The organism is Myxococcus sp. CA005 (assembly GCF_006518205.1).
GTDB lineage: Bacteria > Myxococcota > Myxococcia > Myxococcales > Myxococcaceae > Myxococcus > Myxococcus xanthus.
Map to the genome: position 1 here is coordinate 1 of NZ_SRLV01000065.1, position 49,477 is coordinate 49,477.

Annotated in this window: 42 protein-coding genes and 1 pseudogene; 13 read left to right on the top strand and 30 right to left on the bottom strand. The window is 68.5% G+C overall.

Annotated features, from left to right (window positions below; all coding sequences use genetic code 11):
- A pseudogene (locus FMQ63_RS38595) lies at positions 1–114 on the top strand (IS30 family transposase); the annotation flags it as partial.
- 266 nt (positions 115–380) lie between these two features.
- Here FMQ63_RS38595 and FMQ63_RS25350 read toward each other — a convergent pair.
- The 8 genes from FMQ63_RS25350 to FMQ63_RS25385 all read right to left on the bottom strand — a co-directional run bounded on the left by FMQ63_RS25350 (position 381) and on the right by FMQ63_RS25385 (position 8,064).
- Complete coding sequence (locus tag FMQ63_RS25350) at positions 381–1,184, bottom strand: heme ABC transporter ATP-binding protein (RefSeq protein WP_011551438.1); 804 nt, start codon at positions 1,182–1,184, stop codon at positions 381–383.
- Entirely contained in the window at positions 1,181–2,269 is a 1,089-nt protein-coding gene (locus FMQ63_RS25355; protein WP_011551437.1) for an iron ABC transporter permease, read from the bottom strand. The genes FMQ63_RS25350 and FMQ63_RS25355 overlap by 4 nt, the downstream gene beginning before the upstream one ends.
- Positions 2,266–3,168, bottom strand: a complete 903-nt coding sequence (locus tag FMQ63_RS25360) for a hemin ABC transporter substrate-binding protein (protein ID WP_011551436.1) — start codon at positions 3,166–3,168, stop codon at positions 2,266–2,268. The genes FMQ63_RS25355 and FMQ63_RS25360 overlap by 4 nt, the downstream gene beginning before the upstream one ends.
- Positions 3,165–4,253, bottom strand: a complete 1,089-nt coding sequence (locus FMQ63_RS25365) for a hemin-degrading factor (RefSeq protein WP_011551435.1) — start codon at positions 4,251–4,253, stop codon at positions 3,165–3,167. Before FMQ63_RS25365 ends, FMQ63_RS25360 begins: the two co-directional genes overlap by 4 nt.
- A 27-nt stretch (positions 4,254–4,280) precedes the next feature.
- Positions 4,281–4,940: an HmuY family protein gene (locus FMQ63_RS25370; protein WP_011551434.1), complete on the bottom strand. Its 660-nt coding sequence runs from the start codon at positions 4,938–4,940 to the stop codon at positions 4,281–4,283.
- 33 nt (positions 4,941–4,973) lie between these two features.
- Complete coding sequence (locus FMQ63_RS25375) at positions 4,974–6,989, bottom strand: TonB-dependent siderophore receptor (protein WP_011551433.1); 2,016 nt, start codon at positions 6,987–6,989, stop codon at positions 4,974–4,976.
- 130 nt (positions 6,990–7,119) lie between these two features.
- Entirely contained in the window at positions 7,120–7,314 is a 195-nt protein-coding gene (locus FMQ63_RS25380) for a hypothetical protein (RefSeq protein WP_171452322.1), read from the bottom strand.
- A gap of 111 nt (positions 7,315–7,425) precedes the next feature.
- On the bottom strand, positions 7,426–8,064 hold the full coding sequence (locus tag FMQ63_RS25385) for a hypothetical protein (protein WP_020478216.1): 639 nt from the start codon (positions 8,062–8,064) through the stop codon (positions 7,426–7,428).
- Between the two features lie 2 nt (positions 8,065–8,066).
- Between FMQ63_RS25385 and FMQ63_RS25390 the strand changes: the two genes are divergently transcribed.
- From FMQ63_RS25390 to FMQ63_RS25400, 3 genes are all read left to right on the top strand, one after another.
- Positions 8,067–8,963: an LEA type 2 family protein gene (locus FMQ63_RS25390; RefSeq protein ID WP_011551429.1), complete on the top strand. Its 897-nt coding sequence runs from the start codon at positions 8,067–8,069 to the stop codon at positions 8,961–8,963.
- A gap of 11 nt (positions 8,964–8,974) precedes the next feature.
- Positions 8,975–9,679: a leucyl/phenylalanyl-tRNA--protein transferase gene (gene aat / locus FMQ63_RS25395; protein WP_011551428.1), complete on the top strand. Its 705-nt coding sequence runs from the start codon at positions 8,975–8,977 to the stop codon at positions 9,677–9,679.
- Positions 9,680–9,770: 91 nt separating this feature from the next.
- Positions 9,771–10,556, top strand: a complete 786-nt coding sequence (locus tag FMQ63_RS25400; protein ID WP_011551427.1) for a hypothetical protein — start codon at positions 9,771–9,773, stop codon at positions 10,554–10,556.
- Between the two features lie 45 nt (positions 10,557–10,601).
- Here the strand turns inward: FMQ63_RS25400 and FMQ63_RS25405 are convergent, their stop codons facing one another.
- The 10 genes from FMQ63_RS25405 to FMQ63_RS25450 form a co-directional block, all read right to left on the bottom strand.
- Entirely contained in the window at positions 10,602–11,384 is a 783-nt protein-coding gene (locus FMQ63_RS25405; protein ID WP_011551426.1) for a hypothetical protein, read from the bottom strand.
- A gap of 16 nt (positions 11,385–11,400) precedes the next feature.
- Positions 11,401–11,985 carry a DUF1629 domain-containing protein gene (locus FMQ63_RS25410; protein ID WP_020478217.1) on the bottom strand — a complete coding sequence of 195 codons (585 nt, stop codon included), beginning with the start codon at positions 11,983–11,985 and terminating at the stop codon, positions 11,401–11,403.
- Positions 11,986–11,997: 12 nt separating this feature from the next.
- Positions 11,998–12,582 carry a DUF1629 domain-containing protein gene (locus FMQ63_RS25415; protein WP_026114135.1) on the bottom strand — a complete coding sequence of 195 codons (585 nt, stop codon included), beginning with the start codon at positions 12,580–12,582 and terminating at the stop codon, positions 11,998–12,000.
- Between the two features lie 8 nt (positions 12,583–12,590).
- On the bottom strand, positions 12,591–13,457 hold the full coding sequence (locus FMQ63_RS25420; protein WP_011551424.1) for an AHH domain-containing protein: 867 nt from the start codon (positions 13,455–13,457) through the stop codon (positions 12,591–12,593).
- The gene (locus tag FMQ63_RS25425) at positions 13,454–14,572 is read right to left on the bottom strand and encodes a hypothetical protein (RefSeq protein ID WP_020478219.1); all 1,119 of its coding nucleotides are present in this window, start codon (positions 14,570–14,572) and stop codon (positions 13,454–13,456) included. The genes FMQ63_RS25420 and FMQ63_RS25425 overlap by 4 nt, the downstream gene beginning before the upstream one ends.
- The gene (locus tag FMQ63_RS25430; protein WP_011551422.1) at positions 14,569–15,891 is read right to left on the bottom strand and encodes a TIGR02270 family protein; all 1,323 of its coding nucleotides are present in this window, start codon (positions 15,889–15,891) and stop codon (positions 14,569–14,571) included. The genes FMQ63_RS25425 and FMQ63_RS25430 overlap by 4 nt, the downstream gene beginning before the upstream one ends.
- A 17-nt stretch (positions 15,892–15,908) precedes the next feature.
- Positions 15,909–16,445 (bottom strand): DUF6484 domain-containing protein, encoded by a 537-nt coding sequence (locus FMQ63_RS25435; protein ID WP_011551421.1) that lies wholly within the window; start codon positions 16,443–16,445, stop codon positions 15,909–15,911.
- A gap of 19 nt (positions 16,446–16,464) precedes the next feature.
- Positions 16,465–16,929, bottom strand: a complete 465-nt coding sequence (locus tag FMQ63_RS25440) for a DUF4150 domain-containing protein (protein WP_011551420.1) — start codon at positions 16,927–16,929, stop codon at positions 16,465–16,467.
- A gap of 73 nt (positions 16,930–17,002) precedes the next feature.
- Complete coding sequence (locus FMQ63_RS25445) at positions 17,003–18,004, bottom strand: hypothetical protein (protein WP_011551419.1); 1,002 nt, start codon at positions 18,002–18,004, stop codon at positions 17,003–17,005.
- A gap of 103 nt (positions 18,005–18,107) precedes the next feature.
- Entirely contained in the window at positions 18,108–18,887 is a 780-nt protein-coding gene (locus FMQ63_RS25450) for a pilus assembly protein N-terminal domain-containing protein (protein WP_020478220.1), read from the bottom strand.
- Between the two features lie 54 nt (positions 18,888–18,941).
- Here FMQ63_RS25450 and FMQ63_RS25455 point away from each other — a divergent pair, with 54 nt between their 5' ends.
- Positions 18,942–20,309 (top strand): hemolysin family protein, encoded by a 1,368-nt coding sequence (locus tag FMQ63_RS25455; protein ID WP_011551418.1) that lies wholly within the window; start codon positions 18,942–18,944, stop codon positions 20,307–20,309.
- Between the two features lie 46 nt (positions 20,310–20,355).
- Here FMQ63_RS25455 and FMQ63_RS25460 read toward each other — a convergent pair whose 3' ends face one another.
- From FMQ63_RS25460 to glgA, 5 genes are all read right to left on the bottom strand, one after another.
- Positions 20,356–21,219, bottom strand: a complete 864-nt coding sequence (locus FMQ63_RS25460) for a hypothetical protein (protein ID WP_216609221.1) — start codon at positions 21,217–21,219, stop codon at positions 20,356–20,358.
- Entirely contained in the window at positions 21,197–21,769 is a 573-nt protein-coding gene (locus tag FMQ63_RS25465) for a hypothetical protein (protein ID WP_216609222.1), read from the bottom strand. The genes FMQ63_RS25460 and FMQ63_RS25465 overlap by 23 nt, the downstream gene beginning before the upstream one ends.
- Positions 21,770–21,866: 97 nt before the next feature.
- The gene (locus tag FMQ63_RS25470) at positions 21,867–22,349 is read right to left on the bottom strand and encodes an LEA type 2 family protein (RefSeq protein WP_011551415.1); all 483 of its coding nucleotides are present in this window, start codon (positions 22,347–22,349) and stop codon (positions 21,867–21,869) included.
- A gap of 1 nt (position 22,350) precedes the next feature.
- Positions 22,351–23,265 carry a serine/threonine-protein kinase gene (locus FMQ63_RS25475; RefSeq protein ID WP_011551414.1) on the bottom strand — a complete coding sequence of 305 codons (915 nt, stop codon included), beginning with the start codon at positions 23,263–23,265 and terminating at the stop codon, positions 22,351–22,353.
- Between the two features lie 35 nt (positions 23,266–23,300).
- On the bottom strand, positions 23,301–24,734 hold the full coding sequence (gene glgA, locus FMQ63_RS25480; RefSeq protein WP_011551413.1) for a glycogen synthase GlgA: 1,434 nt from the start codon (positions 24,732–24,734) through the stop codon (positions 23,301–23,303).
- Here glgA and pdxH point away from each other — a divergent pair, their 5' ends adjacent.
- Positions 24,735–25,397: a pyridoxamine 5'-phosphate oxidase gene (pdxH, locus tag FMQ63_RS25485; protein WP_011551412.1), complete on the top strand. Its 663-nt coding sequence runs from the start codon at positions 24,735–24,737 to the stop codon at positions 25,395–25,397.
- Positions 25,398–25,405: 8 nt separating this feature from the next.
- Here pdxH and FMQ63_RS25490 read toward each other — a convergent pair whose 3' ends face one another.
- On the bottom strand, positions 25,406–26,095 hold the full coding sequence (locus FMQ63_RS25490) for an SDR family oxidoreductase (RefSeq protein ID WP_011551411.1): 690 nt from the start codon (positions 26,093–26,095) through the stop codon (positions 25,406–25,408).
- A gap of 79 nt (positions 26,096–26,174) precedes the next feature.
- Between FMQ63_RS25490 and hemG the strand changes: the two genes are divergently transcribed.
- From hemG to FMQ63_RS25515, 5 genes are all read left to right on the top strand, one after another.
- Positions 26,175–27,590 (top strand): protoporphyrinogen oxidase, encoded by a 1,416-nt coding sequence (gene hemG / locus FMQ63_RS25495; RefSeq protein WP_011551410.1) that lies wholly within the window; start codon positions 26,175–26,177, stop codon positions 27,588–27,590.
- A gap of 272 nt (positions 27,591–27,862) precedes the next feature.
- The gene (locus FMQ63_RS25500) at positions 27,863–28,804 is read left to right on the top strand and encodes a diiron oxygenase (protein WP_100248076.1); all 942 of its coding nucleotides are present in this window, start codon (positions 27,863–27,865) and stop codon (positions 28,802–28,804) included.
- A 14-nt stretch (positions 28,805–28,818) separates the two neighbouring features.
- Entirely contained in the window at positions 28,819–35,103 is a 6,285-nt protein-coding gene (locus FMQ63_RS25505) for a non-ribosomal peptide synthetase (protein ID WP_020478223.1), read from the top strand.
- Positions 35,100–36,131, top strand: a complete 1,032-nt coding sequence (locus tag FMQ63_RS25510; protein WP_011551407.1) for a phosphotransferase enzyme family protein — start codon at positions 35,100–35,102, stop codon at positions 36,129–36,131. The genes FMQ63_RS25505 and FMQ63_RS25510 overlap by 4 nt, the downstream gene beginning before the upstream one ends.
- On the top strand, positions 36,128–37,255 hold the full coding sequence (locus tag FMQ63_RS25515; protein WP_020478224.1) for a phytanoyl-CoA dioxygenase family protein: 1,128 nt from the start codon (positions 36,128–36,130) through the stop codon (positions 37,253–37,255). Before FMQ63_RS25510 ends, FMQ63_RS25515 begins: the two co-directional genes overlap by 4 nt.
- 30 nt (positions 37,256–37,285) lie before the next feature.
- Here the strand turns inward: FMQ63_RS25515 and FMQ63_RS25520 are convergent, their stop codons facing one another.
- The 6 genes from FMQ63_RS25520 to FMQ63_RS25545 all read right to left on the bottom strand — a co-directional run bounded on the left by FMQ63_RS25520 (position 37,286) and on the right by FMQ63_RS25545 (position 45,988).
- Positions 37,286–38,818 carry a carbamoyltransferase C-terminal domain-containing protein gene (locus tag FMQ63_RS25520; RefSeq protein ID WP_216609223.1) on the bottom strand — a complete coding sequence of 511 codons (1,533 nt, stop codon included), beginning with the start codon at positions 38,816–38,818 and terminating at the stop codon, positions 37,286–37,288.
- The gene (locus tag FMQ63_RS25525; protein ID WP_011551404.1) at positions 38,815–40,215 is read right to left on the bottom strand and encodes an MBL fold metallo-hydrolase; all 1,401 of its coding nucleotides are present in this window, start codon (positions 40,213–40,215) and stop codon (positions 38,815–38,817) included. The genes FMQ63_RS25520 and FMQ63_RS25525 overlap by 4 nt, the downstream gene beginning before the upstream one ends.
- Positions 40,212–42,503, bottom strand: a complete 2,292-nt coding sequence (locus FMQ63_RS25530) for an ABC transporter ATP-binding protein (protein ID WP_225909776.1) — start codon at positions 42,501–42,503, stop codon at positions 40,212–40,214. Before FMQ63_RS25530 ends, FMQ63_RS25525 begins: the two co-directional genes overlap by 4 nt.
- 95 nt (positions 42,504–42,598) lie before the next feature.
- Positions 42,599–42,805: a hypothetical protein gene (locus FMQ63_RS25535; protein WP_020478227.1), complete on the bottom strand. Its 207-nt coding sequence runs from the start codon at positions 42,803–42,805 to the stop codon at positions 42,599–42,601.
- 96 nt (positions 42,806–42,901) lie between these two features.
- Positions 42,902–44,659, bottom strand: a complete 1,758-nt coding sequence (locus FMQ63_RS25540) for an NAD(P)/FAD-dependent oxidoreductase (protein ID WP_225909775.1) — start codon at positions 44,657–44,659, stop codon at positions 42,902–42,904.
- Positions 44,660–44,722: 63 nt separating this feature from the next.
- Entirely contained in the window at positions 44,723–45,988 is a 1,266-nt protein-coding gene (locus tag FMQ63_RS25545; RefSeq protein ID WP_011551401.1) for a LeuA family protein, read from the bottom strand.
- A 187-nt stretch (positions 45,989–46,175) separates the two neighbouring features.
- Between FMQ63_RS25545 and FMQ63_RS25550 the strand changes: the two genes are divergently transcribed.
- Together FMQ63_RS25550 and FMQ63_RS25555 are read left to right on the top strand one after the other, a co-directional pair.
- Positions 46,176–47,246, top strand: a complete 1,071-nt coding sequence (locus FMQ63_RS25550; protein WP_011551400.1) for an isocitrate/isopropylmalate dehydrogenase family protein — start codon at positions 46,176–46,178, stop codon at positions 47,244–47,246.
- 87 nt (positions 47,247–47,333) lie between these two features.
- Complete coding sequence (locus tag FMQ63_RS25555) at positions 47,334–49,304, top strand: aconitase family protein (protein WP_011551399.1); 1,971 nt, start codon at positions 47,334–47,336, stop codon at positions 49,302–49,304.
- The last annotated feature ends 173 nt before the right edge of the window (positions 49,305–49,477 follow it).

Genomic DNA, 49,477 nt, shown 5'->3' on the forward strand with positions numbered 1-49,477 from the left:
TCGCGCGCCCAGCTCGACACCGTCGCCCTCCAACTCAACACCCGCCCCCGCCAGACGCTCGACTGGCGCACCCCCGCCGAGGTATTCGCTCAAAGCGTTGCGATGACCGGCTGAAACCGCCGCCGCTTCGAAACGCAATGCGTGGCACCTCCGCGCCCGCCGAACGGGGACGGGGCGAGGAGGCACGACAGCACGCCCGATGCGCGGCGTGGGGGCACCGGGCAGGCCACGGCCTCCCTACCCGTCTGCTGTCAGCGTGGGGAAACGGCGCCCCCCCGCGGGAAAGGCCCTGGGCCATCACGCGCGGTGTGGAGGGGCACCGGGCGCCCAAGGCGTTTCCCGCGGGGAGCTGAATCCAGCGGGCACGGCTCCATCCGTGCTCAGGGAGTCAGCGGCGCGCGGCCCTCCGGGATGACCAGGGGACCGGGCGAGCCCGGCCATTCGACGACCTGCACGCGCAGACCGAAGACGCGGGCCACCAACTCCTGGGAAAGCACCTGCGCCGGTGCGCCCAGTTCAACCACCCGGCCCTCGGCGAGCACGGCCATCCGGTGCGCGTAACGCGCGGCCAGATTGAGGTCATGCAGCACCGCCAGCACCGCGCCACCCGCCTGGGCGAAGCGCGCCGCCGCCTCCAGCACGAGGTGCTGGTGGGCCAGGTCCAGACTCGCCGTCGGCTCGTCCAGCAGCAGGTAACGGTGTCCGGATGCCAACGGTTCGGAGAGCTGAGCCAGCACCCGCGACAGCTGCACACGCTGCCGCTCGCCCCCCGACAGCGTGAGATACGAACGTGAAGCCAGGTGCCGCGTGTCGGTGGCATCGAGCGCCGCCACCGCCGCCGCCAGGTCCGCGCTGCCCTCAGCGCGGCTCGAATGGGGACTCCGTCCCAGCAGCGCCACCTCCAGCGCCGTGAAGCCGAAGCCCAGCGACGACTCCTGGGGAAGCACGCCCAGCCGCATGGCCCGCTCCCGCGGCTTCCACTGCAACAAGGGAGTGCCGTCCAGAAGCACCTCGCCCGTCGAGCACCGCAGCTCGCCCGACATGGCGGACAGCAGCGTGGACTTGCCCGCGCCGTTGGGCCCCACGACGGCCAGCACCTCACCGGGCTCCAGCGTCAAATCCATGGGTCCCAGCGTCCGCCCACGGCCACGCCACACCTCGATGCCACGAACCTCCAGGCTCATGCGGCCCCCTTGCGCGACAGCAGCCCGATGAAGACGGGAACGCCCAGCACGGACGTGAGCGCGCCCACTGGCAACTCGGCGGGAATGGCCGCCGTGCGAGCCAGCAGGTCCGCGCCCACCAGCAGCGAGGCCCCCAGCAAGGCGGACGCACTGAGCAGCCGCCGGTGGTCAGGTCCCAGCGCCAACCGCAGCAGCGCGGGCACCAGCAAGCCCACGAAGGCGATGACGCCGGTGACGGACACCGCGGCCCCCACCCCCAGGGCCGCGGCGAGGATGAGCCGGCGCTTGAGGCGCTCGACATCCACGCCCAGGTGCCACGCCTCGCGCTCCCCCAGCAGCAGAAGGTTGAGGGTGCGCGCTTCACGCAGCAGCAGGCCCAGGGCGATGAGCAGCGGCGGCGTGGCTGCCCCCACCACGTCCCAGGACGCACCGCCCAGGCTGCCCCAGGTCCAGAAGGTGATGGAGCGGAGCTGCGCGTCGGTGGCCATCTGCGTGAGCAGACCGATGCCCGCGCCCGCCCCCGCGCTGACAGCCACGCCCGCCAGGAGGATGCGCGCCGTCTCCGTGCGACCGCCGCCCCCACCCAGCCGGTGCGCGAGCAACGTGGCGCCCAGCGCGCCCAGGAAGGCCGCGCCCGGCACCGCGAGCATCCGCAGCGAGCCCAGGTGGGCGCTGAGGGCCACATCCATGACGATGGCCGCCACCGCCCCCAGCGCCGCGCCGCTGGAGGTGCCCAGCAGGCCGGGCTCCACCAGCGGGTTGCGGAACAACGCCTGCAGCGCGGCACCACAGGTGGCCAGTACGGCGCCCACCATGATGCCGAGCGTCACGCGCGGCAGGCGGATGGACAGCAGCACCGCCTGCTGCACGGACTCCAGCTTGTGGCCGATGTCCAGGCCCACCCGTTCCAGCAGACTGCCCGCCAGTGCCAGCAGAGGCACCGGCACCGCGCCCACGGCGAGCGACAGGAGCACCACGCCCAGCAGCAGCGCCGTCAGCAACAGCCACGGACGCGGGGCTGCTGGCTGGATGGGCTCCTGGGTGCGGTAGGTGGCGGAGACGGGCGCAATCTCCGACGCACTCATTTGCGGCCCCGAGCCGGGGACGTGTACCCATCCTGCAAGCGGCTCACGGCCTTGCCCAGGTGAGGCCCCAGCCCCATGAAGTGGACGTCGTCCACGGTGATGAGGCGCCAGCCGCGCACCTGCGACAGGCCGGGCGTGCGCGACAGGCCCTCCTCACCGCCCACCGGCTCCAGGGAGCTGGCTGGCATGAGGATGAAGTCCGGCGCCGCTTCGACCACCGCCTCCGCCGTCAGCGGCTTGTGGCCCGCATAGCCGGCGATGGCATTCACGCCGCCCGACAGCGTGACGAGCTCGCCCGCCGCCGTCCCGGCGCCCGCCACCATGAGGACGTTGGCCCCGCGCGCGTACAGCGCGAGGACCCGCGGCGGCTTCGCGTCCTTGCGCGCCGCCGTGCGCTCCTGCGCCTTGCGCAGGTCCGAGTCCAATTGCTTGACCAGGGCCTCACCCTGCTCGGCCTTGCCCAGGCGCTGCGCGAGCGTCCGGATGCGCTCGCGCGTGGCTTCGACGGTGTGCTTGTTCGGCAGCACCACCACGTCCACGCCCACCGTCTTGAGCTGCTCGAGCACGCCCGGAGGGCCCGCCTCCTCGGACGCCAGCAACTGCGACGTCCCCAGCGCGACGATGGCCTCCGATGACAGCGCCCGCTGGTAGCCCACCTTCGGCGACTTCCGGGCGACCTCCAACGCCAGGCTGGTGTCGTCCACGCCCACCACCTGCCCGCCCGCGCCCAGCGCGAAGACGGTTTCGGTGATGGCGGGGCCGACGGTGACCAGCTTCGCCGCGTTGACCGGGGCCTTGGCCGCGGCCGCCGCCGGAGGCTTCGCGGGCGCCGGCGCCGCCGCGTGCGCGAGCGAGGCCACCGCCATGAAGACCCACGACAGCCCGAACGCGCGGCTCATCGCGACACCTCGCTCGCGGGCAGCGCCGTGGCCAGCTCTTCGGCCAGCGCGCGCCACTCGGGCGACTCGGGCTGCCCCGGCTTCCGCTTGCCGAAGATGAGCGCGATGTTCTCCCCCGCCTCGTTGAACAGCTCCAGGGACGTGACGACGCCGTCCCGCGTGGGCTTGCGCACGACCCACGCCGAGTGGACGTGGTCCGCGCGGACGTGGAGGTTGAAGCCCGCGTCCAACACGTTCATCCACGGTCCCATCGGCTTCACGTTCTTCACCGGGCCGGTGTGAATCTGGATGCAGCCGGGGTTGCCCACGAAAATCATGATGGGCAGCTCCGTCGCGGACGCCTTCTCCAGCACCCACGTCAGCGAGGACGTCGCCACCGGGGTGGTGAGCTCCGGCTCGGCCAGGCGGAGCGCCTGGGTGCGCGCCACACTGAAGCGGTTGAGCAGCATGAAGAACTCATGCGTGTCCTGGAGCGCGCGCCAGCCGGAGCGCAGCCCCTCCGCGTCAATCTCACTGTCGGGCTTGGGCTCCACCGCGAGCGTGGCCGGGACGATGCTGAGCACCGGCGACTGGTCCGCGTGGGTGAATTCCTTCACCAGGGTGTCGAACGTCTCCTCGCGCCCTGCCTCCTCCATGTAGAGCTTGTGGACGGCCGTCCCCGACGCGTCGAAGAACTGGAGGCTGCGGCGGATGCCATCGCCGTGCGGCTCGCGGATGGCGAAGCCGAAGCTCCAGCGCGTGAAGAACAGGCGCAGGTCGATTTCCTCGTCCAGCACCAGCCCCTGCTTGCCGTGCAGCTCGATGTTGCGCCAGGTGCCACGCTTCTCGTGCACGGCATGCGCGTTGCGCGTGAGCGACATCACCCGCCCCAGCGACTCGAAACGAGGCAGGAGCGCATCCAGCCGGAGGTCCAGCCGGACGACGCTCTCCCCAAGTCCCGTGGCGAGCAACTGCGCTTCACTCACACCCAACTGCTCGGCGGCGTCACGGATACGGGTGCGAGGCTGCTCCTCGCGGAGGGTCTGCCAGCGCTGGCGCAGACGGGAGGACTCGGAAACGACATCAGAGTTCGCGGTCTGATTCATGTTGGACACCTGGAAGTGGAAGGAGGCTCAGTACGAGGACGGCTGCGTCACCGCGCTGCCGCTGGAGGCGGGGCCAGGCACCTTCGCCCAGCGGAACGACAACATCCCCGGCGTGCCCGCATCGTCGTAATAGGACTGCATGGCGACCTTGAAGTAGTCACCAGCGTCGGAGCGGACGACGTACACATTGCGACGCGCCGTGAGGGCGTGCGTCGTCATGTCATAGACGTACCACCCGTCGCCCTGCTGGAAGGCGCTGTCCGGGTCCTCGCCCCGATCCGGGCCGTCCTCGGAATCCGCGACGTAGCCGTCCGCAGGAGCCCGCGTCACCGCCGCGAAGTCCGTCTCGAGGAGCACCGCCACCGCCACGTTGCCGGTACCACTCACGCCGCCCCGGGTGCGGACGTTGAAGCGGTTGAAGGCCAGGTCCCAGACAGTGTCATCAGAAGCACTCACCTGCGCGCCCTTGTCCAGGTCCAGGCCAATCCAGTCCGCGCTGCTCGTCGCGTTCACGGTGGTGGTGTACGAGCCGTCATCGTTGGCCACGTGATTCACGTGGGAGCCATCCGTCGGAGGGTTCTCTGATGGCAGCTCGAGGTCATCGCCGCACGCGGACAGGGAACCGGCCAGCAGCAGGGCGGCGGCGGCGCGGCCCAGGAAGGAGGAATGGGAAGAGAAGCGGGACATCGGGACTCCTTGAGTGAGAGGTGGAAGGGAGCGTCAGAGCCGGGCGGAGATGCCGGCCTGGATGGCGCGAGGGGGAATCGGAAGGTCGGTGGGGTTGCCCGCGTTCGCGAGGTTGGTGCCCAGCACGAAGAACTGGAGCTCCTCGCGCATGCGCCAACCCAGCCGGGCATCCACGGTGACGTAGGTCTTCGCGTCGTACGGGTTGGCGACGCCGTCACCGTCCGTGTCCGGGTAGAAGGGACGCGGCCCCACGAGCGCGCCGCGCACCCAGGCCTCCAGGCCCGACGTCCGGTGACGCCAGGTAGCCTGCGCGGTGAGGCGATGGCGCGCCTGCCCTTCCAGCGCCAGCCCCGTCTCCTCCGAACGACCGTCGGTGAGCGTGTAGCCCAGCTCCGCGGAGATGCGGCCGGGCAACTGCTGACGCACGCCCATCTCGCCGCCGCGCACGCGCGCACGCGCGATGTTCACGTAGGTGAAGAGCTGCTGCGGACCGACCACCTCCGTGGAGACGCCAATCATGTCCTGAAGGTTGTGCTGGAAGGCGCTCACCCACAGGAGCGAGGACTCCGCGGGCTTCACCTCCACCGACAGATTGAAGCTGCGCGAGCGCTCCGGACGCAGGTCCGGATTGCCGTGCACCCGGTAGCCCACGCTGGGGTTTTCGAAGTCGAGCAGCATCTCCTGGAAGCCCGGCGCCCGGAACGCCCAGCCGTAGCTGCCGCGCAGCGTGAGCCAGGACGTCGGGTCCATGCGCGCCGCCAGCCGGGGCGTCACCGCCGTACCGAACTGCGTGTCCGTGTCCACTCGCGCACCCGGCACCAGCGTCAGCTTCAAGCGCGGCACCAGGGTCCAGTTGTCCTGCACGTAGATGGACGCGCGGGCGCGCTGGCCGGTGCCGTCTTCGCCCAGCCGGTCCGCCTGCAACCATTCGCCGAGCAGCTCCGCGCCCACCACGAAGGCGTGGGTGTCTCCCAGCTTCGCGTCCAGTTGCGCGCCCAGCCGGCCCTGCTGCTCGCGCGTGTCCTCGATGGTGTCCAACGCGTTGGAGCGGCGCTGGTCCCTCAGGTAGCGCCGGTTGAACCACGCATAGGCGCCATCCACGCGCAGCGAGGCGTTGTTGGACAGCCTCCACTGTGGAGACAGGCGAACGGAGAGCGAGTCATCCCGGCTGGCGCGGTCGAAGATGGCGCCTGTCACGCCCACGTCCACGCCCCGCTGCACCCGACGCGCATAGGTGGCGTTGGCCTGCAACGCCGTGCCCTCACTGATGCGCAAGTCACCGCCCGCGGACGCGTCGATGCCATCCAGGCTGCTGCCCGTGGTGCCGATGCTCGTCGGGTCCAGGAGGTACGCGTCCCGCCGCGCCAGACCGCCGCTCAGACGCAGCCCCCAGTTCTCGCCCTTCGCCTCGCCGGTGGCGTCCAGCTCCAGCCGCTGCATGGAGCCGTAGGAGGCGCGCAGCTCGGCGCCCAGCGGACGGCGGGCACGGCGGGTGATGAGGTTCACCACGCCCGCCACCGCGTCACTGCCGTAGAGGACCGACGAGGGGCCCTTCACGACTTCCACCTGTTCGATGTCCTCGGTGGACAGGCGGGACAGGTCCACGCTTCCGGCCACCCGGCCGGCCACGCGCTCACCGTCCACCAGCACCAGGACGTACTCCGGCGACAGGCCCTGCAACTGCACCGTGGCGCCCGCGAACGTCTGCACCACCTGGAGCCCAGGGTGCGCGGCAAGCAACTCCGACGCGTCCCGCGCCCCGCTGGCCAGGATGTCCGAGCGGGTAATGACCTCCGTGGCCACCGCCGAATCCTCGAGCCGCTCCGGCGAACGCGACGCCGTCACCACCGTGCGCGCTTCCGGCAGCGCCTCCGCGTCTAACGCGGGCTCCGGCCCCGCATCGGCCTGGGCCACCTGCGCATCGGGCGGAGCCTCCGCGGTGGAAGCCTCGCTGGAAGCCACCTCGGTGGCAGGCGCTTCACTGCCACCGCCCCACGCCGTCCACGGCATGGAACAGGCCACGAAGAGCAAACACCCACGCCACGCCATGCTGCGTCCTCCGGCGCAAGGCCGGGGGCCTTTCGCGGAAGGCCCTGTAGGGCGCTGGGCTCAATGGCCTCGGGCCTCAGGAAAAGACCTCACTGCACCGGGCCTGCGCGGCCCGGGAACGACTCACACGTCAGCGGCCTGAGCCGCTCACCTGCGCACCACCACCACCGCCTCCCGGCGGCGTTCGCTCCAGGGGCACCACCTGCGTCCGGTGGCAGCGGCGGCACTTGAGCTCCACGCCCTCCGGTACCAACCGCGCCAGCAGGCTGCCGCACATGCAGCGCAGCTCCTCCGCCCCGCCTTCACCGTGGCAACCGTCGCGCATCACCGCTCCTGACTCGAAACGACGGCGACGATATTGATACTGATTTTCAAAGTCAAACGATTGGCGAAAAACCCGCCCCTGTGCGAATCCGGGTGTGCGGGAGCGCGCCGCTCAGTGAACCTTGGAGCGCGCGGAGGTGTCGCGAGCCAGACGCACCTTGGGCGTCACCATGCGAGCGACACCGGAGTAGAGCTGTTCCTCGGTGTAGACCTTCCGCACCCGGCGATGGCTGCCGGGGTGGTAGGCGGGACCGGGCCGCTCCAGCCACTGGAGGATGCGTACCTCGCCGGAGTGGGCCATGGCGGCCAGCAGCTCCGGGGGGCACAGCTTGAGGTAGCGGCGCACCAGCGGCTTGAGCTTGCGAGAGAAGTTGCGCCCCAGCACGGCATGGCGCCGGCCGGAGTGCAGCGTCCCGTCGAAGCGGCGCGACAGGTGGAAGAGCTCGTGAATCACCGTCTCCACGCGAGCCTGCGCGGTGGACCCCCGGAAGAAGAGCGGCCGGAGCGTGACGCAGTACAGCATCCGCTTGCCCCCGATGCGGATGATGGGCTTGCGGCGTCCGGTACGGTCCGTGCTCTTCCCACCCCGGAAGCACAGGGGCTTCACGGTGCCCCGGGAGGCGCGGCGGGCCTCACCGGCCACCACGAGGATGCGGCCCGCCTTCACATGCCCGAACTCCGGCATCTTCGCCGAGATGTCCCGGATGAGAGAGCGGAGCGTCTTGTTGAAGTTGGGGCGGCGTTGGGCCACGGGTGGTGGACAGTCTAGCGGAAAAGCCCTTGAGAGGACTCCAGGGGGTGGCCACATTGTCTAGCGTCATGCGCTTGCCCTCGCCCATGTTCCGACTGGCAGTGGTGCTTTTCCTCTGTGCGGGGTGTGCTTCCGCCCCCACCCGGCCCTCCAGTCCCGCCGTCCTCACCGCCCAACGGACCGTCGTCGCGTCCCAGGGCCTCACCGACGCCACCCTGCGCTTCGAGGCCCAGGTGACCAGCCCCGGGGAGGGGGTGCTGGTGCGCGCCGACTACGAGCTCGTCGCCGACGGCCAGGTGGTGAAGACGGACACCGCGAAGCTGGACGTGGCGCTGACGCCCGGCGAGCCCACGGACCTCTCCTTCGAGGAGCGCGCACCCTATGTGAAGAACGCGGACGACCTGGCGCGGCTGAGCGCCCAGGGAGGCACGCTGCTGCTCGCCCTGCGCGGCACTCTCGTCGTGCGCTCGGGAGACCAGGAGCAGACGATTCCCTTCGCCGCCAGCCGCGCGGCGCGGGTGCCCCGGCTGCCCACGGTGGTGGTGGAGGAGTTGGACGGGGCGCGCTACTCGGATGAGGAGGTCCAGCTCAACCTCCGCCTGGGCGTCCGCAACCCCAACCCCTTCCCGCTGCGGCTGGAAGGCCTGACGTGGACGGCGTCGGTGGCCGGAAAGACGCTGGACAGCGGCACGCTGGCGCAGGCGGACACCGTGGACGCGTCCGCCACGGGCGTGTACCCGGTGGAACTGACGGTGACGAAGGACACCTGGGGCCCGGAGGTGAAGGCGCTCATCTCCAAGGGGCTGCTGCCCTACGGGGTGACGGGTGAGGTGACGGGCCCGCTGCTGCGCGTGCCGTATTCGCTCACGGGCAAGGTGAAGCTGAACGTCTCCCGGTAGAGTGGCACGCCGTGCCCATCTACCTGTTGAGTGACGAGCACCCGGAGCTCTTCCCGCCCCCGGAGCGCGCCGACAAGAGCGGCGTCGTCGCCGTTGGCGGTGACTTGCGTCCGGAGCGGCTGCTGGCCGCCTACGCCCGCGGCATCTTCCCCTGGTACAGCGAGGGAGACCCCATCCTCTGGCACTCGCCGGACCCGCGCTTCGTGCTGTCGCCGGACAAGCTCCACGTGGGCCGCTCGCTGCGCAAGACGATGGCCCGCGGCATCTACGAGGTGCGCTACGACACCGCCTTCCGGCGCGTCATCACCGAATGCAGCCAGGTGCCTCGGCCCGGACAGACGGGCACCTGGATTACCGAGGAGATGATGGAGGCCTACGTCACGCTCCACGAGGCGGGCTTCGCACACTCGGTGGAGGCGTGGGCGGAGGGTGAGCTGAAGGGCGGCCTGTACGGGGTGTCCCTGGGCGCGGCCTTCTTTGGAGAGAGCATGTTCGCGCTGGCCCCGGACGCCTCGAAGGTGGCCTTCGTCACCGCGGCGGAGCGCTTCCAGGGCTGGGGCTTCCAGCTCATCGACTGCCAGGTGGAGACCGAACACCTGGCCCGCTTCGGCGCGGAGAACTGGCCCCGCAGGCGCTTCCTCTCGGCGCTTGCCCGAGCGATGAAGGAGCCCACCCGGCGCGGGAAGTGGACGGAAGGCGCGGCGGCCGACCCCTGAGCGCCCGGCGCTTTCGAAATGGCGCGAGCCCCTTTGAATATCGGAAGCGGCGGGCCGTCACGGCCCTACGCCACCGCCAGAGGAGCCGCCCATGCGATGGAGTTCCGCCCTGTTGCTGCCGCTGTGTCTCGCCACCACCGCCTGCGGCACGTCCGCGAAGCACCAGGCGCTGCTCGAACGCCGCGACGCCATCCGGCTGGCGGACGTCGAGCGCGAGGAGGGCGCCCGGGAGCGGTACCGCAGCAACTCCGGCTTCCAAGACACGCGCTGGGGGATGACGAAGGACGAGGCCATGACCGCGCTCCCCTTCCACGCCCGGGTCATCAACGCCTGGGGGGACGTGCACGTCGCCGACGTCGTGGCGGGCCGCCGAGCGGACGCCTACTACGTGTTCGCCCAGGGGCAGTTGGCCGAGGTCACCCTCCACTTCCACGCGCCAGGCGCCGTCCGCGACAACTTCAACGCGGTGGCGGAGCTGCTCACCATGAAGTACGGCAAGCCCGCGACCAGGGAGGACTCGGCGCGCGACGCGGAGGGCCGCCTGGCGCTGGCGCAGATGGCCAACAACCTCTCCGAGGCCTCGGCGAACTACCACGCGTGGCGCTCCGGCGTGCAGCCCAGTGGCCCCGCCGTGGACAACTTCGGCCGGCAGATGGAGGCCAACGCGAGGACGGACGCCGCCCTCGCGGTTCACGAATACCTGCTGCGGAGCACCTGGACCGAAACCGAAACGGAGCTGCGGCTCACCGGCAGCCAGGAGCCCGGAGCGCGCAGCCTGACGCTCACGTACACGAGCCAGAGGCTCAAGCCCTACCTATCCAAGGAGCTGGCCGTCCGCGACCAGCAGCGCAAGGCGGAGCAGTCGCGGGAGCTGTAGCCGCTCCACTCTGGAGGCGCCACGGGCGGGGACGCACCGCGGCGCTCAAGGACCGAGCGAAACGACCCAGTCCCCGGCGTACTGGGACGTCATGGGCGTGCGGGCCAGCGGCGGGCAGTATTGGAAGTGCTCATCGAAGCTCGCGATGTCCGCGCGCTCGGAGAGCCTGAGCCAGGCGAGCCCCTCCAACCAGATGGCTCGCTTGGGCGCGAAGCGTGTCACGGGGGTCGTGAAGAGCTTCGCGCGCTTCTCGATGTCCTCTCCATGCACGAGCACCGCGTGCTTGAACGCCTCGGAGAAGGTGTCTGCGTCACCATCGAGCAGGGCTCGGGCACAGGCAACCCGGTCCGTCTCTGTCTCGAGCCCCAGTCCCTCCAACGCCTCCACCCTCGGGATGACGACGTCCCTGGTACCGGGCGAGACCAGCGCCAGGAAGAGCTGGGCGCGTGCGTGCTCGGAGCGGTACTCCTCGTCCGGAAGCCACCGCGTCTCGGAGAGCTCCGCGACCTGTCGCGCCAGATTCCAATGTCCCGCCGCGACGGCACCGAGCAGAGGATCCATGTGTCGCGAAGCAGGGAGCGCCCACTGCTTGAGGCGGCAGTGCGTGAGCAATCGCCTCCAGTTCTCGGCGGCTCGGCACAGGTTCAGGAAGAAGCCCTGCGGGTTGCCATCCACGAGCAGGGTGGCCACGGCCACGACGTGGAAGTGGACACAGAGCTCATCCACGGTCCGCACGAGGACATCTCGGCTCGCGGTGGGATCGACCTGACGCATCAACTGGAGAATCGCCCTCCCGGAGTCCTCCCGCAGTGCCGCAAGCTTTGCCACGCTGCCTCCTCCAGGCTCAGGCGAACATGTCGTCGAAGCCTTCGGCGGGATGGGCCCTGAAGCCCGTCAGCCCCGCCTGTTCGAAGGCCTGCTTGGTCCGGTCCGAAATCAGGATGAGCTCCATCATGTTCCGGGCGCGGAAGATATCGGCCTTGGGGTCGATCTTCCCTTGATTCAAGACAAGGTTGCCGACCCGGGTCACTTCCTTCTTCGTTATTGGGTCAATGTCACAATCTGACTTTTCCAAGTCAATGACGTCCTGAGAGCCCAACACATTGAGGATTCCGTACCCCTCGGCAACTGGACTCCACTGATGATCACACATGGCAACCGGAAGGAACTCCGCATTATCGACTTGCAAGTCCTCCAGCACCTGTTTCACACGTGATGACACCAGCAAGACACCCACGGTGTTTCGCACGAAGTCATAGAGCTTGCGTCGGTCCGGGAAGTGGTCCGAAAACGACACCTTCCCTCCGGCTGGGAACTGTCGCGCGAGCGGCTCCCCCCGACTGAACTTCCAGTTGGTAGGGCTACCCTCGGGCAGTGCATCAATGATTGCACCATCCGCCGACTCGGCTTTGAGAACCCAATAGTCCATCACAGAGAACTCTCAAGCGAACATGTCGTCGAAGCCTTCAGCGGGATGGAGCTTGAAGCCCGTCAAGCCAGCCTGTTCGAAGGCATTCTTGGCCCGGTCCGAGATGAGGATGAGCTCCATCATGTTGCGGGCTCGGAAGATGTCGGCCTGCGGCTCAATTTTCCCTACCGTCAGCACCAGGTTACTGACATGACTAATTTCACGAGAGAGAGCACTGATGTCATAGGTCGACTTTTCCATATCGATCGCATCTTGGGAGCCCAGAACATTCAGGATGCCATAACCATCAGCCACCGGACCCCACTGGTGATCACACATGGTAACGGGAAGAAATTCTGCATTTTCGACCTTCAAGCTCTCCAAAACATGTCTCACTCGCGACGACGCGAGTACGACACCAATGGTATTTCGCACGAAATCATAGAGTTTACGCCGGTCCGGGAAGTGGTCCGAGAACGACACCTTCCCCCCTGCAGGGAAACTCCGCGCAAGAGGCTCGCCCGTACTGAACTTCCAATTGGTCGGACTGTCCTTGGGCAAAGCATCAATGATAGCCCCATCTGCAGACTCCGCCCGCAACACCCAGTAATTAGCCATGATTGCTCCTACCAAAGGCTGCCCCACTCATAGTGCGTTCCGCCATCTTTATTGGCGTACCTAACGTGCTCTGAACCAGGGCCGACATATCGGACACCAGCGACTTTTGCTTCAACGAGCTTTCCGCTGAGTTTGACAATAAATATCCAGAACCGATTCTCCAGCTTTTTGAGCTCTTCAAAGATGAGTTCTGGCAAATTTCCGTGCGGTTTCCCACTATCAATCAGCTTCTGTAAATCGTTGGCCACCTTCCGCATCTCATCCATGACCCGCATCGTGTAGGACTCGTGGTCGCTCGGATGGCAGATGAGGGAATGGACCGGGACGGCCCAGTCCTCGGCGGGAAGATTGATGATGTTGTGCCCGTGGTTGATGTTGTACTCGGACATCAGCAACAGCCGAATCTGCTTGTACGTGAAGGCCGGCTTGCCGTCCTTCATCATGTAATAGAAGGCCGAGCCCGGCAGCATGTGGTGAGCTTCCCAGGCGTACGGATACTGCTGGGTGTACGTGGGGTTGAAGTTCTCCTTCGGCCCCCCTGGAAACTCCGCCCGCTCCTTCACCATGTCCCGGACTTCGCTCAGGTGCACATGGTCGAAGTTGCGGTACACCCCCCGGCCGTCCTGGGCCTTGAGGTAGGTGTAGCCGCGGCGGGCATAGTTATCGCCCTTGGCCAGCACCCCATTCAACGGCGCGTTGGGGTCCAGATGTCCGTCAGGAGCGGGCTCCGCCTTCTTCTTCGGCTTGCTCTTCTTCGCCTCCTCCTTGGCCGCGGCCCGGGCAGATTCCTTCCGAGCCAGGTTGCGCTTGTAGATGCCATTGAGCCTGCGGGCCATTTCCGTATTGGGATTGTGCCGGGCGTCACCGGTTGTCATGGCAGAGCTCCTCTGGACGGATGCGCAGCAGTGGTTCCTATCAAGACGGCGCCTCGGCCGGAATCGTCCGCGCTGGCGAAGACAAGGCTCACGGAGGAAGGCGCATCGCCGCGTTGCAGTCCCCTGACCGCGACACAAGCGCTGACCGCGCCCATCGCGGCCCCCACGTCCCCAAAGCCGATGGAGGGATACCAGGCCGGAAGTCCCCCCAGCGAGGCGTCCAACGCCCGCAGATGCAGCAACACCATCCCCCACTCCCGCGCCTTTCCCTCTTCTCCGTTGTGGTCGCTCACCAGGAGCGGCCGGGCACGAAGGGCCCCTGCGGCTGCGAGCACCGCCTCGGCACATGCCGCCAGGGCCCGCCCATCCGATGGCTTGTCAGAGCCTCTCGGGTGCGGCTCTTCTCCGAGCCGCACCGCGTGCAGCATCACCTGGGGCGCGCCCGTCGAACGTTGCGCGGGCCCCTCGGTGGTCAGCAACAAGGCCGCACCCGCTTCCCCAGGCGTCAAGCCCACGGGCTGCTCCGGCGTCTTCAACCGTCGTCCATCCGCCAGCGCATGGAGCGTCGGCTCTTCGACCAGGCAGTCCACCCCCATCACCAGGCACGAGCGAAGCCCGCCGTTCTGCAGCGCCGCCTGGGCCGCATGCAGCGCCCTCGCGAAGGCCACGTGCCCACCGCCAAAGAAGCGCCTGGGCCCGGGCCATTCCAGGCCCATGTTCCGCAGGCTCGCCTCCAACACACGACGCCCCAGCGCCTCCACTCGCAGCGCCTCCGTCGCGTCCGGCTCGCCCAGGTCAAGGCCTCGCTCCCACGGGTCCGGCAGCGCCAGATAGACGCCGGTCTCCGGCCCAAGGCCCCGCAGGTCCACGCGAGTGCCCACATCCTTGAGCACCTCGCACGCCAACGCCACCAGCCGACCGACGCCCGAGAACCCGAACGTCGCCACCGGGAGCGCACAGATTGTCACGGGCCGAGGTGCCTCATCACCGGCGTGGGCGACGTCCACGTCGGGAGACGGCGAGGAGCGCAGCAGATTGGCCCGGAACGCTGCGCAGGCGGGAATCACCGGCCCCAGGCATGAGGCCATCCCCAGGGCCTCGACGAACACCTTCATGCCCCACCCCACGCGCCCAAGCCTCCCTCCAGCGACTGGGCAAAACGCGCTGGCGGCAGGCGCCTCACGGCGTCCTCTTCCGCGCGCTGGGTCCGTGTCCAAGCGCCCACGCCCAACCCCAGTGCGCCCCGGGTCCGCAGGGCCACAGCCCACCAGAGCGACCGGCGGCGATACATCGACCCTTCTCGTAACGCGTCGAGCAACGACTCCTGTCCCAAAGGCCGTCCCCGCACGTAGCGCACCGTCGGCTTGAACCGAGGGGCGTGCTCGGCCCACCACGCCTCCACACGGGGCACATCCGGCAGCGGGAGGTCTGCTTCCGGCGCGAACTCCACGGCCGCCGCCTCGTCGCCCGACTCCACGCCCGGAGCCACCGCGGGAACCTCCATGCCTGTCACCAGCGAGAACGACTCCGCCGCCAGGCGCGCCCATGGCGGCTCGCGCATCGCCTCCAGACAGGCCCGAGCAGTCTCGACCGTCCCCACCAGGCCGACCACCCTCAAGGTCTCCGTCCCTCGGGCAGCGTCTCCCAGCCCCTCCAACAGCAACTTCTGGGCGTCCGGCCCACCCGCCACGGCCAGCGCTCGCAAGGCCCTCTGGCGGTGCGGCCCGCCCTCCAGGACCTGACGGCGGCATTCCCACCACGCCAGTCGACTTCCCGCCAACAGCCCTGCCTCCAGAGCAGCGCCAGAAACCTCGGCGGAGGATGAGCGCAGTCCCAATTCCAGCGTGGATTCGGACAACCGGACGGGCCAAGAGCGCAGGCAGCGAAACGCGGCGGCCCGCACCTGGGCGGCCTCATGCGTGAGCGACGCCTCCAGCGCCGGCCCAGGGTCCACTCGCCACGCCCCCAAAATCTCCAGCAGTGTCGCGAGCCCTCCAGGTGGAGGCGATGCGTCGACCATGGGCCGCAGCCATGACTCCAGCCCCCGTCCGCCAGCACAGAGGAGCGCGGCCTGGATGCCCGCGCACAGGCCCTCCTCCCCCGCCTGGAGCACCTCGAGGACACTCCGCACAGCCCCATCCAGGGCGTCTTCCTGAAGCAGCAGCCCGAGCGCGGCGCACTCCACCCGCCCAGGCTCATCCGCTTCGGCCAGGGCGGGAACGAGCAGCCTCGTCGCGGCCTTGCGCCCCGCGAGCACGAGCGCATCCACATGGGCGAGAAGTCGCGCCTCCACCCCAGCGACGTCATCGACGACATGGTCCGGCGCCACAAGGGCACGCTTCCACTGCCGCCACAGGAATCCCGCCTCGTCGAGGTGTGACGCCAGCATCTCCCAGGAGATGGGGAGCGAGAGGTGCCGGGGCAACGGGTTCATCACGTCATGCCCCCTGTCTAGTTGATCTGCGTCTTGCCGCCACGAAGGCGCAGCACCTGGCCCGCGTCGACGAGCACATGCTCACCCCGAAGCAGAATCTGACCATTGCGACGCAGGACCAGGCTGGACCTGCCGCAGCGAAGCTCGAGCTCCTCGGTCGCGCCGTCCAGAAGCCCCTCGATGGGGACTCGCTGGCCGTTGGCGACGATGGCGACCTCTCCATCCTGGTGCTCGACATCAGGTGCTTCGAGCATGGCATCCAGGAGGGGCGTCTCACTGCGCGGCTGGAGCAAACCGAGCACGATGGGGCACGTCGGTGTGCCCCGCTCGAAACAGAGCACCGCCTCCTGCCGCGCCTCTATCGCCCGAAGCAGCGTGGCCTCATCCACCGCGACCGCGAGCCGGGCCTCCAGCGGCCCATGGTGGTTGCCCTCGAAGTCCACCTGCACCGTGCCCATTCGCCCCCGTCCGACGACCCGGCCGATGAGGTTTCCCAGGATGGGCTCCTCCACCTGAGAAGGTGGGCGCCCGGCGTCATGTTCGTGTGAGGCCATGGGATTCCGCCCCCTCGCGCTACATCTCTTTTTCGCAGACCAGGCAGTTGCACTTGCCCGAGCCCTGGCCGGCCGCCATCACCGGTGGCTGCATCAGCGGGAACGGAGGCGTGTTCTTGTCGTTGTGCAGCATCAAGTCGAGGGCCCTCGCCACGTTCTTTCCCTCGACCTGGACGTCGAAGGAGAAGTTGACGAACTCGGCCTTGCCCTGGGTCTTGCCAGAGACCACTCCGCCCCCCGCCGTTCCGGCCTCATCCCCCGTGCTGGTGCTGAAGTTGGAGTCCTTCACGCACAAGGGGTTCCCCTCCACCGCCACCGTCTTGCTGCCCTGGGCGGTATCGGCGGAGCGCGCCACGTTCGGGTACGGCAGCGGAATGGGGCCCGCCGGACTGGGCGTCTTGCAGACATCCGGAAATGCGACGGACACGCCGTTGGAGTCCTTGGTCACCACGGACATCTTGTTGACACCGACCGTATTGGCCATGGCGCCCCCCTTCCCAGAACACAGGAGAGGGAATCATCCCCCGGTTCGATTCAGGGACTCAACCCCGACGCCCCTACTTCTTGCACGGTGACAACGTGCGCTTCCCGTGCGCCAGCTCCTCCTCCGTGGGGCTGCCGTAGCGCACCGCCTTCGGCGCCACCTTGGGCTTCGCGGCGTCATGGACGTTGAGCACGCCCAAGGTGCGGCTGAAGACGGTGCGAAGCCCGGTGCTGTCATAGAGCGCGCCGAAGAAGGCCCCGCCGGAGCGCAGCGGAAGCGGCGCCAGCGCCCCCGCCGGCCGGAGCAGCAGCGCGGTGTGGTCCTCCGTGGCCCACTCGCAGGGGTCCTTCTTCCCGCCACGCTTCATCCACGACACCGCGATGTCGAACACGGCGCTGCCGTCATCCCACCGGCTGCTGAAAATCTCCCACTTGCGCTGGCACTCCGGGGCCTCGCACGACGTTCGCTCGGGAAGCACGTCCGACAGCTCCAGGGGCAGTCCGCGGCCCTCGTCGCTGGTGGAGTTGTCGTCGGCGCGGCGCAGCTTGCAGCCCGTGGGCGCGTCCTTCTGGCGCAGCGCCACCGGCGTACCCGACAGCCGGCCCGGGGGCAGCACGTCACAGTCCACCTGAAGCTCGGACATGAGGTACGTCTTGCGGTCCGCGTCCGTCCCCATCCGCACCGCCCACCACACCACGGGCACCGCGCGGCAGGCCGCCGAGTCCGCCTTGCCGAACACCCACAAGGGCACGGACGGGTCCGGCGCGCCCAGCTTCCGGACGTCCACATCCTCCGGCACCAGCTTCACGCCGGAGCGGTCGCGCTCGGACTCCACGAAGAAGCGGTCCTTCGACTCCGGGATGATGGCCTGGTGCGCCAGCCAGCCCGAGCCCGGCAGTCCCACCAGGTTGCGCGCAGTGAAGGGCACCACGTCCGGGCGCTTCGGACAGCCGCGCTCGGGCTCGGAGGCCGGAAAAGTATCCACGTCATCGAACTGCGCGGACGCCACCAGGGGCATCAGCAGCGCCAGGCTCGACACCCACGCCTGCGCGGTCAACCGGACTGCCAAACGCATCGGGCTCCTCCACGAAGAAGCGGCCGCGGCCGGCTGAAGCGCGCGGGCGAAAGAGGGAGCCTCCCGTCATACCGCAAGCCCGCGACACGCCAAGCCAAAGCCCTCAGCGCGTGCGTGACTTCTTCGGCGGCGGCAGCACCTCCACCGGAATCTCACGCGGCGCCTGCACCGCGGGCGGGACCGCGTCCGGCACACCGGCGTCGGTGGGCTCGGGCGGCTTCACTTCCTGAATCTGGTCGTCCAGCGGCACCCGGCCCACGGAGCGGTGGAACAACTCCCACAACGCCTTGCGGTGCACCTCCGGCGAGCCCGCGCCCGACACCACCACGCCCGCACCGCTGTAACGAGCCTCCAGCCCCAGCGGCTTCAACCCCTCCCCCAGTGAAGTGAGCTGCTCCTGGAGGACGGGGAGCTCGAAGGTCAACTCCAGCTCCCGAGCCACGAAGGAGTCCGTCTTCAGCAGCTCCAGCAGCGCCAACCTGCACGCGGAGTCCTTCACCGAAGCACTGAGGGAGCGCTCCGCGCCGCTCGTCGCGTTCAGGTCCGGACAGGCCTTGCGGGCGGCGGCCAGCCGGGGCGCGGGGTCCTCCGGCGGCGGTGAGCCCACCGTGAGACGCCACACGGCGAAGCGGCCCCCCGCGTACAGCAGGAGCAGCGTCCGTCCCGCCTTCTGACCGGTGAGCAACAGTTCATTGCTCCCGGGAAGCAGCTCCGCGTCCGCCACGGAGGCGTCCGCCACCTGGACCCAGTCCACGGTGTCGAGCTTGTGGAAGCGTTCCTTCCCGGGCTCCAGGGGGACGACCAGGTCCACCGGCCACGCACGTGCGAGCGTCGGGACGAGAAGGGCCAGGAGTGCTCCAACAACGTACATGCGAGCGGACATCAGAGCTCCAGCGCAGTGGTATGGACCCTTAGCACGGGATAAGAACAGGGCTCTATGCCTACCTGGACCCTCTGGGTCGCCTGCCTGGCGCTGAGTTTCATCAGGGCCCTTGTCGCCGCTTCGGAGTCCGCGCTCTACGGCGTGTCCGACTTGCGAGCACAGGAACTGGCGAACACGCAGCCGGGCCGGGCGACTCGCCGGGTCCTCCGCCACAAGACGGACCGCGAGCCCGTGGCCACGGCGCTGCGCCTGGGCATGGTGCTCAGCGGCTTCCAGGCCGCGGCCATTGGCGCCTTCGTCCCGCCGCGCATGCTGGACTTCAGCCGCTACGGCGAATCCGCGTGGCTGCCGGTGGCCACCGTCGCCGCGGGCGCGCTGCTGGTGGGCGTGCTGGCCACGCTCATGGAAGTCACCATGCGCGGGCTGGCCAACGGCAGCCCGGAGCGCTGGGCCCTGCGGCTGTCGGGCTTCACCTCGCTGCTGGTGACGGTGCTCTACCCGCCCATGCGCATGGCCATGGTGGTGCTCAACCTGATGGCGCGCACCTTCGGCCGGACGCTGCGCTTCGAGCCGCCGCCCCCTCCGCTGGAGGAGTTGGAGAAGCTGCTGGCCGCCCAGGCCGCGAAGAACGAGGTCGACAAGAGCGCCCCGCAGCTCATCCGCTCCATCTTCGAGCTGTCCGACAAGCGCTGCCGCGACGTCATGGTGCCGCGCACGGAAGTGGTGACGGTGGACGTCACCATCACCCCGGACGAGCTGCTGCGCCTGCTGGCGGAGGAGAACCACTCCCGCATCCCCGTGTACCGGGACGACGTGGACCACGTCATCGGCGTGTTGCACGCGCGCGACATCATCCCCCTGCTCCAGCACCCCGAGCTCATCGTCCTGCAGGACATCATCCGCCCGGCGCACTTCGTACCGTGGATGAAGCCCATTGGCGACCTGCTCCGGGACATGCAGAAGCAGAAGATCCACATGGCCATCGTCGTCGACGAGTACGGCGGCTTCATGGGTGTGGTGACGCTGGAGGACATCCTCCGCGAAATCGTCGGCGACATCGGCGACGAGTTCGAGGTGGAGGAGAAGCAGGTGGAGAAGCTGGCGGACGGCAGCTTCCTGGTGGACGCCGCGCTGGAGGTGGACGCCTTCACGCAGACGTTCGGCTTCCCCCTGCCCGAAGGCGACTTCGACACGCTGGGCGGCTTCCTCTCCTCCATGGCGGGCCACCTGCCCGACGTGGGCGAGCGCTTCGCCTACAGCGGCTGGCAGTTCGTCGTGGCGTCCAAGGAAGGCCCCCGCATCGACCGCGTGCGGATGTCGCGCGTGAAGTCTGGCCTCACCAAGGACGGCAAGGCCGCGGAGTCCCGCGACGGGCTGGGGCGCGAGCACGGCCGCGAGGAACAGGCCTCCGCGAAGAGCTGAGGCCCGGAGCGGCACCGGCCCCGCTCCGGGGCCGGCCCCTCCCCCACTACTGGGACCAGTAGCACTCCAGCGTCTCTCGCGCGGACTTGCCAATCAGCTCGCAGTTCTCGAAGCGGGCGCGCTCGCTGCCTCCGAGCTGCTGCCCGTAGCGGTCCGCGAAGCGCCGGAAGTAGGCATCCGGAAGCGCCTTGGAATCGAGCCGGAAGTCCGCCGGTGGGGCGCGCTCGAGCTCCAACCGGAAGGCAATGCCCCGCCCGGCGACGAGCCGGCGGACGCTGGCCTCGTCGGTGATGGCCTGCTCCACCAGCTCGTTGAGCGGCTGCCCCAGCGACACGGCGCCGTCCTCTCCGGTGCGCCCGGTGCGCCGCGCGGCGCCCAGGGAGACGCTCCAGTGCAGCGGGCCCTTGAGCGAGAAGGTCCGCTCATCACAGCGCTGGGAGCGCTCCTCTTCGACCTCGCCGGTGACGACCTCCTCCTGGCTGACGTCCTCGTCGGTGAGCGCCGTCACCAACGGGTAGATGGAGGCGAGCGCCAGCACCACGCCGAGCGTCATGGTGATGTCGACGTCGTCATCGGACGAGCCGTCGGACATCGCCATCAAGACGCCGCCACCTCCGAGCATCGCGAGCCCGCCGAGCAACGAGCCCATGGGCGGGCTGGTCGTCGTGTCGATGCGCTTCTTGCTGAACTCGGTGGAAATCTCGGTGCAGGTGGTGCGCTTCACCGCGACGCGGCCCACGTAGGACGCATCCACGACGCTCTCCAGCGTGTCGCGGTGGGTCTCTCCCAGGGACGCCTCTCGCAGGCGCTCGCCGCGCACGTACTCGGACGTCGTGCTGCAACCCGCCTGGGAGAAGAGCAACGCCGCCAGCCCCGCGGCCCCGAACCTAGAAGAGCCGGTTGCGCGCATCTTCCATCGCCCCACAAAGCCGCGAGTAGTGTTCGAGCGCCCGCTCCAGCCGCAGGCTCTTGTCGACGTCCGTCTGCCGCCCGGGGACGAAGTCCCGCACCGACGTCACGGAGAGGTCCACATAGGGCAGGCTCTGGAACTTGCCGGTGGGCTCCGCGCAGTAGCGGTTCTCCGCGCTGCACTTGCGGAACATGGAGTACGTCCCGGTGTGCTTCTCCTTCACACGAAGCCGGAGCGTCGCATCGTTTCCGCCGTTGAGCCGGATGACCTCGATGGGCAGCAGCAAGCCGCGCAGGTCGACGATCTCCGTCCGCTCACGGGGCTTGTCCAACACCATGATGCGGCAGTCCTTCACCGTGACGTGCACCTCCGAGTCGTTCCACGCCTCGATGTGCTCGCGCAGCCACGCCTCCGTCTGCGCCTTCGTTGGGTCGACCTTGCGCGAAGGAGCCGGAGGCTCAGGGGGAGGCGACTTCTCCGCGGCCAGCACGCTGGTGGAGCCCAGCACCGCCAAGGAGATGGGAAACACACATTGTCGGAAAAGCGACATGGCCAGCACGCTGGCACGTCACACTGGCCGCCGGCAACGGACAACTACCATGACACCACATGGGTGGCGCCGACCCCACGCGTGAGCGGCGGCGGCCTCAGTCCCCGTCCAGCGGCGGCACCCAGGCCAGCGGGAGCACGCGTTCGGACCTGAAGGGCGCGCGCCGCTCGGTGCCGCCGAAGCGCAGCACCACCCCGCCCTCCACCTGCACCCGCCGGGGCACGGGCTCCGGCCCGCCCGTGGCGCGCGCGCTGGCCAGCGGGAAGAGCACGCGCAGCGGGGCACTCCCATCCGCCGCCAGGGGCGCCGCCACCTGCTGGGTGCCCACCGCCACGCGGCGCCCGTCCACCCGCAACGTGAAGTCCACCGCGGCCAGCGTGGCCGCGTCTGAAGCGGGGTTCGTCACCGCCAGGTCCAGGTCCAGGACGCCGGTGCCGTCCTGCCGGAAGTCCACCTGGAAGCCCACCACGCGCACCGCGTCTTCATAGGCCCGCGGCCGGAAGGGCACCGAGCCCAGACACCCGGACACGGCGAGCCCGCCTCCCAGCAGCCCCAGGATGACGGCGCGGCGTGAGCGCATCTCAGCCCCCCAGCAGCGGCTGGAGCGCCTCCACCGTCAGCGGCCAGCCCGCGCGCCGGGACAGGGACTCCAGCGCCTTGATGAACTCCGCCGCCGTCTGGAAGCGCCGCGCCCGGTCCGCGAACAGCGCCTTGCGCGCCACCTGCACCGCGTAGTCCGGCAGCTCCGGAGAGGACGTCAGCAGCGGCACCCGTGCGTCGCGCACCTTGTGCATCAGCTCCGCCTCGTGCTCGCCGACGAAGAGGCGGCGGCCGGACCACAGCTCCCAGAGGATGATGCCCACCGCGTACAGGTCCGTGCGCGCGTCCACCGGCAGGCCCAGCACCTGCTCCGGGCTCATGTAGGGCAGCGTGCCGCGCAGCGCGCCGGAGTCGCCGCGCATCAGCCCCTCCACCTCCGCCACGCCGAAGTCGGTGAGCTTCACGTCGCCGTTGATGCCCAGCAGCAGGTTGGCCGGATTCACGTCACGGTGGACGATGGTGGCGCCGTTCTCCCCCACCTTGGCCCGGTGGATGTAGTCCAGCGCCTTGAGCAGACACCAGGCGATGTAGCAGGCGGACTCGGGCGGCATGGCCGCACCGGCCTTCACCAGCAGCTCCTGCATGTAGCCCAGCGTCCGGCCGCTCACGAGCTCCTGCACCATCAGGTAGTCCGGCCCCGCCTTGAACAGGCGGTAGGTGCGGACGATGTTCGGATGGCGCAGGCGGACCGTCAGCTTCGCCTCGTCGACGAAGGCCTTGACGTAGGCAGTGTCGCTGCGAAACGACGGGTGCAGCCGCTTGATGACAATTTCGTCCGGTTCACCCGGTGAGCGCTGCGTGGTGACCCGGGCTCGCGCCTGGTACACCTCCGCCATGCCGCCCACCGCCAACCGGCCGACCACCTCGTAACCACCCAGGTCCGGAGCATCCGCCACGGCACAACATTACTGCGAATTTCCGTCCGCACCCACTATTCCGCCACCAGGTCGTGGAAGAGCGCTTCGTAGCGACGGCCGGATGCCCCCCAGGAGAAGTCCTTCTCCATGCCCCGGCGGCGGAACTCATCCAGGCGCGACGGGTCCGCATAGAGGGCCAGGGCGCGGCGGATGGCCGCCAGCAGGGCGGACTTGTGGAAGGCCTCGAAGAGGATGCCGTTTCCGTCCAGCCCTCCCTCCACCGTGTCCACCAACCCGCCGGTGGCCCGGACGATGGGCACCGTGCCGTAGCGCAGCGAATACATCTGGTTCAGGCCGCACGGCTCGTAGCGACTGGGCATGAGGAAGAAGTCCGCCCCCGCCTCCACCAGGTGGGAGAGCCCGGGGTCGAAGCCGATGTGCACGCCCACCTGCTTCGGGTAACGGGACTGCAACGCGAGCAGCCCTTCCTCCAGAGGCCCTTCGCCACTGCCCACGCCGACGACGCGGATGTCCGCGTGGAGCGCGGCCGGCAGGGCCTCCAGCAGCAGGTCCATGCCCTTCTGCCACGCCAGCCGGCTGACGAAGCCGAACACCGGCGCGGGGCCGTCCTCCAGCCCGAAGCGGGCCAGTAGCTCGCGCTTGCACACGGCCTTGCCGGACAGGTCCTTCAGTCCGTAGCGGGCCGGGAGGAAGGCGTCGTCCTCCGGGTTCCACTCGTGCGTGTCCACGCCGTTGAGGATGCCGTGGAGCCGGTGCGCGCGGTGGCGCAGCAGGCCGTCCAGCCCGTAGCCCTGCTCCGGCGTCTGGATTTCCCGTGCGTAGGTGGGGGACACGGTGGTGAGCGCGTCGGAGAAGACGAGCCCCGCCTTCAGGAAGTTCACCGTGTCGTGGAACTCCAGCCCGTCATGGGCGGTGAACAAGTCCCAGGGCAGCGCCAGGTCCCCCATCACGTCCTTGGGGAACTGCCCCTGGTAGGCCAGGTTGTGGATGGTGAAGACGCTCTTCGCGTGCGCCAGCGGCCCCGTCTGGAAGCCGCGCCGCAGCGCCACCGGCACCAGCCCCGTCTGCCAGTCGTTGGCGTGGATGATGTCCGGGATGAAGCGCAGCCGCTGCGCCGCCTGGAGCGCGCCCACGCTGAGATAGGCGAAGCGCCGGTGATTGTCGGCGAAGGCGCCCCCCGCGTCTCCGTAGAGGCCGTGGCGGTTGCCGAAGAGGAACGCGTTCTCCAGGAAGAGCACCTCCAGCCGCTCCGACACGCGGGCGGAGAGGATGGGGCCCGACAGCTCGCCGAAGGGGAAGCGCAGTAGCAGGGACTGGCCTGTGGGCTCCAGCCGCTCCGCGCCTCGCAGGTCGCGGTAGCGCGGGGTGATGACCTTGACGTCATGGCCCAGCGAGGCAAGCGCGGCGGGGAGGGCCCCGGCCACGTCCCCCAGGCCCCCCGTCTTGGAGAACGGGGCCACCTCCGAGGAGATGAAGAGGACATTCATGTGCGCACATTGACGTGTGTGCCGGATGAGTCAACCGCGAAGGTGCACACCTGCCGCGCCCCCTTTATGTTGCACCGCGTGATGATTCCTCCAGACCCCATCCAGCGCTTCGCGGAGCTCTTCGAGCGAGCGAAGCAGGCCATTGCGGTGGACCCCAACGCCATGGTGGTCGCCACCGTGGGGGATGACGGGCGCCCCAGCGCGCGCGTCGTCCTGCTCAAGGACTTCGATGCGCGCGGCTTCGTGTTCTACACGAACCACGAAAGCCGGAAGGGCCGCGAGGCCCGCGCGCATCCCTACGCGGCGCTCTGCTTCTACTGGCAGCCCTTGAATGAACAGGTGCGCGTGGAAGGCCGCGTGGAGCGCGTCACGGACGCGGAGGCGGACGCGTACTTCCAGAGCCGCGCCCGCGGCAGCCAGGTGGGCGCGTGGGCCAGCCTGCAGAGCCAGCCGCTGGCGACTCGCGAGGAGCTGGAGGCCCGCGTGGCGGAGGTGGAGCAGAAGTACGCCGGCCAGCCCGTGCCGCGCCCGCCGCACTGGTCCGGCTTCCGCGTGGTGCCGGACCGCATCGAGTTCTGGCACGCCCAGGAGAGCCGGCTCCACGACCGGCACGTCTACCTGCGCGAGGACGGCGGCTGGCGCACGCAGATGCTCTACCCATGAGGGCACGGCTACCAGGGCACTTCGGTCCCCTGGTAGTCGAAGAACCGGCCGCTGTGCTCCGGGTTCAGCCCGTCGATGACCCGCAGCATGCCGCGCACCGAATCCGGCGCCGGCAGCGTGGCGTCCGGGCCGCCCATGTCCGTCTGCACCCAACCGGGGTGGAGCAGCACGGTGACGAAGCCCTCCGGGCGCAGGTCCGTGGACATGGAGCGCACGGCCATGTTCAGCGCGGCCTTCGACATGCGGTACGCATAGGCCCCGCCGTCGGTGTTCGCCGCCAACGAGCCCATCCGCGAGGTGACGTGCGCCACCCGCCGCAAGGCGCCTTGCCGCAAGCCCGGCAGCATCGCGCTGGTGACACGCAGCGGCCCCAGGGCGTTGATGGTGAACGTGCGCGCCATGTCCGCGTAGTCCACGTCACCCAACGCGCACCACAAGCCGGAGACACCGGCGTTGTTGATGAGCACGTCCACGGGACCGGTACACACGTTGGTGGCGAACGCGCGCACGCTGTCGTCGTCTCCCACGTCCAGCGCATGGATGCGCAGGCGGTTGCCCGCCTTCTGTTTCAACGGCTCCAGCCGCCGTGCTCCCTCTGGCGACCTGACCCCGGCTTCGACGGTATCGCCCCGCAGCAGGAGCTGCTGGACGAATTCGAAACCAATCCCCCTGCTCGCTCCGGTGATGACGTAGCGCATGCATGGCATTAACGCGCTGAATGCCTTCCGCTGGCAAAACACGCGTGTTGACGACCAGGGAGTGCACGCTGGTAACCGGATGCACCACATGCCGAGGACAACTGGAATGAATGTCGCCGTCGTGGGAGGTGGGATTTCGGGGTTGGCCGTCGCGCATCATTTGCGCTCGCGCGGTACGGATGCCGTGCTTCTGGAGTCCTCCGCCCGACTTGGCGGCGCGGTGGGCACGCATGCGCTCGCCGGCTACCTGGTGGAGCAGGGGCCCAACAGCTTCCTGGACCGCGAGCCCGCAACGCGGGCGCTCGCGGCGGCGCTGAATCTGGAGGGGCGAATTCGCGCCGCGGACCCGGCGGCGAAGCGTCGCTATGTCTACACGCGGGGCAGACTCCGGTCGGTACCGGCCTCGCCGCCCGCGTTTCTCGCATCGGACATTCTGCCGCTCGGCGCGCGGTTGCGCGTCGCTGGCGAACTGTTCTCCCGCCGCGCGCCGGAGGGTGTGGACGAATCGCTGGCCGCCTTCGGCCGCCGCCACCTGGGACACAGGGCGACGCAGGTGCTGCTCGACGCGGTGCAGACGGGCATCTACGCGGGCGACGTGGAGCAGCTCAGCGTCGCGGCCACCTTCCCCATGCTGGTGAAGATGGAGCGCGAGCACCGCAGCCTCATCCTGGGCGCCATCCGCGCGCAGAAGGCTCAGCGCCAGGCGGCGCTCCCCGCGGGAACGGCGCCGAAGTTGAGCGGCGCGCTGAGCACGTTCGACGGCGGATTGCAGGTGCTCATCGACGCGCTCGCCGCATCGTTGGGTGACGCGGCGCACGTGGGCGCGCGCGTGGAGGGGCTGGCGCGCGAGGACGGCGGTTGGAGGCTCATCATCGAGGAGCACGGACGCCGCGCGGAACTGTCCGTGGCCCAGGTGGTACTGGCGGCGCCCGCGCATGCCACCGCGAAATTGCTACGCCCACTGGATGACGCGCTCGCCGCCCTGGTGGCGGGTATCGCCTATGCGCCCATCGCGGTGGTGCACCTGGGCTTCGACGCGGGGACACTTCCGGCGCCGGATGGCTTTGGGTTCCTGGTGCCAGCGGAGGAGCAGCGGCGGATGCTGGGCGCCATCCACGCGTCCACCACCTTTCCCTTCCGGGCCGAGGGCGGACGCGTGCTCTATTCCTGCATGGTGGGGGGCGCGCGTCAGCCAGGGCTGGTGGAACAGGACGAGGATGCATTGGCGGCGCTGGCGCGCGAGGAACTGAAGGCGCTGGCAGGCGTGACGGCGCGCCCCTCCTTCACGCGGGTGTTCCGCTGGCCGCTTGGCATTCCCCAGTACAACCTGGGACACCTGGAGCGCGTGGCCGCTATCGACGCGGCGCTGCAACGCTTGCCCGGCCTGCACCTCATCGGGAATGCGTACAAGGGCGTGGGCCTCAACGACTGCATCCGCAACGCGGCGCAACTCGCGGACGCCCTGGTCGCGGGGAACACCTCCCACGCCCCGTAGGAGCGGGCCTCACCCCGCACGACAACCCGCGCACGCGGCGCCAGCACACATTCGTGGCGCCCTTGCTCCCACCGGCTGACCTGGCATGTCAGCCCAAAGCCTCTCCACACAAACCAACACGCCAACCACAAATCAATACCAACCTCCCACCACCTTGACCAGACACCGCCACAAGACAACTCCACACTGCCTTGAGAAGGCAAACACCACCCGCTAGGCTTCAGACGCGAAACGACAGCCCTCTGCAACTGAAAGCGGATGACGGTGCACTGGTGACTCAACCCCTCTCAGGAGACAGCTCCGCCGCGAGGCGATTCCTTACCCGGCTGGGACCCCATTGGGCACGGCAGGCCGCGGTCAAGAACAAGGAGCCCAGCCTGACGGAGTTGCTGGAGCCCGCGAAGCCTGACTTCGCCGAGCGCCTTCTCCCCTTTCGGGACCACCCTACCTACCAGGGCCTCGACGAGGCGATGAAACGAAGGGTCCTGAGCTGCGGCTGGCTCATCTACAACGAGCGGGTTGTCAGGGTGGAGCTGGACGTCGTCAATCCGGTCTGCAACGACGTGCTCCTGAGCAAGCTGCCAGGAGCCACGAGCCAGGCGGCTCGGGAGTCCATGGCCCAGGCGCTGGTGGACGAGGCCTACCATATCCTCCTCGTCGTACGTGCCTGCCGGCTCACGCGCGAGCAGCGCGGACTCGAAGACCTGCGTCTTCCCGTGGTTGGCGTGGTGCGGCGGATGCATGCGAGACAGGCCTCCTGCGCGGAAGCATGGCAACGGGACCTGGTCCAGTTGATGACGGGCGTGGCCACGGAGATGTGCATCAGCCGCTATCTCTCGCTGCTGTCCACTGCCTCGGAAATCCAGGCATTCAACCGCGTCACCACGGCGCTCCACCAACAGGATGAAGCCTCACACGTCGACCTGTTCGGGACCCTGGCACGTGACGTGTTCAATGCCCTGGAGCCCGTGCAGCAAGAGTTCGTGCGTGAAATCCTTCCCTTGCCATGGCTCTGGTTCAGCGAAGGAGAAGCGGATGTCTGGCGTTCGGTGCTGCTGCAACTCGGCATCCCCCGCGCGGATGTGATGATGGACGACTGCATCGCCAACAAGCTCCTGAGCGCCAATGAACGGGCGATGACGGATGCCCAGAAGTTCTCGGAGGCGCTGGGCATCGACAACATCCATTGGGACCGCGCCGCCGCGTTGCTCTGAGCTTCGTTCGCGCCATGCCCCATTCCATCGCCAGCACCGTCCCGGAGGCAGGTCCACCGCTGGACGTCGTCGAACTCTTCGTCCGGCAGGCATCACGCACCCCACATCGGGTCGCGATATCGACGGGAACCGTCCAGCTCACCTATCAAGAGCTCGAGCGGCGCGCGCGGTCCCTGCACGCGCGGCTCGGGTTGCTCGGGGCAGTCCCCCAGACGCCGGTGGGCGTCTTCGCCGAGCGCACTCCCGAGGCGCTGGTAGCGGCGCTCGCCGTGCTCATGGCCGGCTGCGTCTACGTCCCCATCGATCCGGCATACCCCACCGAGCGCATCGACTACATGCTCCAGGACAGTGGCGCGCCGCTCGTTCTCGGGCCCCACACGCACCGCGACACCAGGAACCTCGCCGCGCGATTCCTCGCACTCGACGAGGAGAACGCGCCCCCCACCTCACTTCCAGAAGCCCGCCAGGCGCCACCCCATCCTGAGTCACTCGCCTACATCATCTACACGTCGGGCTCCACGGGACTCCCCAAGGGGGTGATGGTCGAGCACGGCGGGTTGCTCAACCTCGTCCTGGACCACGTCGCAGCGTTCGATGTCGTCCCCGAGGACCGGGTCCTGCTCGTCACGTCGCCGTCCTTCGACGCGTCGATGTTCCAGCTGTTCATCACCTGGGCGACAGGCGCCACCCTGCTCCTCCCCCCGGAGCACGTTGTCGCAGACCCCGATGCGATGGTCGGCTGGCTCAACGAACACCGGGCCACGCTCCTGTCCATGCCTCCCGCGTATTTGCATGCACTGGGCCGGCGGCCCATTCCTTCGGTGCGCCTGGTCAACACCGGAGGTGACGCCCCCATCGAGGAGGATGCCCTCCACTACGCACGGACGTGTCGCTATGTCAGTACGTACGGGCCCACCGAGACGACCATCTGCTCGGCCTATCACGAGGTCCACGCAGACGCGTCATTCCCAGAAGGCATCCCCCTGGGGCGTCCTGTCCGAAACGCCTCGATGTTCGTCCTCGATGAGGCGGGAGGCATCTGCCCACCGGGCCAGCTCGGAGAGCTCTGCATCGCCGGCCAGGGCGTCTCACGTGGCTATCACGCCCGCCCCGAGCTCACGGCGCAGAAGTTCGTTCCCCACCCGTACCACCCCGGCGCGCGGGCATACCGCACGGGCGACCTCGGCTATCAGCGGTCAGACGGCGTCTTCTTCTTCCGTGGGCGCGTGGACCGGCAGGTCAAGATTCGGGGTTATCGAGTGGAGCCCGAGGAGGTCGAGTCGCGGCTCCAGGCGCTCGAAGGCGTCGAGCGTGCCGTGGTGCTGCCCGTGGGCGCCAATGCCAGCTCGCGGAGGCTCGTCGCCCATGTGGTGGGACGTCCAGGGTTGGAGCCCGTGGCGCTCCGGCGCATGCTGGCTCGTGAGACGCCGGCGTACATGCTCCCCAGCCGGATTCACGTGCTGGATGCGTTTCCCCGGACGCCCAACGGAAAGATTGACCTTGCACGCCTGCAAGTGCTCGAGCCCCGAAGGTCCGCCTCCCATGGCGAGCCACGAACACCCGAGGAGGAACACCTGTGCGCGCTGCTCGAGGAAATCCTCGGGGTCAGCGTGGAGGCCGACCAGGGCTTCTTCGAGGTGGGCGGCGACAGCCTGAGCGCGGCCCGGTTCATCGTCGAGGCACGCGCGCGGCACCGCTACATGCTGCCGATACAGGCCTTGCTGCAAGGGGCCACGCTTCGAGCGCTCGCGCGAGCGCTGGTCACTGCGCCACAGGCACCCGCTCCGGAGGTGGCACGACTGCCAGAGGCGCCTGGATATCCCGCCTCGGACGCGCAGCGCCGGCTGTGGCTGGTGCACGAGGTAAATGGTGGCTCGGCGGCCTACAACCTCGTCCATGCGTGGTGGGTGGACGGAGAACTGGACGTCGCCCTGCTCCGCCGCGCCCTCGATCGGCTCATCCAGCGGCACGAAGCCCTGAGGACACGCTTCGACCTCAGGGACGGCGTACTGGTGCAATGCATCGAGCAGGAAGCTCGCGTCGACTGGCTGGAGCCCCAGGGGACGCCGGCCCCGGAGCTGTTCCTGGAGGCAGAGGCCGCCCACGCATTCTCTCTTCGCACAGGTCCGTTGGTCCGGGCCGCGGTCCTGGCCGTGGCCCCCCAAAGATGGCTCTTCACCCTCAACATCCACCACATCGTCTGTGATGGCTGGTCGATGGGTGTCATCACCCGGGAACTGGAGCACACGTATCGGGCACTGCGCGGCGGCGCCTCGCCTCCCGTCGTCCCGCTCCCCCTCCAGCTCCGCGACTTCACCGCGTGGCAGCGGCAACGCGTGGAGGGCCCCGCTGGACGCGATGCCGCGCACTACTGGCGCGCCCGACTGGCGGAGGAAGGGGGCTCGCCCCCGCTGGACCTGCCGCTGGACCGGCCCCGGCCCGCGCGCCCCACGCAGGCAGGGCGCGTACACCAGGTGCGCGTGCCCCCCGAGCAACTGCGCGCCCTGGAGAACCTGGCCCAGCGCACCCGGACGACCTTGTTCGTGGCGCTCACCGCCCTGGTCAAGCTGCTGCTGTACCGGGAGACACGGCAGAGTGACATCTCCCTCGGGGCCCCGCTGGCCGAGCGAGACCACCTGGACCTGGCGGAGCAGGTCGGGTTCTACGTCAACACCATCGTCCTGAGGACCCGGCTCGACGGACGGGAATCCTTCGTTCAACTCCTCGAGCGCGTCCGGCAGGGCAGCACCATGGCGCAGCACCATGGCCTCCTCCCCTTCGACCGGGTGGTCGAGGCGTCCGGGTTGCCTCGTGAGCCATCCCGCTCCCCCCTCTTTGACGTGATGATTGCGCTCCAGCAGGAGGAGCATCGCGCCCTGCGCCTGGCGGGGACCACCTGCACCCGCGTGGAGATTCCCCACCACACGAGCAAGTTCGACCTCAGCTTCGACTTCGTCCGGACCGGCGAAGCGCTGGTCATGGAGCTCGAATACGCCACGGATCTATTCGACGCGGACCGCATCGAGCGACTCGCGCAGCGCCAGCTCCAGCTCCTGGGCGAGGTCCTCTGCAAACCGGATGCACCCCTGGACGCGCTGCAGCCCCTGCCTCCGGCGGAGCAGACCTTCATCCTCGAGATGTTCGGGGGGCGCCGCCTTCCCACGCCCGCTCCCGACGGCCTGCTCGCCGGCTTCCGTCACGCCGTCGCGAAGGACGGAGGCCGCCCCGCGTTGCTCTGCGGCTCCAGGCGGCTCACCTACACGCAGGTCGCGGACGAGGCGCACAGGCTCGCGGAGGAGCTCGGCGCCCGGCTCGCGAAGGCCGGCTGGCCCGAGCGGCCCGTCGCGGTGATGCTGGAGCGCTCGGAAGCCTTCTTCGTCGTTGTCCTGGGCATCCTCGAGCTGGGCCAGGCATACCTTCCCATCGACCCCGGACTCCCGCCGGACCGAATCCGACTGCTCCTGCGTGACAGCAGCTGCGCGGTGTTCGTCACGCGAGCCTCGCTGCTCGCCGGCCCTTGCCCCGAAGGCATCGAGCTCGTCGACCTGGATACGCAGGGCCCCGTCGCGCCACCCGGGCGGCGAGAGGAGCGGCCTCCGCGAGGAGCCAGTCCGCTGGCCTATTGCATCTACACCTCGGGCTCCACGGGGCAGCCCAAGGCCGTCGGTGTGACGCGGGACAACTTGAGCAACGCCGTGGCGGTGTGGCGCCAGGACTACGGGCTCGTTCGCCCTGTCGTCCTGCAGTTGGCGAACTTCGCCTTCGACGTGTCGGTGGGGGACCTCGGACGCTCCCTGCTCATCGGCGGCACGCTGGTCATCGCCACGGACGAGGAACGCGTGAGTCCCGAGCGCATCCTGTCGCTCATCGAACGCCACCGGGTGACGTTCCTCGAGACAACCCCCGTGGTGGCGAATGCCATCCGGGTGCACCTCGAAGTCATGGACCAGCCGCCCCCTCCGCTGGACCTTCTGGTGGTGGGCTCGGACACCTGGCGGATGGGAGACCTGCGCGCCCTGCGCCGTCGCCTCCACGCCAGCACGCGGCTGGTCAACAGCTACGGGACGACAGAGACCACGATTGACAGCAGCTTCTTCGAGCTCGACGCCACGGCTTCGGGAAGCCCCATGAGCGACGACGCCATGGCCCCCATCGGACGCCCGATGACGCACGTGGAGTTCCTCGTCGTCGACCCCGCGGGCCGGATGCTGGGCATCGGGACACCGGGCGAGCTGTGCATCGCGGGGCCGTCGGTGTCCCTGGGGTACCTCGGCCGGCCGGACCTCACGGCGGAACGCTTCGTCCCGCACCCGCGCCACCCAGGTGAGCGCATGTACAGGACAGGAGACCTGGGCGTCCTCCGGGGAGACGGCAACGTCGCCCTGCTCGGACGCGCGGACCAGCAAGTCAAGGTCCGGGGCTACCGGGTCGAGCTGGGAGAGATAGAGCGCGTGCTCCTCCAGCACCCGGACGTCCACGCGGGGGTCGTCCTGTTGCTGGGCAGCGGAGCCCAAGCCACCCTGGTGGGCTGCGTCATCGGCGTGCCCGAAGAGGCGCTGGCGGGACTCGAGTCCTGGCTGGCGGCACGGTTGCCACACTACATGGTGCCCACGCAGTGGCTGGCGCAGGAGTCCTTCCCGGCCAGCGCCAATGGCAAGGTGGACCGGCGCGCGCTCCAGGCGGCTGCTGCGCATGCGCGGCGCGCGCGTCAGGCGCAGGTGATGCCGAGCACTCCGCTTCAGCAGGTCCTGCTCGAAGGCTGGCGCGAAGTCCTGCCGCAAGTGCGGAGCCTGAGTGTCACGGACTCCTTCTTCAGCCTGGGGGGCGACTCCATCCAGGCCATCCAGCTCGTGCTGGCGCTCCGCCGCCGCGGACTGGAGCTCAGCGCCGCGGAGCTGTTCCGCCACCCCACCATCGAGAGCTGCGGCGCCTACCTCGAGACCAGGCAAGGCCAGCCGGCGCGGGCGCTCGACCTGGCGGCGTCCGAGGTCGACGCGGTGGTGCGCCAGCGGCTGCTGCGCCCGGGAGACCAGGAACTCTACCCGGCCACGGCGGTGCAGGTCCTCATGCTCGAGGCCCATGCGCACCACCGCCCCGTGGACGCCGTCTACCTCGGTTACACCGTCTGGGAGTTCGAAGACGAACGGCTGGAGCTGGCCATCCTGCGCGAGGCCCTGCTGCGCCAGCTCTCGCGCCACGGCGCGCTCCGCACGACCTTCACGCGCGACACCGATGGCCGGTGGTACCAGCGGGTCCGGCCCGTAGCGGCGGTGGAGCTCGCGGAGCTCGACCTGTCGGACCGGCCTCGCTCCGCCCAGGACGCCGACCTCGACGAGCGCGCCCAGAGGGAGCTGGCGCGGGACATTCTCGCCGACGTCGATGCTCCCGCCTGCCGGATTCTCCTGGTGAGACGCGGACCAGGGGCTTGCGCGCTGCTCATGACGACGCACCACGCCGTGGATGACGGCTGGGGATTGACGGCCTTCGAGAATGCCCTGCTCCAGGACTACGCGGCGCTGCGCCGCGGCGTGGCGCTTCCCGTCCCGCCACCGCTTCCAACGGGACGCCAGCTCGTCGCGCTGGAGGCAGAGCGGCTGCGCGACGAGCGCGCACGCGCGTATTGGGCAGACATCCTCCAGCGGCTGCCACCTCCGCCCTACGCCACCCGCGCTCCCGTCCCTCCGTCCCGCTCCCGCTTCGAGGGCTTCTCGCTCACCGTCCCCCCAGCCACGCAAGCGCGGGCGGCGCAGAGGGCGCAAGACGCGGGAAGCTCCCTCAAGGCGCTCTACCTGTCCGCGCTGCTCCACGCACTCGCCGAGGAGGCGCGCACCGACACGTCGAGCGCCTGGGTGGTGATGAACGGACGCTCGGAACGCCTCGATGCCGCGTTGGACGCGGTAGGCCTCTTCTGGAGCCTCGTCCCCGTCATCGGAAGCAACGTGGGCACTCCGCGGACACGCCTCAAGGCGATGGATGAACAGCTCCGTCAAGCGGAGCTGCACGGCGCATGGTTCTTCCCGGACCTCTTTGGGGACTGCCTGGGCGCGGGCTTCCCCGTCTGCTTCAACTTCACGCACTTCTGGAACGAACAGCCCTCCCCTGAGGGGGTCCGCGTGGCCGCGCGGCACATGCACAACGTGTGGCACTTCCCTTTGACTGTCACGCTCTCGCTGAACTCCACATCCGGCACCGCGACGCTCCACGTCATGCATGACGCCACGTCGCTGTCCCGGCCCCATATCGACGCGCTCCTGGAGCGGGTGCTCCAGGCTCTCGCCGACCGGGAGTCCTCGCCATGAAGGTGATACGCGCCCTCCTCTCCTCGGATGCCGTCACGGCCCACATCCGGCAGGCCTATTCCCTGGCGGAACCCATCCAGGCGCAGCTCCTGGCCACCGGGGACAATGACTCCTATTTGATTGAGTCTGCCGGCTGGCGCGGGGTGTGCCGTGTCTACTCACTCCGGCTCCAACCGGGCTTCAGCCACGATGAGCGCCGGTGCGAGCTGGCCTGGCTCCTCCACCTCGCCGAGCGAGGCGTCCGCGTGTCCACGCCCGTGCCACGGCGGGATGGCGCGCTGCTCGGCAGGCTCGACGCCCCGGAGGGAATGCGAGACCTCGCCCTGTTCACCTGGGCGGAGGGAGAAAGCGCCGCGTTCTCCAACCTGGAGGGGATGGAGCGCTTCGGACAGCGGCTCGCCGAGCTGCACCTGGCCTCGATGCGCTTTCAGACGCGCCTCCCCCGCATGGCCATTGACCGGAAGCGGCTGGTGGACACGCCCCTGGAGCGAATCACGGGCCTCCTCCAGGAGCTCCGGCTGGAACCGGAGCTGGCGCGGCTGCAGGCGCTCGCCGAGCCCATCCGGCGCCGGCTGGATTCCTTCCCATCCGATGAGGCGAGCCACGGCTTCATCCATGGAGACTGCAACGGTGAGAACCACCACCTCACCCCAGACGGGCAGGTGGTGTTCTTCGACATGGACCTGAGCGGCCCGGGTTGGTTTGCCTACGACCCGGCGGTGTTGCTGTGGACGATGCGCCGGGCCGGCGTCCCCGCGCCCGACATCGTGGAGAGTGGAGCCCGGTGTATCGCGGGCTACCAGCGGGTCCGCCCCCTTGCGTCCTGGGAGTTGGAGGCCCTGGATGACCTGGTGCTGGCGCGCCACTTCTGGGTCATGGGCGAGCACATCGTCGACATCCCCAGCCTGGGCGCTCTCAGGGTCGGCCCCAGCTACTGGCGGCTGGCCATCACCCGAATCCTCGAATGGCAACAAACGCCCCTCGTCCCCTTGATTCGCGAGCGGCTCTCGCGGGAAGGCGCTCCATGAACGACCCAGTGAATACCGAAGCGACAGCGCACCAGACCGAAGCGTTCCGAAGGGAGGGCTACGTCGTCATCGAGCAGGCATTGAGCGACGACTTCCTTGACGTGCTGCGCGCTGACTTCGAGCAGGCGTTGCACGCGAAGGTCGCACGCTTCGACCTGAAGCCCGCGCCCCGGGATGCGCGCTGCGAGGCGAACGACGGCGTTCTGAATGACTTCCAGCCCGACGGCGGCAACCACGACTTCAACCGCTGGAACATGCACCTGCCATCCCGGCGCCCGTACTTCGAGGCCATGCTGGTTGACAACCCTCGAATCACCGGCGTCATCGACCAACTGCTGGGACCGGACTGGGTCTACTACATCATCGCGTCCGACACGCCCTTTCCGAACGCGGGCTTCCAGACGGCCCATCAGGACTACACGCGCTTCAGCATCGCCATCAACATCCCGCTCGTCGACGTCACGCCCGACAACGGGCCGATGGAGGTCTGGCCCGGAACGCACCAGCCACCGTCGGAGGGACGGCTCGCGCCGTTCACCACCGGGGCACACCGCATCGACGAGCCCACGCTGAAGTCGCTTGTCCGGCGGATTCCGTCACGCAAGCTGGTGATGCGCCGCGGCGCCGTGCTGATTCGCGACCACCGCATGGTCCACCGAGGCACACCGAACCTGGCGGACGCGCCCCGGTACATGCTCTCGCTGTACTGCATCGCCGCGGAGCAGGTACCCTACCGGCTCCTGTCCGACGCCGGCGCCACGCTGGCGCTGAGCCTGCGCCGGATGGGGCGGGGAAGCGGCGCCGCCGTCCGGCATCGCCGCCTCTTCGACCTGGGCGCCGTCCTGGGGCGCGTGGTCGAGGAGTGCAGCCTGAGCGACCGGGACTACCGCCGCACCTTCTCCGCGGAGCTCTGGGCCAGCCTGGGTCCACGCGCCCGTCACCACCTCCGGTTCGCGCGGGTCCAGGGCGAGGACCGGGTCCGTGGCCAGGGCGACCTGAAGGGGAGCGGGGCATTCCTCAAGCGCTACGCCCAGTCCATTTCCGAGGCCCTCCAGCGACCCGACGGGCGCCCGCGGCTCCCTGACCACTACGCGGAAGGACGGCCTGGAACGGACGCACCTTGAGGCCCATGCCTCTCCGCCCGTGGGCACACCTCAGCCCTGGCGGACAAGCACCTCGTTCCCCATGAAGAGCGCGTCCATGTCGACGGCGGCGAAGAAGTCCCGGCACTGCGCCCGGGTCGCGAAGATGGGGCTGCCGCCTGCGTTGAGCGACGTGTTCAGGAGCATCGGCAGGCCCGTGTGCTGCTGGAACCGCTCCACCAGCCGCCGGGCGGAGGTCGGCGCATCTCGCCCCACCGTCTGGACCCGGCAGGTGCCGTCCTGGTGGACGATGGCGGGAATCTCCCGCTGGCGCTCAGGGCGCGTGGGCACCGAACGAAGCATGTAGCGGCTCTCCTCCGCCAGGTCGAACCACTCGGGCGTCCGCTCCAGCAGCACGGTGGCGCCGTAGGGCCGCCACGTCTCACGGTGCTTGACGCGGAAGTTGAGCCGGTCCTTTCCATCATGCTGCCGCGGGTCCATGAAGATGGAGCGGTTGCCCAGCGCGCGCGGTCCCACCTCGCCCCGCCCCTGGAACCAGCCCACAATCTTCCCCTGGGCCAGCAACTCCACCGCCTGCGCGATGGTGCTCTCCGTGGGAGCGTCCTCGCAGTCGTCCTCCTGCCAGTAGGGAAAGCCCTCGGTGGAGAAGCGCGGCAGTCCGAGCTGGATGCGGAGCAGCTCCAGGCACCCCAGCGACAGCCCCCCGTCATACCCATGGGGAGGAACGACCAGCCGGGGATAGCGGAGGAACAGCTCCTGGTTGATGACGACGTTCTGCGCACAGCCCCCCGCGTACGCAATGGCCATGTCCGGGCGCGCGAAGCGCGCGAAGTGCGCCTGCGTGTGAGCCGCCAGCAACGCGTGGACGGTCGACAGCCAGTCCCGGAAGCTCGGGTTGTCGAACTGGAAGAAGTCCGGGGTTTCGATGGGGACCCTGCCGCGCCAGGGGACCTTGTCGGTGAAGTCATACAGGCGCTCTCCAAGCGCCTCGACGTCGACCGAACGAACGAAGTCCTGGTCCACCTCGCCATACGCCTGCGCGCCCATGACCTTCCCGGCCAGGTCGCTCTCGTTTCCCGGGGTGGCGCTCAACTTCATCAGCTCCCCGATGCGCTCGAGGAGCCGCCCGAAGGAGCGCGTGGCGTTGTGGTGGACGAGCTCCGGGTTCCGCGCTCCCGGGCGGGCGATGACCGTCTTGCGTGCCTCGTTGTCTCCCCGGCCGTCAATGGCGAAGCCCAGCTCCAGTTCAGCCGTGTCGGCCACGGGCCAGGTGCTCAAGATGTGCGCGTAATGATGGTCCACGCAGTACGTGGGGGCGCTCCCCAGCTCCGCCACGGGGGAGACCTTCTTCCAGAGTTCGCCCAGCTTGCACGCGCCGAGCCCATTGCGGTCCCCATCCGAGAAGGCAATCCCATCCAACCGGGTGACGCCCCAGCGCTCGCACATCTCCCGGACGAACGAGAGCGCCGAGCGATGGTGCTTGATGCCCGTGAGCCGCTCGGACTTCGCATAGCGGACCCGGCCATCCACCGAGAGGGCAACGTTGCTGTCGTGAAGACCAATATAGACGCCAAGTAGGTTCATCGTGCCGTAGCCCCTGTCGGGAAAACCCCACATCGCTGGAGCAGCGCGCGCGGAGCACGCGCCGAGGAAAGCGGCCTGACACCGGCCCAGCGGGCCACCTCGGCCTCGATGACGCTCGCCTGGGCCTGGCCTGAGGGAAACCGCAGACGCAGCGGATCCGAGAGAGGCGCCTGCGGCTCGAACGTCAAGAACCGGCGGTAGAAGCCACCCATGATGGCGTAGTCCCACGTCCGCGTCCCCGAGGCGATGCCGTGGAGCACCGAGGCCGTCACCAGGGAATGGACCGTGGCCAGCGAGCTGGCGCCCCGCGCCATCCGCGGAGGGCTCGCCGTGAAGTCGATACACCAGGACAGCCGCTCGTCCGGGAACACGACCTCGAGCTGCTGGACGACGCCATGTTGCTGGTGAAGGCGCCAGCACGTCGCGTCGGCTTCCTCCAGGAAGCGTGGCAACTCGACGTCCATCACTCGCTCCACGGAGGCGCGGATGGCCGCCGCTTCATCCGGTGCGCAGGGCCCATCCACCAGGCGCCCATCGAAGTCCACCGGACGGTAGTCCAGGGACACGCGGGCCTCCGGGAGCCGCCGCACGAAGGAGGCGCCTCCCGCGTCGAGGCGAAACCCTGCCGCTCCGAACTCCAGCACGTCCCCCGGGTCCATGGGGAACACCGCACAGTCCCCCCGGGCCCGCTTCACGTCCACGCAGAAGCGCGCGCGGGACACGGGGAACACCACCTGGTTCAGCCACGAGGAGATGCCACAGTAGCGAAACCCATTGGCGCCCGGAACGACTGCCCGCGGCTCGAGCGCCGCCACGTGCCCGAGCAGCTCGGCATAGCGCTGGACTGGAAACGCGACCGGCCTGTTCCACTGGAAGTCCACCTCCAGCATCGGCTGCCAGGAGGCCAGAAACACGTCGAGCGTCGGAGCGACCTGCCGGACCGCCGCCACGGCCGACGCATCCAGCACGGTATCCACGGCGTTGAAGCAGGTGCCCGTCTCGTCCTGAATCACCAGGCCGAACTCACGCACCGGCGCCCGCGACGGGGTCGTCACGAAGCGCGTGCCCCCCACGAAGAACTCCGTGAGCGGAGCCAGCGCATGGACCTCCTCGAAGCCGAGCGCCCGCAACGACTTCTCGAGCAACGGGTCCTGGGGAACGACGACCTGAACCTGGCGGGGCAGGTGCGCGAGGCTCCGGATGTCGAAGTGGTCGAGATGCCGATGCGAGATGACCAGCACATCGAGAGGAGGGAGCCGTGCGTGCAGCACCTCCCGGGCGGGATGGACGTGGAACAGTCCTTCCTGGTGAGGATCCCACAGGACAGGGTCCATCAGGACGCGGCAGTCCGCCGTCTCGATGAGGAGCGATGCGTGCCCGATGAGCGTCAGCCTCATGAAGGCAGCCCTCCGCGCCCAGGAAAGGCGTCCGGCGGGAGCTCCTTCTGGTTGACCTGGAGGTCCCAGTACCGCGCGTAACGGCCTCCTCGTCCAAGGAGCTCCTCGTGCGAGCCCGACTCGGCAATCCGTCCGCGTTCGAGCACGTGGATTCGGTGCGCGTCCCGGACCGCCGACAGGCGGTGGGCGACGACGATGACGGTGCGACCCGCCAGGACCTCGGACCAGGCGCGCAACAGTTGGGCCTCCGTCACGGCGTCCAGCGAGGAGGTCACCTCGTCAAGGATGAGGATGGGCCTGCGCAGCAGCAGGGCGCGGGCAATGCCGATGCGCTGGCGCTGCCCACCCGAGAGCTTCTGACCCAGCTCGCCGGTGTGCGACGCATAGCCCTGGGGTAGCTGCATGATGAATTCATGCGCCCCCGCCCTCTGAGCGGCCTCCTGGATGGCCTCGAGCCCCACGTCCGGCATGCCGAAGGCGATGTTGTCCCGGATGCTGCCATTGAAGAGGAAGATGTCCTGCCCGACATAGGCGATGGCCCGCCGGACGTCGCCTCGCCGCAGCCCCGCGATGTCCTGCTCATCCAGCAGGATGTGGCCCGCGTCCGCATCATGGAAGCGCAGCAGGAGCTTGGCGAGCGTGCTCTTGCCCGAACCCGTCTCCCCGACGAAGGCGGTCATCTTCCCCGCCGGGATATCCACCGAGAACCCGTCGAGCACCGGCAGGCCCGGGTGATACCCGAAGCGAACGTCCTCCACGCGGATGGCGCCACGAACGGCGCCCGCGTCCAGCGCGGCACCCTCGTCCCGGCGCTCGCGGGGCAGCTCAAAGGCCTTGAACACACGGCTGAGCGAGGCCAGCGTCGACAAGATGTGCGGAAAGTCGCGGGCCACGCTGAGCATCGGCAGGGACAAGGAGGTGCTCAGGATGACCAGCGAGACATAGGTGCCCGGCGTGAGATGCCCCCTGGACGCATGGAACCCCGCCGCCAGCGCGGTCACCATGCGGAGCGTGTTCGCCGCGGCGAGCACCACCGGGTTGTATGAGGAATGAATTTGGGTCGCCGCGTCCTGCTCCCCCCGGAAGCCCACGCTCGCCTCATCCACCCATCGGGCCGCCATCCGCTCGGCGCCGAAGGCGCGGATGGTGGGAATCCCATCGATGTTGTTGTTGAGCACGCCCTGAAGCACGCCGGCCTGCTGCCGCAGCGCGGCGTACCGGGGGCGGATGCGCTTCTCCAGCGACTGCGCCAGGAGCAGCAGGGCGGGCATCGGCACTGCGGCCAGGCCCGCGAACCCGGGGCTGACCAGGAAGAAGCCCACCGTGCTGCACGTGGCATAGGCGACCTCGTTCCAGACGCCCCACGTCGAGGAGAAGAGCAACTCGATTCGGTTGAGATCCTCGTTGAGCAGGGTCAGGTAGTTCCCGCGGCTGGTGTCGGCGAACGCCTTCAATTCAAGGCTCTGGACATGCTCGTACAGACGCAGCCGCAGGTCATGGGTGATGCGGTGCGCGGCGCGCATCCAGAGGATTCGGGAGACGTACTCGAAGAACGAGCAGCCGGCGATCAGCGCCACCAACCCCGCCGCGACCTTCCCCAGTCCGAGCCGCCCGATGGGCAATCGCCGCCCGAACAACATCACCCGGTGCGGAGAGAGCAACGAATCCGTGAGCACCCCTACCAGTGCCACGTAGCCCACCTGCATCGCCCTGCTGACCACCGTGGCGGCCATGGCGAGCAACAACATGCGGTGATAGGGCCGCGAGGCCTTCAGCAACTCTCGGAGCGCATGGTCACGTTGAGTCCGGGTCTCGTCCTCGACGTCGTCGTCCGCCGCGTGGATGACCGCGGCGCTGGTACCGAGCAACGCGCCAATCCCTCCCCACACGGACCAGCGGGGAAAGATGCGCATCGCCGACCCGACCACGGAGTGCACGACATACCCACTGGCGCTCACCGCGAGCGCCACGACCAGGACACGGATGCGTGGGGGCGCGTTGCGCGTGGACTCCAGCGCACGCGAGTCCGTGTCCGGAGCGATATCCTCCAGCGCCTCGCGAATGGCCGCGTCAACGAGGTCGGCGATGTGCTCGGCGCGCAGGCCCGCTGCGTGCTCGACTCGCACGCGCCCCGTCCAGGAGTTGGCTTGCGCGGAAAGAATGTCACAGCGCTGGCGCAGGTAGAGCTGCGCCTTCCGCGCCAACGCGCGATTCCGGTGGAGAACGGGCGTGTCCCATAGGCTCCATTCCGGAGCAATGACATAGGCCGAGGTGACGTAGTTGCGCACGAGCCGGTCCAACCCCTGTCAAGATGGAGCAAGGAAGGCGCGTCCCTGCGAAAGCCTCACAGGGACAGCGTCCACACGACCTCGCACAGTCCTGACTAGCCGGAGGACTTCGCGCCCCCTGCCTGCGAGACCGCGCCTGCCGACTCCACCTCCTGCTTCTGCGTCCTCTCCAGCTCCTGCTGAGCATCCTCAATGCTCTTCACGGCGGAGACCAATGCCTTGCGAGCGGCGTTCTGGATGTAGGGACGCGACACGAGCGCCGCGACACCACCGGCGACGAAAAGAACCAGCGGACCCATCATAACCTCACTTTCACGCGAATCAGCAAAAACCACGAACCTGACAACCCATCCTGTCCAGCAAGACCACACAACAAACACACCACGACAAACCACTGCTCACGGGATGACTCTCATCATCCCCTTGAGCAGAAGTTGATCCAGCAGCCCCCGTTCGGAGAGCGAGCACCCGGCGAGCAGGGGCCCATAGGCATGCGGTTGCGACAAGCGCTCCAGCAGCGCCGAGTTCGGACGATTCCAGAGGATGCGGACGGTATCCTGATGGTCCCCGTCCTCGAAGTAGAAGCGAAGGCACGGGCTGGGGCGTCCGAAGCGTGGGGCGACCTCGTGCGCGTGCCGCTCCGGCGACTCCCAGTAGGGGCCGTGGTCGAATGCCTGGGGCCGAGCGTCCAGCTTGTCCTCGGCGGAGTCAGCGATGGGGTGCTCCAACGTGACGCTCTGGCGGAACTTCACATTGGGCATCAACTGCACGAGCGCGTCATCCGCGGGCCGCAGGCGCTGCAACTGAGCGAAACTCGTCCGCCAGGCGCCCGTCTCGCTCAGCGCCTCTACCGCATCGTTCCCCTGGCTGATGACATGCAACAGGTCCTCATCCAGAGAACCATTGACCAGGTAATGGAAGGTTGCGTTCCGGACCTCGAACGTCGCCCGCTCGCTGCGCTCACGCCAGTAGACGCTGCCGGGGTGGGCCAGGGAAATCTCGTTGTACCACTGGTCGATGGCGAGCGAGAACACCTGCGCCTGTTTGCGCAGCATCTGGTCATAGTCATGCCAGAGGTCCTCACGATGCTGCTCGGGCATGGCCTCGTCGAAGGCAGCCCGCACGAGCACCGCCGCCGCGGCCGTGTGGTGCAGGGCGAAGTGGACGCCCGTGGAGAACAACGGGTCCACAAAGAAGGCAGCGTCGCCCACGCGAATCTCACGATTCTCCCAGGAGCACATCTGGTGGCTGATTCGCGAGTAGTTGGCCGTTGTCCTGAACTCATCGTAGATGAGCTCGGCGTCCGCCACGAGGTCGCAAAGGAAGGGCACCTTCCGGGCGGTCTCCATGAACACGGAGGGGGACATGTAATCGCGCTTGCTCTTCAGGCCCCGGGGGTCGGTGACCAACCCGAGCGAGTGGACGACCTCCCTCCTGCCGTCCACCTCGAGCGGGATGGGGATGTACCAGAACCACCCGTCCTCGAACGCGAAGCTTCCTATCGGCGATACGCCGGACTCGCGGAAGATGTTCCAGTCCCCCGGGAGCGACTGCGCGGGCTTGCCCTTGCGGATGTAGCTCCAGATAGCGATGTTGCGGTAGGACGACAGGAATTCGCGCGGCCCCCCAAGGGATGTCACCGAGTAGCGGCCCGAGGCATTGACGAACACCTTGCAGCGGGCACTGCCCTTCTCCCCCAGGTCGACCTCCGTGAAGCCGTCGCGGCGGTAGACCTGCTTGACGGGCGTCCCCTCGAAGACCTCCGCCCCGTTCTCCTCCGCATGACGCAAGAGGATGTCGTCGAGCTCCGCCCGGTTGGCATGGAATGCCCAGCGGCGGTACCCATCCCGTTCGTAGGCTTTGTGTTCGAAGAAGGTGGACCAGGGGCGCACCGCGTCCCATGAGTAGTACCCACCGCCCTTCTTGATCCAACAGTCGCTGGACAGCACGCGCCCGAGCGCCCCGCTCTCCTGCAGTGAGGAAACCGCGGAGGGGACAAAGGACTCTCCGATGTGCTCACGAGGAAATCGCTCAGATTCGAAGATGGCCACCGAGAGGCCGGGGTCCTTCCGCAGACGCGCGGCGAGCGTGGCTCCCGCGGGTCCTCCGCCCATGACAATCACATCATACAGCTTGCCTTCCCAGGCTCCGCTCATGAGCAACTCCATGCACCGAACACATCCATTGGATTGAAGAGGGCGCACCGGAAACAAGAGCGCTCACGCACAGGAGCGCCCCTGACCACCGTGCGCCTGCACGATTGACCACACTTCTTCTTCCGTCAGTGTCGACGCCGCGGACTTGGCCCTCCGGAGGATCTCCTCGCAGAGCTGCTCATTCTCTTGCAGGCCACGCACCATCAGCCAATACCTGACGCCGCTCATCCCGCTCATCGGCCCGAGTTCGAGCTGCTGGCGCCGGCCAAACTCACCAGCGGGAACGGATGAATAGATGTGGTCGGCAAGCCAATCATCCCCCCGCTCGAGCGCCTTGATGATGGCGGCCGAATGAACGCCCGTGGCAGTGCGAAACGCATCCTCCCCCACCAGCGGATAGTTCCGCGGAATCGGAACCCGGCAGACCTGGGCAAGCGTGAGGACGTAGTCCACGAGCCGCGTGAGGTCCTGGTCAATCCACCCCAGGAGCTTGAGATTGAGCAGCAGCAACTCCACGGGGGCATTGCCCGTGCGCTCGCCGATTCCCAGCCCACAACCATGGACTCGCGTCGCTCCCGCCTCCAGGGCCACGAGCGCGTTGATCAACGCCAACCCTCGGTCGTTGTGACCATGCCACTCGACCTTCACCGGACTGCCGAGCCGCTCCACCAGGTCCCGTGTCCACCGCACCAGGGCGCGGGTTCCGGCTGGCGTCGCATGCCCCACGGTGTCGCAGAGCACCAGCCGGGAAGCGCCATGCTCCACCGCGGCGCGGAAGAGGAGCTCGAGCGTCTCCGGCGTGGAGCGGGTGGTGTCCTCGGTGATGAACGCGACCTCCAGCCCCTGACGCACGGCGAAGTCGATGGCCGCCGTCGAGGAACGCAGAATGAAGTCCAGGTCCCATGCCTCAGCGCACTGGCGTAGGGGGGACGAGCCAATGAACGTATGCACCACGATGGGCTGCCCCGCCCGCTGCACCGCCTCGACAATGGGGACGATGTCGCTGTGCAGCGTCCGCGCCGCACAGTTGGGCTCGAGCCGCAGCGCCTCCTCCCGGATGTGGCGCGCCAGCGTCACGACCTCCTCGAGCGCCCACGGCCCCGCCGCGGGCATACCGAGGCTCACCGCGCTCACCCCGATGTGTTGCATCAACTCGAGCAGGCCGCGCTTCTCTTCCACCGTGGGGCTGGTGACGGCCGTCGCCTGCATCCCATCCCGGAGCGTCTCATCGTTGATCTCGACTGGGAATGCAGGGCTCGGGGCGGCCCCCCTTCCATTCCAGTCGTGGATGAACTCGGAATGAGAAACAGTCCTGGCCGGGTCGCGCATGGAAATGCCTTGCCCTCAGCGGTTTCGAATGACCTGCGGGTTCGCGGCAACAAATCCTGGCACCAAGAAAAGACCACCCCCAACCGGAAGACCAGAACCCAATAGACTCACATCGCGACGACATACACATGTCAGACAACTTCACACCTTGCCGCGCCCTCGGGATTCCCGGATTCTCTCTGTCAACATGGCAAGAATTGCGGTCATCCCTGGTGATGGCATTGGAATCGAAGTAACCCGAGAGGTCATGCGCATCCTGCAAGTGCTCGACGCGGAAATGCGGCTCGGGCTCTCACTGGAGGCGTTTGACTTTGGCGCGGAGCGCTTCCTGAGGACAGGGGTGGGGCTGCCCCCGGGCCAGATGGATGTCTTCCGCACCGAGTTCGATGCCATCCTCCTGGGCGCGATGGGGGACCCGCGCGTGCCAGACAATGCGCATGCGAGGGAAATCCTGCTGGGCCTGCGCTTCGGGCTCGACCTCTACGTCAATTTCCGGCCCTGCTCTCCGCTGGCGGAGCGCCTCTCCCCGCTCAAGGGCAAGGGACCGCAAGAGATTGACATGACAATCTTCCGCGAGAACACGGAGGGCATCTACGGCGCCATCGGCGGGAGCTTCAAGCGGGGCACACTCGACGAGGTCGCCATTGCCGAGGAAATCCATACCCGCAAGGGGGTGGAGCGAATCATCCGCGCCGCGTTCAAGTGGGCCAGCGCCCATGGCAAGCGGCACGTAGCGCTGGGGGACAAGTCCAATGCCATTGCCGCCCACGGCCTCTGGCTGCGGACCTTTCGTGAGGTCGCCGCCGAATACCCGCAGATTGAGGCGCGGCACTACTACGTGGATGCCTTGGCGCTCCAGATGGTGACACGGCCGGAGTCCCTCCAGGTCATCGTGACGACCAATCTCTTCGGCGACATTCTGACGGACCTGGGCGCGGCCCTGAGCGGTGGGCTTGGCGTTGCGCCCTCCGCCAACCTCAATCCGGACTCCACGCCGCTCTTCGAACCCGTGCATGGCTCGGCACCCGAGCTCACCGGCAAGGGGCTGGCCAACCCCGCGGCCATGGTGCTGAGCGCGGCCCTGATGCTCGAGCACCTCGGTCAGGCTGGGGCCGCCCGGCGTCTGAGCACGGCCGTTCAGCAGACGGTGGCGGAGGGCCAGTGCACGCGCGACGTGGGGGGAACGCTCTCCACGACGGAGGCGGCCGACGCCATCCTGGACCGGATGCTCCAGGGACTCCGGCGGACCCGCACGTAGGGGCGGATTGCCCTGCCGCGTGAGGCTGGTGAGCGGAACGCCATCCTCTTGAGGGGACGCCAGCGCGTCCCAAGAAAGGCGCTGCACATGAACACCCGACCCATGACCCTGACGCAGAAAATCCTGGCCCACCATGCCCGGCGCCTCGATCGCCCCTGGGTCCAGGCGGGAGACGTCCTGCAGCTCCGGGTGGACTGGACGATGGCGAGCGAGCTGGCCTGGAACGGCATGGACCGCACCTACCAGGCCCTGGGACGCCCGGAGCTCCACGACCGGGAGCGCGTCTTCCTCGCCGTGGACCACACGGTGGACGCAGTGACCCTTGCCAAGGACGTGCGCGTCCAGCGGCTGGTACAGCGCTCGCGTGACTTCGCCCGCGAACGGAGGCTGCGCCACTTCTACGATGCCAACGAGACCATCCTTCACACGAAGTTCTATCGAGAGCTGGTCCAGCCAGGACAGTTGGTGCTGGGAGCCGATTCACACACCACCTCCCATGGAGGGATGGGCGCCTTCGCCATCGGACTGGGTGGAGCGGACATCGTTGCCGCGATGGTACTCGGGGAGACATGGCTCGAGGTTCCCGAGGCCATCACCGTGGAGTACCAGGGCACGCCTGCCTTTGGCATCGGCGGCAAGGACATCATCCTGAAGACCTTGGGGCTCCTTGGAAGGAACACCGCCGCGCTGGAGCGGACGGTGGAGTACCGCGGAGAAGCCGCGCGCGGCTTCACCACGGACATGCGCTTCACCATCGCGAACATGACGGCGGAGCTCGGCGGGCTGAATGGCATCTTCGAGCCCGACGCGAGGGTCACCGAGTGGCTCGCCATGCGCCCGTCGAACAAGGACGAGGCCCTGTACTTCCGCGCCGATGAGGATGCGCCCTACGTACAGCGCTTCAGCATCGCGCTGGAGAAGCTCGGGCCGCAGCTCGCCCGGCCCTACGCTCCGGACAACGTGCTGGAGGTCCAGGACGCGGTAGGGATGGCGGTGGACGGCTGCTTCATCGGTGCGTGCACCACCACCGAGGAGGAGCTCGTGCTGGCGGCGCTCCTGTTGGAGCAGGCGCTCCGAGGCAAGGCGGCGCGCCCCGCCTCACCCAAGCGGCTCGTGGTGCCCGGGGACCTCGCCATCCACGAACGAATGCGGCAAGCCGGCCTGTGGCGGCACTACGAGCAGGCGGGCTTCCGAATCGGCCCGCCAGGCTGCTCCATGTGTCTGGGCGTGGCCTCAGAAAAGGCCCTTCCCGGCGAGGTGTGGCTCACATCACAGAACCGCAACTACGAGAACCGGATGGGGCCCGGATCACACGCTTGGCTCGCCTCGGCGGCCACTGTAGCGGCCTCCTCCCTGGAGATGCGCGTGGAGGACCCCCGCGCCGCGCTGAAGAGGATCGACCCGTCCGTCCTCGAGCGAATCCTCGCCCGCAAGCCAGCGGGCCGCCCCATCGAGTTCCCGTCCTCCGAGCCACGACTGCCCATGACGCCCCAGCCACATGACGGCGGCACGCGCGCGGGCACGGCCTCCGGAGGACGCATCGCTGGACGCATTCAGCGCTTCGGGAACCATGTCGACACGGACGCCATCATCCCGGGCGAGTTCTGCCACCTTGATGAGCCCTCGGAGCTGGCTCGCCATGCATTCAGGTATGTCCGCCCCGAGTTTCTGGAACGCGTGCAGCAGGGGCGGACGCTCATCGTCGCAGGGGAGGGCTGGGGCACGGGCAGCTCCCGAGAGCAGGCCGTCTGGGCGCTGGCCGGGGCCGGCATCAAGGCCGTCATCGCCAGCAGCTATGCCTTCATCCACCGGCGCAACCTGGTGAACGAGGCGCTGCCCCACCTCGTCGTGACGAGCCCTGCGTTCCACGCCCTGGTCCAGGAAGACGAGGAGCTCGTCGTCGACCTGGAGACGGGCCTGGTGGAGCATGTGGCGAGCGGCCAACGGTTCCAGGCCGAGCGGCCCAGCCCCATCGCCCGCGCGCTCATGCAAGAGGGCGGACTCGTTCCCGCCATCCGGCGCCTCGGCGCCCGGGCGCTCCACCTCGGAGCCCCCTGACCCGGCGCCGTCGTCCTCGGCGGGGCGCGCCGGGCAAGACCGCGCCTGGAAACAGCGCCCGAAACCGCTCGTTGTCAGGGAACGACCACTCAGGCCGAAGGTCCCAGCAAAGGCCAGGAAGCCACGTCAGACTGGCAGTGCATGCTTCACGGAGTCAGGAGCCCCCCGCCATG

Bases quoted from the DNA above. Each gene is read 5' to 3' on its own strand.
- FMQ63_RS25355 (WP_011551437.1), bottom strand. From the start codon at position 2,269: ATGAGTGCGTCGGAGATTGCGCCCGTCTCCGCCACCTACCGCACCCAG.
- FMQ63_RS25550 (WP_011551400.1), top strand. From the start codon at position 46,176: ATGGCAAGAATTGCGGTCATCCCTGGTGATGGCATTGGAATCGAAGTA.
- FMQ63_RS25380 (WP_171452322.1), bottom strand. From the start codon at position 7,314: ATGCGCGACGGTTGCCACGGTGAAGGCGGGGCGGAGGAGCTGCGCTGC.
- FMQ63_RS25460 (WP_216609221.1), bottom strand. From the start codon at position 21,219: ATGCGCGCAACCGGCTCTTCTAGGTTCGGGGCCGCGGGGCTGGCGGCG.
- FMQ63_RS25425 (WP_020478219.1), bottom strand. From the start codon at position 14,572: ATGAAGGTGTTCGTCGAGGCCCTGGGGATGGCCTCATGCCTGGGGCCG.
- FMQ63_RS25450 (WP_020478220.1), bottom strand. From the start codon at position 18,887: ATGTCCGCTCGCATGTACGTTGTTGGAGCACTCCTGGCCCTTCTCGTC.
- FMQ63_RS25435 (WP_011551421.1), bottom strand. From the start codon at position 16,445: ATGGCCTCACACGAACATGACGCCGGGCGCCCACCTTCTCAGGTGGAG.
- FMQ63_RS25465 (WP_216609222.1), bottom strand. From the start codon at position 21,769: ATGTCGCTTTTCCGACAATGTGTGTTTCCCATCTCCTTGGCGGTGCTG.
- FMQ63_RS25555 (WP_011551399.1), top strand. From the start codon at position 47,334: ATGAACACCCGACCCATGACCCTGACGCAGAAAATCCTGGCCCACCAT.
- FMQ63_RS25360 (WP_011551436.1), bottom strand. From the start codon at position 3,168: ATGAGCCGCGCGTTCGGGCTGTCGTGGGTCTTCATGGCGGTGGCCTCG.
- FMQ63_RS25470 (WP_011551415.1), bottom strand. From the start codon at position 22,349: ATGCGCTCACGCCGCGCCGTCATCCTGGGGCTGCTGGGAGGCGGGCTC.
- FMQ63_RS25370 (WP_011551434.1), bottom strand. From the start codon at position 4,940: ATGTCCCGCTTCTCTTCCCATTCCTCCTTCCTGGGCCGCGCCGCCGCC.
- FMQ63_RS25350 (WP_011551438.1), bottom strand. From the start codon at position 1,184: ATGAGCCTGGAGGTTCGTGGCATCGAGGTGTGGCGTGGCCGTGGGCGG.
- FMQ63_RS25420 (WP_011551424.1), bottom strand. From the start codon at position 13,457: ATGACAACCGGTGACGCCCGGCACAATCCCAATACGGAAATGGCCCGC.
- FMQ63_RS25400 (WP_011551427.1), top strand. From the start codon at position 9,771: ATGCGATGGAGTTCCGCCCTGTTGCTGCCGCTGTGTCTCGCCACCACC.
- FMQ63_RS25520 (WP_216609223.1), bottom strand. From the start codon at position 38,818: ATGAACCTACTTGGCGTCTATATTGGTCTTCACGACAGCAACGTTGCC.
- FMQ63_RS25430 (WP_011551422.1), bottom strand. From the start codon at position 15,891: ATGAACCCGTTGCCCCGGCACCTCTCGCTCCCCATCTCCTGGGAGATG.
- FMQ63_RS25375 (WP_011551433.1), bottom strand. From the start codon at position 6,989: ATGGCGTGGCGTGGGTGTTTGCTCTTCGTGGCCTGTTCCATGCCGTGG.
- FMQ63_RS25455 (WP_011551418.1), top strand. From the start codon at position 18,942: ATGCCTACCTGGACCCTCTGGGTCGCCTGCCTGGCGCTGAGTTTCATC.
- FMQ63_RS25510 (WP_011551407.1), top strand. From the start codon at position 35,100: ATGAAGGTGATACGCGCCCTCCTCTCCTCGGATGCCGTCACGGCCCAC.
- FMQ63_RS25540 (WP_225909775.1), bottom strand. From the start codon at position 44,659: ATGAGCGGAGCCTGGGAAGGCAAGCTGTATGATGTGATTGTCATGGGC.
- FMQ63_RS25440 (WP_011551420.1), bottom strand. From the start codon at position 16,929: ATGGCCAATACGGTCGGTGTCAACAAGATGTCCGTGGTGACCAAGGAC.
- glgA (WP_011551413.1), bottom strand. From the start codon at position 24,734: ATGAATGTCCTCTTCATCTCCTCGGAGGTGGCCCCGTTCTCCAAGACG.
- FMQ63_RS25535 (WP_020478227.1), bottom strand. From the start codon at position 42,805: ATGATGGGTCCGCTGGTTCTTTTCGTCGCCGGTGGTGTCGCGGCGCTC.
- FMQ63_RS25545 (WP_011551401.1), bottom strand. From the start codon at position 45,988: ATGCGCGACCCGGCCAGGACTGTTTCTCATTCCGAGTTCATCCACGAC.
- FMQ63_RS25505 (WP_020478223.1), top strand. From the start codon at position 28,819: ATGCCCCATTCCATCGCCAGCACCGTCCCGGAGGCAGGTCCACCGCTG.
- FMQ63_RS25445 (WP_011551419.1), bottom strand. From the start codon at position 18,004: ATGCGTTTGGCAGTCCGGTTGACCGCGCAGGCGTGGGTGTCGAGCCTG.
- FMQ63_RS25525 (WP_011551404.1), bottom strand. From the start codon at position 40,215: ATGAGGCTGACGCTCATCGGGCACGCATCGCTCCTCATCGAGACGGCG.
- FMQ63_RS25365 (WP_011551435.1), bottom strand. From the start codon at position 4,253: ATGAATCAGACCGCGAACTCTGATGTCGTTTCCGAGTCCTCCCGTCTG.
- hemG (WP_011551410.1), top strand. From the start codon at position 26,175: ATGCACCACATGCCGAGGACAACTGGAATGAATGTCGCCGTCGTGGGA.
- FMQ63_RS25515 (WP_020478224.1), top strand. From the start codon at position 36,128: ATGAACGACCCAGTGAATACCGAAGCGACAGCGCACCAGACCGAAGCG.
- FMQ63_RS25490 (WP_011551411.1), bottom strand. From the start codon at position 26,095: ATGCGCTACGTCATCACCGGAGCGAGCAGGGGGATTGGTTTCGAATTC.
- FMQ63_RS25410 (WP_020478217.1), bottom strand. From the start codon at position 11,985: ATGGACTATTGGGTTCTCAAAGCCGAGTCGGCGGATGGTGCAATCATT.
- FMQ63_RS25415 (WP_026114135.1), bottom strand. From the start codon at position 12,582: ATGGCTAATTACTGGGTGTTGCGGGCGGAGTCTGCAGATGGGGCTATC.